Raw genomic sequence first — 54392 nt, 5'->3', positions numbered from 1 at the left:
GACCTCACCGACGAGTGCGCCGAGTTCGTGCGGACCGAGGCCGACGGCCTGCTGCACGTGTTCGTGCCCCACGCGACGGCGGGGGTGGCGGTCATCGAGACCGGCTCCGGCAGCGAGCAGGACCTGCTGGCCCAGCTCGACGAGCTGCTCCCCCGCGACGACCGCTGGCGGCACCGGCACGGCAGCCCCGGCCACGGCCGCGACCACGTGCTGCCGGCGTTCGTCCCGCCGCACGCCAGCGTGCCGGTGCTGGAGGGCCGGATGCAGCTGGGCACCTGGCAGCGGATCTGCCTGGTCGACACCAACAGCGACAACCCGCAGCGGCACGTGCGGCTGTCCTTCCTCGCCGGCTGACCGTGCGCGCGGCCGGGCCCGGTCCTCGCGACCGGACCCCGGCCCCTGGCACCCGTCCCGGTCCTGGCCCCGGTCCAGGCCCGGGTTCAGGCCTCCAGGAAGTCGACCAGCGGCTTGGTCGCCGACAGCCAGGGCGAGTGGTCGACGTCGAGCTCGAGGACCTCCTCGCACGGGCTGGCCTCGACCATCCGGCGCTGCAGGGCCGGCGGGATGGCCCGGTCGGCGGTGCAGAGGACGTACCGCCGGGGGATGTCGGCCGCGACCGGGTCGAGCGTCACCGGGGTGATGAACGGGAGCACCGGCTGGGGGCCGAGGTGCTGCAGCGCCCAGCTCGCCTGCTCCTCGGTGCAGTTCCCGTAGAAGACCTCGCGGGCCGCGTCCCGGGACATCTCCGCGACGGGCGGCTCGCCGCGCACGGTCATGTTGCTCTGCACGCCGTCCCCGGCGCCCTCGGGCAGCTCGGTGAGCGCCTTGAGGCTCTCCCCGTCGCGCGGCAGGAAAGCGGCCACGTACACCAGCCGGCTGACCTGCTGCGGGCACCGGGACGCCGCCTGGGTGATGACCACCCCGCCCATGCTGTGGCCGACCAGCACGGCCGGCTCCGGTGCCGCCGTCAGCGCCTCGCACACCCGCTCGGCGTAGGCGTCGAGGGTCACCTGCTCCACGGGCGTGCGGTCGGCGCCGGCCCCGGGCAGGTCGACCGCCACGACCTCGTGCCCGCGCTGCCGCAGCCCGGCAGCCACCGGCTCCCAGCACCAGGCGCCGCCGAACGCTCCGTGCACCAGCACGAACCGGGTCATGTCGGATCTCCTCCAGAGGCTGCGGGGACCGAGGGGTGCGCAGTGGTCGCCCACGCGCGCCCCACCGGGCGGGCACTCTAGACGACGACGGGACGCGCGGCCCGTCCCCGGCCCGCCGCGCGGACCTGCGGCGACGACCATCCGACGGCCCGGTGGCCCGGTGCGTCCGGGGACTTCCCCGTGGAGAGGCGTCGCCCGCACAGGGCAGGATGACGGGGTGACCGACACCGACGTTGCGCCCGTCCGCCTGGCCCCCGGGGACCCGGCGCCGGAGTTCACGCTGCCCGACGCCGACGGCAACCCGGTGTCCCTGGCCGACCACCGGGGACGCCGGGTGATCGTCTACTGCTACCCCGCCGCGCTGACCCCGGGCTGCACCACCCAGGCGGTCGACTTCACCGCCGCCGCCGGGGAGCTGGCCGAGGCCGGGCTGGACATCATCGGCATCTCGCCGGACCCCGCGGACAAGCTGCTGCGCTTCCGCGAGAAGGAGGGCCTGGGCATCACCCTGGTCTCCGACGTGGGCAAGCAGGTGCTCAAGGCCTACGGCGCGTACGGGCCGCGCAAGCTCTACGGCAAGGAGGTCATCGGCGTGATCCGGTCGACCTTCGTCGTCGACGCCGAGGGCCGCATCGAGAAGGCCGCCTACAACGTCAAGGCCACCGGGCACGTGGCCAAGCTGCGCCGCGACCTCGGCCTGGCCTGAGCCGCGACCGGCGCCGGTCGGACCGGAGCCGCTCACGCCCGCCACCTGCCGGGCCGGGGCTGGCAGGCGGGGCCGCAGGGGTGCCCGGGCTCCCACGGGTACGTGCCGTCCCCGTGCGGCCAGGTGAGCTGGTAGGCGGGGACCGAGTACTCCGGCGGACGCCGGTAGAAGCGGTTGGCGGAGAACAGCACCTCGCCGGGGTTGGGGCACACCTCGGCGTACAGGCGCCCCGCCCACCCGGCGCAGGACACGAACTCGCCGGGGACGAGGTCACGCCCCCCGGTCACCAGCCCGGCGACCTCGTCGAGCAGGCCGTGCGTGTCGTCCGGGCCGAGACCCGCCAGCACCACCTCGGGGTGGCCGAGCCCGAACAGGCCGATGGTGTAGCCGAAGGCCGGCTCGTCCGGCTCATCCCCCGCACCGACGTACTGGACCGCCCAGCGGCGGCTGCGGATGACCGCGGCGAGGTGGGCGTCCTCCTGGTCGAGCCAGGCGGTGGTCTGCGGATCGATCGTCATGCCGGCAGCGTGCGACGCCGGCCGGTGTCCCTGCGGGCCGCGGCGGGTCCGGCTGTGGACGGCGGCCCCGACTGTGGAGGGACCGCGGAACCGTCAGTGCCCGTCCTCCGCGCGACGGGCCCGCGCCCGCCGCCGGCCCTCGTGCATCGCCTGGACGCGGGCGACCGGGATGGTGTGCCCCTCGGCGACCAGGTCGGCCGGGAGCTCCTGCGGCTCGGGCAGCAGCTCGGCCCACCGGTCGCCGTCCCCCAGCCGCTCCGCGGCCGTCCGCACGGTGAACTCGCCGGGGCCGACCGACGGCAGGTCCTCCCACGCCACCGGGGCCGACACCGGCAGGCCGGGCCGGATGCGCGGGCTGTAGGCCGCCACGATCGTCGAGGAGTAGGACCGCGTCGAGTCCAGGAAGACCCGGTCGTGGCGGTCGGCCTTGATGTAGGCCGTGGTCGCCAGCTCGGGGTCCAGCCGTTCGGCGCGCACCGCCAGCGCCCGGGTCGCCGCCGCGGCGTCGTCCGCCCGCGCGCCCCGCACCGGGACGACGACGTGCACCCCCTTCGAGCCGCTGGTCTTGACCGCGCCGGCCAGCCCCGAGTCGGCCAGGGCCCGGCGCACCAGCTCGGCGGCGCGCACCACGACGTCGAACTCCGCGCCCTCGGGCGGGTCGAGGTCGAGCACGATGCCGGTCGGCTCGACCTCGTCGGCCCGGATGAAGGGCACGTGGAACTCCACCGCCCGCTGGTTGGCCAGCCACAGCAGCGTCCGCCGGTCGTCGCAGAGCACCTGGTGCACCTCGCGGTGCGCGCCGGCGGACCAGACGGCGACCGTCCGCACCCACTCCGGCGCGCCCTTGGCCACGTTGCGCTGCATGAAGGGCTCCTGGCCCGGGCGGACCCGCTTCACCGACAGCGGCCGCCCGGCCAGCTGCGGCACCAGGCGGTCGGCGAACGCGTCGAGGTGGTCGACGAGGTCGCCCTTGGTGACCTCCAGCCCGTCGCCCAGCGGTGCGTCCAGGCTGGTCAGTCGCACGCCGTCCCGTTCGTCGTCCACCACCCGGCCCACCGTGCCCGCCGTCGGTGACGCGGGCAAGCGGGACACGACCGGGACCTGCGGCGTCCTCCCCCACCGTCTGCCGTGCGGCAGGACACGCTCCGATCGGGTCACCTGGTCGGAGCCGCCGGCCCGCGGCACCTAGACGTCGTAGGTGGCGCCCGGGACCACCAGCTCGGCGGCCGGGAAGACCTCCCGCGCCGACGCCAGCTGGGCCTCGCGGTCGACCCACGCGGGGACGTGGGTCAGCAGCAGCCGGCCCACCCCCGCAGCGGCGGCGTGCTCCCCCGCCTCCCGGCCGGTGAGGTGCAGCGCCGGCGGGAGGTCCGGGACGTCGGGGTGGGCGGCCTCGGCGAGCAGGACGTCGGCACCGCGGGCGAGGTCGACGACGGCCGTGCTGGCGCCGGTGTCCCCGGTGTAGACCAGCGACCGGCCATCGGCGGTGAGCCGGATCGCGTAGCACTCCACCGGGTGCGCGGTGCGGGCCAGCGCGGCCTCGAACGGCCCCAGCTCCAGGTCGCCCGCGCCGACCGGCACGAAGTCGAAGACGTCGGTGAGGCCCTCGCCGTCCGAGTCGTAGGCCAGCGCGAGCCGGCGCTCGGCACCGACCGGGGCGTACATCGGCACCAGCTGCCGCGAGGACCGGCCCGAGTAGCGGTGCCAGACGACGAAGGGGGCCACGTCCAGGCAGTGGTCGGCGTGCAGGTGGGAGAGGAACACCGCGTCGACCGTGGCCGGGTCGGCCAGCGCCTGCAGCGCGCCGAAGGACCCGTTGCCGAGGTCGAGGAGCAGCCGGAAGCCGTCGTGCTCGACGAGGTAGCACGACGCAGGGGACTCCGGCCCGGGCCCGCTGCCCGAGCAGCCGATGATCGTGAGCCTCACGCAGCCGCCCTCAACACGCAGGTCAGGCTAGCGGGCGCCGCCGCGAGACGCGGCTCACGCCCGGAGCAGGACTCGGCTCGGGCGCGGAGCAGGACCCGGCTCGGGCGCGGAGCAGGACCCGGCTCGGGCGGTAGAGCAGGCCCCGGCTCGGGCGCGGAGCAGGACCCGGCTCGGGCGCAGAGCAGGACCCGGCTCGGGCGGTGGAGCGGGAGCCGGCTCAGTGGCAGAGCCAGATCCGGCTCAGGCCCACAGCTGGCCCTCCAGCGCGGAGGTCGCCTCCTCGAGGGTGCCGGCGTAGGCGCCGGTCGAGAGGTACTTCCAGCCGCCGTCGCAGACGATGAAGACGATGTCGGCCTTGCGCCCGGCCGCCACCTCCTTGTCGGCGATGCCCAGCGCCGCGTGCAGGATCGCGCCGGTGGAGATCCCGGCGAAGATGCCCTCCTGCTCGACCAGCTGACGGGTCCGGCGGACGGCGTCCTGCGGCCCGACGCTGAACCGGGAGTCCAGCAGGGTCGGGTCGTAGAGCTCGGGGACGAACCCCTCGTCGATGTTGCGCAGGCCGTACACCAGCTCGCCGTAGCGCGGCTCGGCGGCGATGACCCGCACCTCGGGCTTCTTCTCCCGCAGGAAGCGGGAGACCCCCATCAGCGTGCCGGTGGTGCCCAGGCCGGCGACGAAGTGGGTGATGGAGGGCAGGTCGGTGAGGATCTCCGGGCCGGTGCCGGTGTAGTGCGCTTCGGCGTTGGCCGGGTTGCCGTACTGGTAGAGCATCACCCAGTCGTCGTGCTCGGCGGCCAGCCCCTTGGCGACGGCGACGGCCTGGTTGGAGCCGCCGGCCGCCGGGGAGCTGATGATCTGCGCGCCGTACATCTCCAGCAGCTGCCGCCGCTCGATGGAGGTGTTCTCCGGCATCACGCAGATGAGCCGGTAGCCGCGCTGCCGGGCCACCATCGCCAGCGAGATCCCGGTGTTCCCGCTGGTGGGCTCCAGGATGGTGTCGCCCGGCCTGAGCTTCCCCTCCTTCTCGGCCGCCTCGATCATCGAGATGGCCGCGCGGTCCTTGATCGAGCCGGTGGGGTTGTGGTCCTCGAGCTTGGCCCACAGCCGGACGTCAGGGGACGGCGACAGGTTCGGCAGCCCCACCAGCGGGGTGTTGCCGAGCGAGTCGACGAGGGAGGCGAAGCGGGCCATGGGGGTGCTCTTCCGGGAGGCGGGTGGGCGGGGGCCGAGCGGAGCGCTCAGCAGCCGCCCGCGACCGCCGGGAGGATCGTCACCGAGTCGCCGTCCTTGACCTGGGTGTCGAGGGCGCCGGTGAAGCGGACGTCCTCGTCGTTGACGTAGACGTTGACGAACCGGTGCAGCTTGCCCTCCTCGGTGACGAGGCGGTTCTTGAGACCCGGGTGCCTGGCGTCGAGGTCGTCGACGAGAGCGGCCAGGGTGTCCCCGTTGCCCTCGACGGTCTTGTTGCCGCCCGTGTGGGTGCGCAGGATGGTCGGGATCCGGACCTCGATGGCCATGGCGTGCTGATCTCCTCGGTGTGTGGGGGTGGCGGGCCCGCTGCCGGCAGCGGGCCGTGCGTCTGGACGGGCAACGCCCGGTCGCCGCGGGGCATTCCTGGGGGCGGCCCCTGCGGCCCTCCTGCAGGGGCCCGCCGCGAGCCTGCGAGCGGTGAGGGCAGGAGGGTCCTCGTTCAGTCGTAGACGACGGTCGTCGGCGAGTGGCCGAACAGGTAGGACTCGACGACCTCGACGTCCTCCTCGGTGACCTCGCCGTCGACGATGCGGAAGCTGCGGAACTCCACCTCGTCACCCGCCAGCCCGGTCTGCGCGCCGTGGTGCCGCGTGGAGACCAGCACGTAGTGCGCGTTCGGCTCGGACGCGTAGCTGATGTCGGTGCGGGACGGGTAGGCCTCGGTGGCGGTGTGCGAGTGGTAGATCACCACCGGCTCCTCGTCCCGGTCGTCCATCTCCCGGTAGAGCGTGAGCAGGTCAGCGGAGTCGAACTCGTAGAACGTGGGCGACCGCGCGGCGTTGAGCATCGGGATGAAGCGCTCGGGCCGGTCGCTGCCCTCGGGGCCGGCGACGACGCCACAGGCCTCGTCCGGGTGGTCCTCCCGGGCGTGGGCCACGATGGCGTCGTAGGTCGCGCGGTCGATGCGCAGCACGACCCCAGTCTAGGAGGACCCCCTGCCCCCCACTGCTCGCGGGCTCGTGGCGGGCCCCGGCAGGGGGCGTTCCCGTACGTCCCCAGGCTCGGGGCGGTGCCCGGACGGGGCCGCCCGATACGGTGCCCTCTCGTGGTCCCCTCGCTGCTCATCGCCGTCGGCGTCCTGCTGATGGCGCCGCCGGCCCTGATGCTCGGGATCGGCGGGTTGCGCCGCCGCAGCGGTCACTACAGCAGCGACGTCGGGGCCGACCGGGCCTCCCTGGTCCTGCTGGTCACCCTGCGCTCGCTGGTGGTGCTGCTGGTCTTCGCCCTCTCGGCGGTGCTGCTGGTCTCCAGCGTCGGCGCGGTGGTCCGCGGCGTGGAGCTGCACGGGATGGTCTACGTCCTGTTCGTGCTGGACGCGCTGCTCGTGGCGCTGGTCCTGCTCACCTTCGGCCGGCGCGACCGGCGACGAGTGCGTCGACGAGCGACCCCTGCAGGCCGGTGAGCCAGTAGTAGACGGCGAGCTGCTGGCCCTCCTCACCACCGAGGTCCTCCGGCGGCTCGGTGTCCTCGGTCACGCCCAGCCGGGTGCCCAGGGCCAGGCGCAGGTCGTTGCTGGTCCGCAGCCACGCCGCCGCCTGGTCGGCGTCCAGCCGCACGGCCCCGCCGTCGGGCGGCAGGGTGGCCCGGACCATGGCCAGGTCGTCGGCCTTCCCCGCGCGCAGCGCCGACTCGGTCATCTCCCGGTAGTCGGCGGCCAGCTCCTGGTCCCCGCGGTGTCCCTCGGGCAACAGCCGGGCGATCACGGGGTCCCCGCTGACGTCCTCGGCGTCGACGGTGAGCAGCTGCTCGAGCTGGTCGAGCAGCAGCGCGACGATGTGGGCCTCGGCCGGTTCCAGCCGGGCCACCACGTCGTCCCCCTTGCGGCGGAACGGCTTCACGCGACCGCCCTCACGAGTCGCGCTGGAAGCTGGCCCACAGCCCGTAGGCGTGCAGCCGGCTGGTGTCGTGCTCCATGCGCTCGCGCGGGCCGGAGCTGACGATCGCCTTGCCCTCGTGGTGCACCTGGAGCATGAGCGTCGTCGCCGTCGGCTCGTCGTAGCCGAACAGCTCCTGCAGCACGTAGGTCACGTAGCTCATGAGGTTGACCGGGTCGTTCCAGACGACGGTCACCCACGGTCGGTCGAGGTCACCGTGCTCCTCGACGGTCTCGTCGGGCGTCCGTGTCGGCGCGAGCGGTCCGGCCACACCCTCACCTTAGGACGCCGGAGCTCGACGGGTCGCCACCGCCGCAGCCGCCTAGGCTCCGGAGCCATGTCGACGGGTCCTGCCCTGCTCACCGACCGGTACGAGTTGACGATGGTCGCCGCCGCGCTCGCCGACGGCACCGCCGAGCGCGACTGCGTCTTCGAGGTGTTCGCCCGCCGCCTGCCGCACGGCCGCCGCTACGGGGTGGTGGCCGGCACCGGGCGGCTGCTCGAGCAGCTCCCCCGGTTCCGCTTCTCCGACGAGGACCTCGCGTCGCTGCGCCAGCAGGGCCTCACCGACGCGCGGCTGCTGGACTGGCTGGCCGACTTCGCCTTCAGCGGCGACGTCGAGGGGTACACCGAGGGCGAGCTGTTCTTCCCCGGCTCACCCGTGCTCACCGTCCGGGCGTCGTTCGCCGAGGGGGTGCTGCTGGAGACGCTGATCCTGTCGATCCTCAACCACGACAGCGCGATCGCCTCGGCCGCCGCCCGCATGGTGGCCGCCGCCTGCGAGCGGCCGTGCATCGAGATGGGCTCGCGCCGCACGCACGAGGAGGCCGCCGTCGCCGCCGCGCGCGCGGCCCACCTGGTCGGCTTCGCCTCGACGTCCAACCTCGAGGCCGGCCGGCGCTACGGCATCCCCACGACCGGCACCAGCGCGCACGCCTTCACGCTCCTGCACGACGACGAGGCCTCGGCCTTCCGCGCCCAGGTGGCCGCCCTCGGCGTCGGGACGACGCTGCTGGTCGACACCTACGACGTCGACCAGGGCATCCGGACGGCGGTCGAGGTCGCAGGCCCCGGACTCGGCGCGATCCGGCTGGACTCCGGCGACCTGCCCACGCTGGCCACGCACGCCCGTGAGCTCCTCGACTCCCTGGGCGCGACCTCGACCCGGATCATCGTCACCAGCGACCTCGACGAGTTCGCCATCTCCGGGCTCATGGCCGCGCCGGTCGACGGGTACGGGGTGGGCACCTCCCTGGTCACCGGCTCGGGTGCCCCCACGGCCGGGATGGTCTACAAGCTGGTCGAGCGTGACGGGGTGCCGGTGGCCAAGAAGTCGGAGGGCAAGAACTCCGTCGGCGGCCGCAAGCACGCCGTCCGCCGGCACGACGCCTCCGGGACGGCGACGGCGGAGGTCATCAGCAGCGCGCCGGTCGCCCCGCAGGACGGCGACCGCGACCTCGTCGTCCCGCTGGTGAAGGGCGGCGCGGTGCTGGCCCCCGCCACGCCGAGCGAGGCGCTGGCCGAGGCGCGCGCCCACCACGAGCGGGCGCGCGCGGCGCTGCCAGCCGAGGCGTGGGCGCTCTCCCGCGGGGACTGCGCCATCGAGACCGTGACGGCCTGAGGAGGTCCGCGATGACCCGCGCACTCGTCGTGGTCGACGTGCAGAACGACTTCTGCGAGGGCGGCAGCCTCGCCGTCGCCGGCGGCACGGCGGTCGCCGACGCGATCAGCGCGCACGTCCGGGCGCACGCCGGCGACTACGCCCACGTCGTCGCCACCCGGGACCACCACATCGACCCCGGGGACCACTTCCACGAGGAGCCGGACTTCGTCGAGACCTGGCCGGCGCACTGCGTGGCCGGCAGCGACGGGGTGGAGCTGCACCCGCGGCTGGACCGGGACCCGATCGAGGCGGTCTTCGACAAGGGCCACCACTCCGCCGCCTACTCCGGGTTCGAGGGCAGCTCCGAGGGCGTGCCGCTGGCCGACTGGCTGCGCGGGCACGGGGTGGACGCGGTGGACGTCGTCGGCATCGCCACCGACCACTGCGTCCGCGCCACCGCGCTCGACGCCGTCCGCGAGGGCTTCGCCACCCGGGTGCTGCTCCCCCTCACCGCCGGCGTCAGCGACGCCACCGTCGAGGCCGCGCTCCAGCAACTGCGGACGGCGGGGGTGGAACTCGAGGGCGCCGTCCACCAGCCCGGCTGAGGGGAACGCCTCTCGCGGTGTCCCGTCCGCTCCTGGGGCGCTGCAGCACCGCAGGAGCGGCGGGAACACCGCGAGTGCCGACAGATCAGGTCGCGTCGAGGACCTCGTCGCGGGTGAAGCCGAGGACCTGCAGGACGGCGTCCAGGTAGGGCTGGTTGAGCGCCGTGTGCGCCTGCTCGCGGACGTAGGGCTTGGCGTTGAAGGCGATCCCCAGCCCGGCGGCGTTGAGCATGTCGAGGTCGTTGGCGCCGTCGCCGACGGCCACCGTCTGGTCGAGCGGGATGCCGTACTCGCCGGCGAACCGGGCCAGCGCCCGCGCCTTGCCGGCGCGGTCGACGATCTCCCCCACCAGCCCGCCGGTGAGCTTGCCCTCGGCCACCTCGAGGGTGTTGGCCGCGGCGAAGTCCAGGCCCAGCTCCTCGGCGAGCGGGTCGGTGATCTGGGTGAAGCCGCCGCTGACGATGCCGCAGCGGAAGCCCAGCCGCTTGAGCGTCCGGATCAGCGTGCGCGCCCCCGGCGTGAGCACCAGGGCCGTGCGCACCTCGTCGAGCACCTCGACCGGCAGCCCGGCGAGGGCGGCGACGCGGGCCCGCAGGGACTCGGCGAAGTCCAGCTCGCCGTTCATGGCCGCGGCGGTGATCCGCGCGACCTCGGCGGCGCGGCCGGCGCGGGCGGCCAGCTCGTCGATCACCTCGCCGCGGACCAGTGTCGAGTCGACGTCCAGGACGATGAGCCGCTTGCTGCGCCGGGTCAGGCCCACCTGCTCGACGGCGATGTCGGCGCCCGTGCGCGCCGCGACGGAGGCCAGCGCGGTGCGCAGCTCGGTGGCCTCGGCGCCGGAGACGGTCAGCTCGAAGCTCAGGACCGGGTAGTCCGACAGCCGGCGGATGGCGTCGATGTTGCCGCCGAGGCCCGCGACGGCCGAGGCGGCCCCGGCCACCGCGGCGGGAGGCACCGGGCGGCCCAGCACGATGACGTGGTGCGCGCGCCCGCTGGGCCGCTTCTCCTCGTCGACCGAGTCGACCTGCACCTGCATGCCGGTGGCGTCGGCGACCTCCGCGGCCAGACGTGCCAGGCGGGACAGGAACGCGCTCTCGTCGACCGGCGGCCCGCCGTCCAGCCGCACGGCGGTGACCTCCACGCCGAGCACGAGCTGGCCGTGGACCACGACCTGCTCCACGTCGACCACCTCGATGGCCCGCCGCCCGTCCCCGGCCTCGGCCAGCGCCGAGAACAGCCGCGCGGTCACGCCGGGCCGGTCCACACCGGTGACGGTCAGCAGGGCCCGGGGCGTCTCCGGGCAGGGGTCCGGCGGCGTGCGGGGCGCGGGCTCGAGCGGCACGGCCTCATGGTGCCGCACACGCGGCGACACCCCGCCGGCCGGGGCCGACGGGGTGTCGCTGGTGACGAGCTGGAACGGCCCCCTGCAGGGTCCCGCCGTGAGCGGGGGCAGAGGTCCTCCCTCAGGTCGGGTCGGGGTCGCGCGAGCCCTGGCGCTCGCCGCTGGTGAGCCCGATCTCGCTGACGCCGGCGTAGGGCTTGTGCCGGCCGCCGACGTGCTTCTCCCGCTCCAGGCGCTCGAGGAGGTGCGGGTAGTGCGCCTCGAACGCCGGGCGCTCGGAGCGGATCTTCGGGATCTCCAGGAAGTTGTGCCGCGGCGGCGGGGACGACGTCGCCCACTCCAGGGAGTTGCCGTGGCCCCAGGGGTCGTCGCGCAGCGCCAGCGCCCCGAAGCGCCAGGACTTGTAGACGTTGTAGAGGAACGGGATCGTCGAGGCGCCGAGCACGAACGAGAAGATCGTCGAGACCGTGTTCAGCGTGGTGAACCCGTCGGTGGGCAGGTAGTTCGCGTAGCGGCGCGGCATGCCCTCGTTGCCCAGCCAGTGCTGGACCAGAAACGTGCCGTGGAACCCGATGAAGGTCAGCCAGAAGTGCAGCTTGCCCAGCCGCTCGTCCATCATCCGGCCGCACATCTTCGGGAACCAGAAGTAGATCCCGGCGTACGCGGCGAACACGACGGTGCCGAACACGACGTAGTGGAAGTGCGCCACGACGAAGTAGCTGTCGGACACGTGCCAGTCCAGCGGCGGCGACGCCAGCAGGACGCCGGTCAGGCCACCGAGCAGGAAGGTGACCATGAAGCCGATCGAGAACAGCATCGGCGTCTCGAAGGTCAGCTGCCCCCGCCACATGGTGCCGATCCAGTTGAAGAACTTGATGCCGGTCGGCACGGCGATCAGGTAGGTCAGGAAGGCGAAGAAGGGCAGCAGCACCGCGCCGGTGGCGTACATGTGGTGCGCCCACACCGTCAGGGACAGACCGCCGATGGCCAGCGTGGCGAAGACCATGCCCTTGTAGCCGAACAGCGGCTTGCGGGCGAAGACCGGGATGATCTCGGTGACGATGCCGAAGAACGGCAGCGCGATGATGTAGACCTCGGGGTGGCCGAAGAACCAGAACAGGTGCTGCCACAGCATCGGCCCCCCGTTCTCCTCGGAGTACACCAGCGCACCCAGCTGCCGGTCGGCGAGCAGGGCGAACAGCGCCGCGGTGAGGATCGGGAAGGCCAGCAGGATCAGCACGCTGGTGACCAGCGCGTTCCAGGTGAAGATCGGCATCCGGAACAGCGTCATGCCCGGCGCGCGGAGGCAGACGATGGTCGCGATGAAGTTGACGCCACCGAGGATCGTGCCCAGGCCGGAGACGGCCAGGCCGGCGATCCACAGGTCGGCCCCGGCGCCGGGGCTGTTGGTGACGTCGGACAGCGGCGTGTAGGCGAACCAGCCGAAGTCGGCCGCCCCGCCCGGGGTCAGGAAGCCCGAGACGGCGATCGTGCTGCCGAACAGGAACAGCCAGTAGGAGAAGGAGTTCAGCCGCGGGAACGCGACGTCGGGGGCACCGATCTGCAGCGGCATGATCAGGTTCGCGAACGCGAAGAACAGCGGCGTCGCGAAGAACAGCAGCATCACCGTGCCGTGCATGGTGAGCAGCTGGTTGTACTGCTCGGGCGAGAGGTACTGCAGCCCCGGCCGGGCCAGCTCGCCACGCATCAGCAGGGCCATCAGCCCGCCGATCATGAACCATGCGAACGAGGTGGCCAGGTACATGAGGCCGATGGTCTTGTGGTCGGTGGTCCGCAGCAGGTTCGAGAGCCGCGAGCCCTTCTCGACCTCGTGAGCCGGGCTCGGCCGGCTCACGATCGGCGCCGGTGCGATCGTCACCGTCGCAGCATATGCGGTGCCTGTGTGACACCTCCCGCCGACGGGGGCAGGCGCGCCGGTCAGGGCCGCAGCGCCGTGACCCGACCGTGACCGACTCCACGGGTCACTCCTCGCGGGCCCAGGTGGTGACGTCGACCGACACGGTCACCGACGAGCGCTCGGGCAACCGCGCGACCGCCGCGGCCAGCGCGTCCGCACCCAGGTGCCGCGCGTGGGGGCCCATGCCCACGAGCGTGCGCACCGCCGTCCGGTCCAGGTGCAGGACCTCGCGGTGCCCGGTGGCCGCGCCGGCCCTCAGGTGCGGCTCCAGGGTGGCCGCCAGCCGGCGTCCCTTGTCCGGGTCGACGCGCAGCAGGCCCAGCGGGCCGACCAGCTCGGCGAGGTGGTCGGCGGCGGGGGTGACGACGACGAGCCGGCCGCCGGGCCGCAGCACGCGCGCGATCTCGGGGCCGTTGCGCGGCGCGAAGACGACCAGCACCCGGTCGAGGGCGGCGTCCCGCACCGGCAGCCGCGCCCAGGCGTCGGCGACCACCGCCAGCGCGCGCGGGTGCGCCCCCGCCGCGCGGCGGGCGGCGTACCGCGAGGAGTCCAGGACGACGCCCACCGCGTCGGGCAGCCGGTCGAGGACGCCGGCGAGGTGGTGCCCGGTGCCACCGCCGAGGTCGAGCAGGGCGCCGGGCGGGGGTCCCTCCGCGACGACGGCGTCCTCGAGGGCGCGGGTGATCCCCCGGTAGTGACCGGCGGCCAGGAAGGCCACCCGGTCGGCCACCATCTCCGCCGTGTCCCCCGACGGCGGCACGTGCCCCGGGGGCAGCAGGGTGACGTGCCCCTGCCGCGCCCGGTCGAAGGAGTGGCCGGCCGGACAGTGCAGGCCGGTGGCCGCCGGCAGCGCCGCCAGCGGGGCCCCGCAGACCGGGCAGGCCAGCAGGTCCACCGCACCCGGGGGCCACGGCCGGCGGGGGCCGGCCCCCGACGTCACCGGGCGACCGGGTGGAAGGTGACGTCGTGCAGCGCGCCGTCGGCGGCGACCGCCGTCACGAAGGTGCCGTGCGGCTGGCGGCGGCGGTCGGTCGGCGACCCGGGGTTGAGCAGGCGCAGCCCGGTCGCGGCGGTGGTGTCCCACGGGATGTGGCTGTGCCCGAAGACCAGCAGGTCGGCGTCCGGGAAGCGGGCCGCGCAGCGGGCCTCCCGGCCCTTCCTGTCCCCCGTCTCGTGGACGACGGCCAGGCGGATCCCCTCGATCTCGGCGCGGGCCACCTCCGGCAGCCGCTCGCGCAGCGCACCGTGGTCGTTGTTCCCGTGGACGGCGACCAGGCGGCGGGCGCGCGCCTCGAACCGGTCGAGGAGCGCGACGTCCACCCAGTCACCGGCGTGCACGACGACGTCGGCCGCGTCGATCGCGGCCCACAACGCATGAGGTAGGTCACGCGCGCGCTTGGGGACGTGCGTGTCCGAGGTGAACACCAGGGAGGACGGCACGTGTCCATGCTCCCAGGCGGCTAGGTTCCTCTGTCGTCCGGCGATCGGACACTCCCCCTGGACGACCTCGAGGACTCCCCCACATGACAGACCCCATGACCACGCGCGCCTCCGGCGCCGGCCACGTCGGCGAGGAGCCGTACCCGAGGCGGTGGCTGGCCCTCGGGGTCATCGCCATGACCGTCCTGCTGGTCATCCTGGACGCCACCATCGTCAACATCGCCCTGCCGGCGGTCTCCGCCGACCTGGGCATCACCGCGGCGACCCAGCAGTGGATCGTCACCGCCTACACCCTCACCTTCGGTGGCTTCCTGCTGCTGGGTGGGCGGATCGCCGACTTCTGGGGCCGCAAGCGCACCTACCTCGTCGGCGCCGCCGGCTTCGCCGTTGCCTCGGCGCTCGGCGGGGTCGCGCAGAACGAGGGCATGCTCTTCGCCGCCCGGGCCCTGCAGGGCGCCTTCGGGGCACTCCTCGCCCCCGCCTCCCTGGCGCTGCTCACGGTGCTGTTCACCGACGCCAAGGAGCGGGCGAAGGCCTTCGCGGTCTACGGCGCGATCGCCGGCGGCGGCTCGGCCGTCGGGCTGCTGCTCGGCGGCGTCCTCACCGAGTACGCCGACTGGCGCTGGTGCTTCTGGGTGAACCTGCCCGTCGCGATCGTCGCCGTGGCGGCCGCCATCCCGATCGTCCCGGAGAGCCGGGCGCCCGGGGACACGAAGTACGACATCCCCGGCGCCGTCCTCGTCACCGCCGGCATCGCCGCTGTCGTGTACGGCTTCACGCAGGTCGCCGAGAAGTCCCAGGAGAACGCGGCCGCCGGCATCCCCGAGAACGGCTGGACCGACCCGTCCGCGCTGGCGTTCATCGGCGTCGGCGTCCTGCTGGTGGTGGCGTTCGTCGTCGTGGAGCTGCGGGTGCGCAACCCGCTGCTGCCCATGCGGATCGTGCTGGACCGCAACCGCGGCGGCGCCTACCTGACCTCGACGCTGGTCGGTGCGGGGTTGATCGGCGCCTTCTTCTTCCTGAGCCTGTACTTCCAGCAGGTGCTGGGCTACCAGCCGGTGCACGCCGGGCTGGCCTCCCTGCCGACCACGCTCGGCGTGCTCGTCTCGGCCGGCACGGCCAGCGCGATGGTCCCGAAGGTGGGCCCGAAGCCGCTGATGGTGCTCGGCGGCCTGCTCGCCGCCGGCGGCCTGTTCGTGCTGTCCTTCCTCACGGTGGACAGCAGCTTCTGGACCCACGCGTTCCCCGGCCAGCTGCTCCTGGGCCTGGGCCTCGGGTTCACCTTCGTGCCGCTGTCCAACCTCGCCCTCGTCGGGGCCGGCGCGCACGACGCGGGCGCGGCCAGCGCCGTGTTGAACGCCACCCAGCAGGTGGGCGCCTCGATCGGCACCGCGCTGCTGGCGACGCTGTCGGTGGGCGCGATCACCGACCACGTCACCGGCGTGGCCACCTCCGGCGGCAACCCGCAGGACCCTGCGGTGGGCCTCCAGGCACAGGTGGAGGGGTACACGACCGCCTTCACCTGGGCGGCCGCGCTGCTGGTGCTCGGCGCGCTGGTCTCCGCGGTGCTCATCAAGGCCACCCGGGCCGACCTGCCCGCCGAGGGCGACGCCGTCGTCCACGTGGGCTGAGCGGCCACGACCAGGTGACCTGGTCCCCGGCGTGTCCTCCCGCAGCGCACACCGTGCGGGAGGACGCGCTGCGGCGGAGGACGGCCCAGCCGCTGCCGCGGTCAGCCGTCCCGGGCCGCGAGCGCCTTGAGCCGCTCGTTGTAGGCCTGGAGCTCGGCGTCCTCGGTGCGCACGGCGGCCCGGTCCAGGCGCCTGGCCTTGCGGTCCTCGGAGCCCATCCAGGAGAACAGGACGATCGCCATCACGAAGACGGTCGGCAGCTCGCCGAAGGACCACGCGATGCTGCCGGCGGTGCTCTGGTCGCTGAGCGGGTCCACGCCCCACCCGGCCGGCGGGTGCGCGAACGTCTGCACGACCAGCGAGCCGGCCATCATGACCGCGACGCCGAAGAAGGCGTGCAGCGGCATGGGGATGAGCAGTTCGAGCATCCGGCCGCCGTGACCCGTCGTCCGTGGCCACGGGTCCTGGCTCAGGATCGGACCGAAGAACAGCAGCCCGGTCACGGTGAAGTGGGCCAGCATGAACTGGTGCCCCACGGGGTTGCCCATCAGGGCGTCGAAGATCGGCGTGAAGTAGACGCCGTAGAGGCTGCCGAGGAACAGCGGCAGCGTGAACACCGGGTGGGAGACGAACCGGGCCACCCGGCTGTGCAGGGCGTCGAGCAGCAGCGCCCGCGGGACGCCGGCCACCCCCTTGCCGCGCGGCAGCGTGCGCAGCGCCAGGGTCACCGGGGCGCCGAGGAGCAGCAGCAGCGGCGAGATCATCGACAGGACCATGTGCTGGGCCATGTGCACGCTGAACAGCACCATGCTGTAGCCGTTGAGCCAGGTGCCGGTGACCGCGAACAGCGACAGGCAGCCGGCGATCCACGACGCGGTGCGCCACCACGGCCAGGCCACACCCGAGCGGCGCAGGACCACCAGGGCGACGAGGTAGCCGACCACCCCGAGCAGGCTGAGCACCGCGAGCACCGACCAGGCGTCCAGGTGGGGCAGGAACATCCGCCCCCAGGTCGGCGGCTCGGCGGGCACCCACATGCCCGAGTGCGAACCGTGGTCCACCGGTACCTCCTGCCCGTCCGTCGAACTGCGCCTCCACTGTCCCACCGGGCGGCGCCGTCCCGGGTCCCACCCTGAGCCTGCGAGGCGTGCGGGACGGGCGGCCCCGTCCCGGGTCCCACCCTGAGCCTGCGAAGGGTGGGGGGGGACGGGGTCCTTCTAGTCGTGGACCGGCGCCTCGTGTCCGGCGTGGGTCCGTGCCTCGAGCTGGAAGGTGCAGTGCGCGACGTCGAAGTGGCCGCCCAGGCACGCGCAGAGGGCGTCGAGCACCCGTCCCCCGTGCCCGGCCTCGAGCGCCTCGTCGGTCACGACGACGTGGGCCGAGAGCACCGGCAGCCCGGAGGTGATCGTCCAGGCGTGCAGGTCGTGCACGTCGAGGACGCCGTCCACGCCGAGGATGTGCGCCCGGACCTGGTCGAGGTCGACGCCCCGGGGAGCGGCCTCGAGCAGGACGTCGACGGCCTCGCGCAGGAGCGCCCAGGCGCGGGGCAGCACGAGCGCGGCGATGACGAGGGACGCGACGGTGTCCGCAGGGGTCCAGCCGGTGGTGGCGACGACGAGGGCGGCGACGATGACCGCGACGGAGCCCAGCGCGTCGCCCAGCACCTCGAGGTAGGCGCCGCGGACGTTGAGCGAGTCCCTTCGGCCGCGGTGCAGCAGGGCCAGACCGCCGAGGTTGACGGCGAGGCCCGCCGCGGCGACCGCGAGCATGACGCCCGAGCCGATCTCCGGGGCGTCGCCGAACCGGCGGACCGCCTCCACCACCACGTACCCGGCGACCCCGACCAGGAGCAGGCCGTTGGCCACCGCGGCGAGGATCTCCACCCGCTGCCAGCCGAACGTCCGCCGGCCGCGCGCGGGCCGCTGGGCGAGCGAGACCGCACCGAGGGCCAGCGCGAGCCCGAGGGCGTCGGTGGCCATGTGCCCGGCGTCGGCGAGCAGCGCGAGCGACCCGGACGCCACGGCGCCGACGATCTCGGCGACCATGACGGCGACGGTCAGGCCCAGGACGACGGCCAGCCGCCGGCGGTGCCGGGCCGACGGGGTACCCGGGACGTGCCCGTGGTCGTGGCCGTGCCCCATGAGCCCATCCTCCCCGCGGTCTGCGCCCCTGGAGTGTCCCGCAACGCACGGCGCCCTCCGCCCGGGACGAGCCGGGAGGAGGGCGCCGAGCGGCCCCGCTACGGGGGGAGTTCCCTCAGATCTGGACGCCGCGCTCCCGCAGCCACGGCAGCGGGTCGATCTTCTGCCCGTTGATCCCGCCCACGTGCACCTCGAAGTGCAGGTGCGGCCCGGTGGACTGCCCGCGGTTGCCGAGCAGCGCGATCGTGTCGCCGGCGCGGACCACCTGCCCGGGCGAGACCAGGATCTGCTCCATGTGCCCGTAGACGGTGACGTCGCCGTTATCGTGCTGGACGTAGACGGCGTTGCCGTAGCCGCTCGCCGGGCCCGCCTCGAGGACGACGCCGTCCATGGCGGCGTACTCGGGGGTGAGCATGGGGGCGGCCAGGTCGATGCCCGCGTGGAGGGTGCCCCAGCGGGCGCCGAAGGTGCTGGAGAGCCGGGCACCGGACACGGGGAGCACGGCCTTGGGCCGGGCGGCCTCCGCGGCGGCCTCGGCGGCGAGCCGGTCGGCCTCGGCCTGCGCCTGGGCGGCGGCGGCCTGCTCGGCCTCGCGCGCGGTGCGGCTGGCGGTCATCTCCTCCAGCCGGGCCGCTTCGGACTCGACCAGGGTGGCCTGCGACCGCGTGTCCAGGCCGAGCTCGGCGGCCACGCTCACCGACCGGCTGGCCGACTCGGCGGAGTCGGCCTGCGCGGCACGGTCACCGGCCGAGAACAGCCCGAGACCCGTGGCGCCGACGAGAGCGGCGGCCAGGTAGATCGCGGGACGGCGGTGCCGGGCCGGGGGCGCGGTGCGGCCGCGCGGTCCCCGGGGAGCGGCGGGCGCCGCCGCGGCGTCGGCCGGGCGGGTGTCCTCGGCGCGGACCTCCGGGAGGTCGATGCCGGCGCGAGCGGTGGCCTCGGCCAGCCCGGTCAGCCCGGCGAGGTCGGTGACCTCGGCCAGTTCGCGTGCCGGCCGGTCCTCCCGCGTCGTGGGCGAGGTGTCCTCCGACGGCTGCGCATCCCCCGAGCGCGGCGTCGGAACGGTCTGGGTCGACGGCTCCGTCGCGGGCAGCCGTCGCGAGGACGGGGCCGCAGCCGGGGTCTCGGTGCCCGGGACGGGCGCCGGCCGCTCGGCGAGGAGACGGTCGAAGTGGAGCTGAGTCATGCACCTGGCTTCCGGAGGGGACAGGACGTCGTGCGGTGCTCGGGGGAGCGAGCGGGACCCATGTAAACACGTCGTTATCGGTTCGTGATGTAAAGATTGGGGTGGTGACCTGCGCTTTCGTGATCTGCACCACAGGCTTTCGCCATTGTCATTAAACGGTGCGTCGAATTGACATCACGCTGCGTGCCTGACTCGCCGTGCGCGGCCCGATACAGGGGCGATCCAGCTCACGACAGGGCAGAAGGCCCCTGTCGCAGCCCCTTGACAGCCGACCTGAGGAGCAACCCGCCATGCGCGCAGTGACCTGGCACGGCCGTGCCGATGTCCGGGTGGAGACCGTGCCCGACCCGACCATCCAGGAGCCCACCGACGTCGTCGTCGAGGTGACCTCGAGCGGGATCTGCGGGTCCGACCTGCACCTGATCGAGGTGATGGCGCCGTTCATGACCGTGGGCGACGTGATGGGCCACGAACCGATGGGCGTGGTCCGTGAGGTCGGGGCGGAGGTGACGGCGGTCCGGCCCGGCGACCGCGTGGTGGTGCCGTTCAACATCTCCTGCGGCACCTGCTGGATGTGTTCGCAGGGGCTGCAGTCGCAGTGCGAGACCACCCAGAACCGCGACCAGGGCTTCGGGGCCTCGCTGTTCGGCTACACGAAGCTCTACGGCCAGGTCCCCGGCGGGCAGGCGGAGTACCTGCGGGTGCCGTTCGGCAACACGCTGCCGATCACGGTCCCCGAGGGCCTCCCCGACGACCGCTTCGTGTACCTCTCCGACGTCCTGCCCACCGCCTGGCAGGCGGTCCAGTACGCGGCCGTCCCGCCCGGCGGGACGCTGCTGGTCCTCGGCCTGGGCCCGATCGGCGACATGTGCACGCGCATCGCCCACCACCTGGGCATCGAGAAGGTGTTCGCGTCCGACATCGTCCCCGAGCGTGTCCAGCGGGCCGCCGCCCGCGGCACGGAGGTCATCCGCTCGACGCGGAAGGACGACGTCGTCAGCGCGATCCAGGACGCGACGGCCGGCCGCGGCGCCGACGCGGTCATCGACGCCGTCGGCATGGAGGCGCACGGCTCCCCGCTGGCGAGCATCGCGCAGAAGGCCACGGCGATCGTCCCGGACGCGATCATGGAGCGGGTCATGCAGGTGGCCGGCGTCGACCGGCTGGCCGCGCTGAACACCGCCATCGACGCGGTCCGCCGCGGCGGCACCATCTCGCTGTCGGGCGTCTACGGCGGCGCGACCGACCCGCTGCCGCTCATGCGGATGTTCGACAAGCAGATCCAGCTGCGCATGGGCCAGGCCAACGTGTGGCGCTGGGTGCCCGACATCCTGCCGATCCTCACCGAGGGCGATCCGCTCGGCGTCGACGACTTCGCCACCCACCACGTGCCGCTCGAGCAGGCGCCCCAGGCGTACGCCGACTTCCGCGAGAAGAAGAACGGCGCGGTGAAGGTGCTGCTCAAGCCCTGAGCCGTACCGCGGGACCTCCCGGGGGACCGGGAGGTCCCGCGTGTGAGGAGCCCCACCCGGGGTTACGGGCATGCCCTGGCCGGGCAGTGCCTTGGCCTGAGAGAGGGTCGGACACCGACCCCGGCAGGACGACGCAGTCCACGCCACACCCGTACTCGCCGTCGTCCCCTGGAGTCCACCCCGTGCCCCGTGGCCTGCTCGCCCTCGCCATCGGCGCCTTCGGCATCGGCACCACCGAGTTCGTCGTGATGGGCATGCTGCCCGACATCGCCGCCGGGCTCGGGGTGTCGGTGTCCGCCGTCGGCATGCTCATCTCCGCCTACGCGATCGGCGTGGTCGTCGGCGCGCCCACGCTGACCGCGCTCGGGGTGCGCTTCTCCCCCCGCCAGACGCTGGTCGGCCTGATGGTCGTGTTCGTCGTCGGCAACGCGCTCTCCGCGCTCGCACCGACCTACGAGACGCTGGCCGCGGCCCGCGTCCTCACCGCGCTGGCCCACGGCTCGTTCTTCGGCGTGGGTGCGGTCGCCGCGCGCCGGCTGGTGAGCCCAGACCGGGCCACCCAGGCCATCTCGCTGATGATGGTCGGCCTGACGCTGGCCAACGTCATCGGGGTCCCGCTCGGCACGTTCGTGGCCCAGCAGACCAGTTGGCGGGTCGTCCTCGGCGCCGTCGCGGTCATCGGCCTGGTCACCATCGCCTGCCTGCTCGCGTGGATCCCCCGCGGCATGAGCGAGCCCGGCGACCTGCGCAGCGAGCTCGCCGCCTTCCGGCGCGGCCAGGTGTGGCTGGTGCTCGGGCTGACGATGGTCGGCTTTGCCGCGCTGTTCGCCGTCTACAGCTACGTCAGCCCGATCCTCACCGAGCTCGGCGGCATCCCGGTCGAGTGGGTGACGCCGGTCCTGGCGCTGTTCGGCATCGGGACGACCGTGGGCACCCTGGTCGGGGGCCGCTTCGGGGACCGGTACGGCTTCTCCTTCGTCGCCGTCGGCCTGGTGGGCACGGCGGTGGTCCTGGCCGCGTTCGCCTTCCTGGCCCGGACGCCGGTCGCCGCGGTGGTCCTCCTGGTGCTGTTCGGCGCCATCGCCTTCTCCCTGGGGCCGGTCGTGCAGAACGGCGTCATCGTGGCCGCCCGGGTGCCCGGCGGCAGCCTGGTGTCGGCGGCCAACCAGGGCGCGTTCAACGTGGCCAACGCCGTCGGCGCGGCGCTGGGCGCGCTGGTCCTCTCGCTGGGGATGGGCTACACGGCGCCGATGTGGGTCGGTGCCGTCGTGGCCCTGGTCGGTGCCGTCATCGCCGTCCTGGCTCGGCCGGTCGGGCGGCGGGAGGCCGCCCCGGTCGCCGCCGCCCCGCAGGCCGGAGCTCCGCAGGCCGGTGCTCCGCAGGCCGGTGCTCCGCAGGTCGGTGCCGAGGTCCACCGCGCCGCGGCGTGACCCGGTGACGGTGGCCCCCGCCACCGCCTGAGCCGGCGCCGGCCGGGGTAGGGCGGGGCCATGACGACGATCACCGCGGAGCGGTCCGGACAGTTCACCCTCGGCGACCGGTCGGTGCACCGGCTGGGCTACGGCGCGATGCAGCTCGCCGGCCCGCACGTCATGGGGCCACCGGCCGACCGCGACGCCGCCGTCGCCGTCCTGCGCCGCGCGGTCGAGCTCGGCGTGGACCACATCGACACCAGCGACTACTACGGGCCGCACGTCACCAACGAGATCATCCGCGAGGCGCTGCACCCCTACCCCGAGGACCTGGTCATCGTCACCAAGGTCGGCGCGCGCCGGACGCCGGACGGCGCCTGGCCCGAGGCCCTCTCCCCCGACGAGCTCCGCTCCGCGGTCGAGGACAACCTGCGCAACCTCGGGGTGGACGCCATGGACCTGGTGAACCTGCGGATGCCGGGGTTCGCCGAGCCGGTGGAGCGGTCGCTGGCCGAGCCGTTCGAGGCGCTGGCAGCGATGCAGCAGGAGGGGCTGGTCAGGCACCTCGGGGTCAGCAACGTGACCACGCAGCAGCTGGCCGAGGCGCAGGCGATCGCCCCGGTGGCCTGCGTGCAGAACCACTACAACCTGGTGCACCGGCACGACGACCCGATGATCGACGCGCTCGCCCGCGAGGGCATCGCCTACGTGCCGTACTTCCCGCTGGGCGGGTTCACGCCGCTGCAGTCGGCCGCCCTCGAGACGGTGGCCCGCCGGCTGGAGGCCTCCCCCATGCAGGTGGCGCTCGCCTGGCTGCTGGCCCGCAGCCCCAACCTGCTGCTCATCCCCGGCACCTCGTCGGTGGCCCACCTGGAGGAGAACCTCATGGCGGCCGCGCTGGTGCTCGGCCCGCGGGAGCTGGAGGAGCTCGACCGGATCGGGGGCACGCCCGCGGCCTGAGGGGTCAGCGGCCGGGAGCCGGGCCGAGCAGCCGGTCGAGGTGGGCGTTGGCCAGCACGCCGGTGGGGTCGAGCTGGTCGCGGACGGCGAGGAACTCGTCGAACCGGGGATAGCGCTGCCGCAGCGAGTCGGCGTCCAGTCCGTGCAGCTTGCCCCAGTGCGGCCGCCCACCGACCGCGCCGGCGATCGACTCGAGCGCGCTGAACCAGGGACCGGGGTCGGTGGCGGCCGGCACGTGGGCGGCGATGTAGGCGGTGTCGCGGCCGGAGGCGGTCGACAGCGGGATGTCGTCGGCCGCCGCCAGCCGGACCTCGACGGGGAAGGCGGTGCGCCAGTCGCCGGCCTCGTGCACCCGCCGCAGTTCGGCCAGCACCGCCGGGGCCTCGCCGCGCGGGACGGCGTACTCCATCTCGAGGAAGCGCACCCGCCGGCGGCTGACGAAGACGCGGTGGGAGTGGTCGGTCCAGCTGCGGGCGCCCAGCGCGCGGGCGGAGACGCGGGCCAGCGGCGGCACCAGCGCCGGGACCCGCCGTCCGGCCGCGACCACCCCGGCGAAGGCGGCGTTGGCGAGCACCTCGTCGTCCCAGACCGCCCGCCACCGCGGCAGCGGGTCGAGCCCCCCGGCCAGGGGGACGCGGGTGTTGCACTTGACCAGCGTCGCGTCGGTGTGCGGGAACCAGTAGAACTCGACGTGGTCGGTACAGGTCATGAGCTCCTCGAAGCCCCGGAGGGCGGTGGTCAGCCGCCCGGGACCCTCCACCGCGTGCAGGGCGAAGGCCGGCTCGGCCTGCAGGGTCACCGCGGTCACCACGCCCAGCGCGCCCAGGCCCACGCGCGCGGCGGCGAACACGTCGGGGTGGCTGTCGGCGTCGCAGCGCAGCTGCTTCCCCGACGGGGTCACCAGGTCGAGGGCCCGGACCTGGGTGGCCAGCCCGCCGAAGCGGGCACCGGTGCCGTGCGTGCCGGTGGCGAGCGCTCCGGCGACGGTCTGCCGGTCGATGTCGCCGAGGTTGGTCAGCGCCCAGCCGGTGCGCGACAGCTCCGCGTTGAGCCGGTACAGCGGCGTCCCGGCGCCGACGGTGACCAGGCCGTCGCCGGTCACCGAGACGCCGCACAGCTCGTCGAGGACCAGCTGGACGTCCTCCGGCCGCCCGATGGGCGAGAAGGAGTGGCTGCTGCCGATGGGCCGCACGCGCCGGCCGTCGTCGGCCGCGGCCACGAGGACGGCGGCGACCTCGTCCGGTGAGGAGGGGTGCACGACCACCACCTCGGCCCGGTGGTTGCCCGACCAGTTGCGCCACCGTCGCACGTCCGCGGGAGCCGCCGGAACGTCCGCCACGCCGACCTCCTCGTCCGCGATCGGTCCCGGGCACAATGCACGGGCGGGAGAGTGCAGGTCAACGGCCTGTCCGGGGGGTTGACCCTCCGCGGTCGGGCGGCCACGCTCGCCGGGGTGACCGTCGTCCGCCAGCCTCCGGTCGAGGCGGCCCGCGACCGGCTGGACCGGGCCACCGCCGACCTCGACCCGCCCCTGGCCGTGGTCGACCTCGACGCGCTGGACGCCAACGCCGCCGACCTGGTGGCGCGCGCGGGCGGGCGGCCGATCCGGGTGGCGAGCAAGTCGGTGCGCAGCCAGGCGGTGCTGCGCCGGGTGCTGGCGCGGCCGGGCTTCGCCGGCGTGCTCGCCTACTCCCTGGCCGAGGCGCTGTGGCTGGCCGGCGGGGACGACCCGGTCGCCGACGACGTCGTCGTGGCCTACCCGTCGGTGGACCGGTGCGCACTGCGGCAGCTGCTCACCGACGAGACGGCCGCGGCGCGGGTGACGCTCATGGTGGACTCCCCCGACCACCTCGACCTGGTCGACGCGGTCCTCCCGCCCGGGGGCCGGCCGGTCGTGCGGACGTGTCTCGACGTCGACGCCTCGCTGCGGGTCGGCCGGCTGCACGTGGGGGTGCGCCGCTCACCGGTGCACGAGCCGGCGCGGGCCGCCGCCCTCGCGCGGGCCGTGGTGGACCGTCCGGGGTTCCGCCTGGTCGGGCTCATGGCCTACGAGGCGCAGATCGCCGGCGTCCCCGACGCGCCGCCGGGCCACCCGACCCGGGGTCTGGCCGTGCGCGGGGTGCAGGCGCTGTCGGCCCGCGAGCTGGCCGGTCGGCGGGCCGCCGCGGTGGCCGCGGTCCGGGGGGTCGCCCCGCTGGAGTTCGTCAACGGCGGCGGCACCGGGAGCCTGGAGCGCACCGCCGCCGATCCGTCCGTGACCGAGCTGGCGGCCGGCTCCGGGCTCTACTGCCCCACGCTGTTCGACGGGTACCGCGCCTTCACCCCGCGCCCCGCCGCGCTCTTCGCGCTCCCCGTGACGCGGGTGCCGGCGCCGGGCACCGTGACCGTCGCGGGAGGCGGCTGGATCGCCTCGGGCCCGCCGGGGGCGGACCGGGCGCCTCGGCCGGTGTACCCGCCCCGGCTGAGGCTGCTGGGCACCGAGGGCGCCGGCGAGGTGCAGACGCCGCTGCGCGGGCCGGGCGCCTCCCGGCTGCGGGTCGGGGACCGGGTGTGGTTCCGGCACGCCAAGGCCGGGGAGCTGTGCGAGCACGTCGACGTCCTGCACACGCTGGTCGGCGACACGCTCACCGGCGCCGTCCCCACCTACCGCGGGGAGGGCAAGGCGTTCGGCTGACCGCGGTGGGACCGCCGGTCAGACGGTGCCGACGTCAGTCGGCCTCGGTGCCGGCGAGGGCGCGGGCCGCGGCGGCGTCGGTCTCGTCGAAGCCGATCGCGCCCACGGTCCCGTGCTGCTCCGCCTGCCCGTCGATCCACCGGCGGTGCGCCTCCCACGCCGACTGCCGGGTGGTGCCCAGCGCGTGCCCGATCTCGGCCCAGGAGGCGCCCGCCGCCCGCGCCGTCCGCACGGTCAGCTGCCGCCCCTGACCCGCCCGGCGGGCGATCACCTCCCCCAGCGCCAGCAGCTCCAGCGCCTCGGCGCGGTCCAGCGGGCGCGGACCGCCGGGGTCGTCGAGGTCGGTGAGGGAGTCGCGCGTGCGCAGCTCCTCGTACCGGCGGACGGCGGTCAGCAGCGTGTGCTCGCGTTCGAGCGTGTCCACGTCGACCATGGGACGAGCGTCCGTCAGGTCGCCCTGACTGTCAATCAAGGACCCCCTGCCCCCGCCACTCGCAAGCTCGCGTCGGGACCCTGCAGGGGGCCAGGCCGGGGCCGGCCGCGTCAGCGGGCCCGGACGACCCGCCCCTCGTCGAACACCGGCTCGGCCGACTCGTACACCCGGCCGTCGGCGCCGAAGACGAGGAACCGGTCGAACGAGCGGGCGAACCAGCGGTCGTGGGTGACGGCGAGCACCGTCCCCTCGAACGCGGCCAGCGCCTCCTCCAGCGACTCCGCGGAGAGCACGTCGAGGTTGTCGGTCGGCTCGTCGAGCAGCAGCAGGGTCGCGCCGGAGAGCTCGAGCAGCAGCACCTGGAAGCGCGCCTGCTGCCCGCCGGAGAGGGTCCGGAAGAGCTGGTCGCCCTCGGCGGCCAGTCCATAGCGGCGCAGCGCGGACATCGCCCGTCCGCGGTCGACCCCCGGCCGTCCGGGCTCGCCGTGCCAGAGCAGGTCGACCAGGGTGCGCTCCAGCCACTCCGGGTGGGCGTGGGTCTGCGCGAAGAAGCCCGGGACCACGCGGGCGCCCAGCCGCCAGGAGCCGGTGTGTGCGACGTCCTGCCCGGCCAGCAACCGCAGGAAGTGCGACTTGCCCGCCCCGTTCGCCCCGAGGACGCCGACCCGGTCGCCGTACCAGACCTCCAGGTCGAACGGCTGCATGAGACCGCTGAGCTCCAGCTGCTCGGTCACCACCGCCCGGACGCCGGTGCGCCCGCCACGCAGCCGCATCGCCACCCGCTGCTCGGGCGGGCGGTCCGGCGGCGGACCCTCGGCCTCGAACCGGGCCAGCCGGGTCTGCACCGCCCGGTAACGAGAGGCCATGTCCGGCGAGTTGGCCGCCTGCTGCTGCAGCGTGCGCACGAGCTCGACCAGCCGCTGGTGCTCCTCGTCCCAGCGCCGGCGCAGCTCGGCGAGCCGGTCGTGCCGCGCCGTCCGGGCGTCGGCGTAGGAGGCGAAGCCACCGCCGTGCACCCACGCGGTCCCACCCTCGACGGTGACCACCCGGTCGGCGACGCGGGCCAGCAGCTCGCGGTCGTGGCTGACGAACAGCACCGTCTTCCGGGTCTCGAGCAGCCGCTGCTCCAGCCAGCGCTTCCCCGGGACGTCGAGATAGTTGTCCGGCTCGTCGAGCAGCAGCACCTCGTCGGGACCCCGGAGCAGCGCCTCCAGAGCCAGCCGTTTCTGCTCCCCGCCCGACAGCGTCGACAGCTCGCGGTACTTGCAGCGGTCGTAAGGGACGCCGAGCGCGGCCACGGTGACCGTGTCCCAGGTGACCTCGGCGTCGTAGCCGCCGGCGTCCCCCCACTGTCCCAGCGCGTCGGCGTAGGCCAGCTGCGCGGCGTCGCCGTCGGTCTCCATGAGGGTCAGCTCGGCGGCCTCGACCGCCTCCCACGCCGCGCGGACGGCGGGCGGCGAGAGCTCGACGAGGAACCGCTGCACCGTCGTGTCGTCGCGCAGGGAGCCGATGAACTGCCGCATCACGCCGAGCCCACCGCTGCGCGCCACCGCCCCGGCCTCGGGCACGATGTCGCCGGCGATGACCCGCAGCAGCGTCGTCTTGCCGGCGCCGTTCTCCCCGACCAGTGCCGCCCGGGCGCCCTCACCGATCCGGAACGACACGTCGTCGAGCAGCACCCGCCCGTCCGGGAGGGTGTGCCGCACCGCGGTCACGTCGACGTAGCCCACCGGGACATCGTCCGGGCGGCCGCAACCGGGTTACCGGGACCCTGCCGAGGAGTCCTCCCTCACGCCACCGACTGCAGCCGCTCCCGCGCCAGGCGCTCGACCAGCTCCGGCAACGCCGTGGCCGGCACGCCGCTGAGGTCCCGGCGGCAGCTGCGCACCACGGTGCCGATGACCTGCGGCCGGAGCCGGGCGCGGAACTCGTCGGCGAGCCGGGCGACGGCCTGGTCGACGGCGGGGTCGTCGGTCAGCGTCATGCGGGGAGCCCCCTCGTGCGGGCGTGCCGGGTCTGGCACCGGTGGCGCCGTGGGCGCCCGGTCGGTCGGTCCCGTACACCGTCGCTGGCCCTCCGGGCCCCCACCAGGGACCTAGGTCCCCGGCAGCCCCGGCGGTGACCAACGTCCCCTGTCGGCGGCCACCGCCGGCGCGCAGCATCGGGGCAGGAGGTGCCCGTGCCGTTCCTCGACCGCCGGGACGCCGGACGGCGGCTGGCCCGGCTGCTGGCCCCGTTGCGCGGCAGCGACGTGGTCGTCCTCGGCCTGCCCCGCGGCGGGGTGCCCGTCGCCGCCGAGGTCGCCCGGGCCCTGGGCGCGTCGCTGGACGTCGTCGTGGTGCGCAAGCTGGGCGTCCCGGTCCAGCCGGAGCTCGCCATGGGCGCCGTCGGCGAGGGCGGCGTCACGGTGGTGGACGCGCGGGTCCTCGCCCTGGCCGGTGTCGGCCCGGCCGACCTCGCGCGGGTGGAGGAGCGGGAGCGGGCCGAGCTGGACCGGCGGGCCCGCGCCTTCCGCGGCGACCGGCCGCGGGTGCCGCTGGCCGGCCGCACGGCGGTCGTGGTGGACGACGGGATCGCGACCGGGTCCACCGCGCGGGCGGCCTGCGCGGTGGTGCGGGCGCAGGGCGCCGCCCGCGTCGTCCTCGCCGCGCCGGTGTGCGCCCGCGACGGGGCCGGGGCGCTGGCGGCCGAGGTGGACGAGCTGGTGTGCCTGGAGACGCCGCGGCGGTTCGCCGCGGTGGGGCAGTTCTACGACGACTTCCGCCCCACCGAGGACGCCGAGGTGGTGCAGCTGCTCACCGCCTGCGCGCACCCGACGACCACCACCACCCGGCCCGCCGTCGACGAGGAGGTCACGGTGCCGGCGGGGTCGGCGGAACTGGCGGGCTCCCTGAGCGTGCCGCCGGACGCCCGCGGGCTGGTCGTCTTCGTCCACGGCAGCGGCAGCAGCCGGCACAGCCCGCGCAACCGGTACGTGGCCGGGGTCCTGCACGAGGCCGCGCTCGGGACCCTGCTGTTCGACCTGCTCACCCCGGCGGAGGAGGCCGACCGCGCCACCGTCTTCGACATCGCGCTGCTGGCCGCCCGCCTGGGCGAGGTCCTCGCGTGGGTGCGCAGCTCCCCGGCGGCCCGCGGGCTGCCGATCGGCTGCTTCGGGGCCAGCACCGGCGCGGCCGCGGCGCTGGTGGCCGCCGCCGACGACGACGGGGTGGACGCCGTGGTCTCCCGTGGCGGCCGGCCGGACCTGGCCGGGCCGCGGTTGGCCGACGTCCGTGCGCCGACCCTGCTCGTCGTGGGCGGCGCCGACGAGCAGGTGCTCGAGCTCAACCGGCAGGCGGCGGCGCGGCTGCGGTGCGAGCACCGGCTGGCCGTCGTCCCGGGCGCCACCCACCTGTTCGAGGAGCCGGGGACCCTGCAGGCGGCGGCGGAGCTGGCCCGCGACTGGTTCGTCGCCCACCTGGCCCGTGCGCCCGGGCACACCGGCTGAGGGCGCCGTGACCGACCGGTCGGTGACGCTGTTCCTCGGCGGCGACGTGATGCTCGGCCGCGGCGTCGACCAGGTGCTGCCCTCCCCCGCCGGCCCGGAGCTGCGCGAGCGGACCGTCCGGGACGCCCGCACCTACGTCCGCCTGGCCGAGGAGGCGCACGGGCCGATCCCCCGTCCGATGCACCCCGCCGCGCCCTGGGGCGACCTGCTGGCCGTGCTCGACGCCGCGCGGCCCGACGCCCGCATCGTCAACCTCGAGACCAGCGTGACCGCCGACGGGGACCCCGCGCCCGGCAAGCCGGTCTGCTACCGCGTGCACCCGGCGAACCTGCCGTGCCTGGCGGCGGTGCGGCCGGACGTCTGCGTGCTGGCCAACAACCACGTGCTCGACTTCGGACCCCGCGGCCTGGCCGACACCCTGGCCGCACTGGCCGCGGCCGGCCTGCGGGTGGCCGGGGCGGGCGTGGACGAGGACGCCGCGTGGGCGCCGGCCGTCGTCCCGCTGTCAGGCGGGCGCCGGCTGGTGGTCACCGCCTTCGGGACGCCGTCCAGCGGCATCCCGGCGGAGTGGGCCGCGACCGGACGGCGGGCCGGCGTGGCCCGGCTCGACCGTCTCACCGACGCCACGGCCGACCGCGTCCTCGGCCGGGTGGCGGAGGTGCGGCGCCCGGGCGACGTCGTGGTCGCCTCGGTGCACTGGGGGTCGAACTGGGGCTGGCCGGTGCCGCCGGAGCAGGTGCCCTTCGCCGCCCGGCTGGTCGACGGCGGGGTGGACGTGGTGCACGGCCACTCCTCGCACCACCCGCGCCCGGTCGAGCTGCACCGCGGCCGGCTGGTGCTGCACGGGTGCGGTGACCTCGTCGACGACTACGAGGGCATCGGCGGTCACGAGTACCACCGGCCGGACCTGCGGGTCGGCTGGCTGGCCACCCTGGGGCCGGACGGCGCGCTGACCGGGCTGCGCGGAACGGTGCTGCGGGCCCGGCGGTTGCGGCTGGAGCGCGCGCCCGTGGCCGACGCGGCGTACCTGGCCGAGCGGCTCGCCGACGCCGGCGGCCGGTGCGCGCTGCGGCTGCGACCGACCCCGGACGGCGACCTGGTGGGCCGGCCGGGTCAGGCGGCGGAGTAGGCGTTGCGGCCGGCCGCGGTCGCCGCCACGGCGTCCTGCAGCACGGTGCGCAGCTCGGCCTGGTCCACCCTGTCCAGCGCGGTGAACCGGATGCAGCTCTTGCCGCAGGAGACCTTCCCGAGCCGCTCGGCCCTCGCCTCGGGCAGGTACTCCCCGTCGACGACGGCGCAGACGTAGAGCGACAGGTGCCGCTTCTGGGCGGCCAGCGCGATCAGCGGCCAGGTGGTGGTCTCCTTCGCCGACCTCGCCCGGTAGGGCATGAGGCCGTAGCCGAGCATCGCGCCGCTGCCGACGGGCACCAGCTGCCGGTCGATCCCCGGCGCGGCCGCCATCACCAGCGCGTCGGCCCGGCGCAACTCCTCCTCGCGCGGGCCGGCCGCGGCGAACCACTGCTCGATCTCGTCGGACCCGGTCACCGGCGCCTCCTCAGCCCAGGGCGAGCGACAGCACCGTCGCCGCCGCCGCGAGCACCAGGGCCAGCACGACCACCGCCGCGACCAGCCGCCGTCGCCGCTCGGCTCGGGGGCCGCCGGCACCGCCCATCCCCATCACGAGCGGCACCGTACCGCCGGGGCGTGACCGGTCAGCTCCTCCGCCGTCCCCACAGCACGGTGTCCAGCGCGGTGCCGGCCGCGGTCTCCCGGCGGACCTGCTCGAGCCGGTCGACGTCGAGCAGCTCCGCGACCGGCGTCAGCCGCTCGACGCTGTGCAGGATCGCCGGGTCCTGCGGCCCGCCGACGCCGCGCGCCACGTTGTCCACGTCGTGGCCGAGGACGAGCAGCCGACCGCCGGGCCGCAGCCAGCCGACCGCCCGCCGCAGCAGCGCGGTGGTGTCGCGCTCCGGCAGGTGCAGGTAGGCGACCAGCACCAGGTCCAGCGCGTCGCCGGCGGGCGCCCAGGCCAGGACGTCGGCGGTGACCCAGGTGACCCGCTCGGCGCCGGGGCGCGCCCTGCCGCGGGCCAGCCCGGCCGCGGAGAAGTCGACGGCGGTCACCCGCCAGCCGCGGTCGGCCAGCCACAGCGCGTGGCGCCCCTCCCCCGCGGCCAGGTCGACCGCCGCTCCGGCCGGCACGTCGCCGAGCAGCTCGGCCACCAGCGCGTTGGGCCCGGGTGACCACTGCTGCTGCTCGGCGTAGCGCGCGTCCCAGTCCGATGCCTGCACACCGGGAGTCTGTCAGTGCAGGACCATGCCGCCGGCGACGTTGAGCGCGTCCCCGGTGAGGTAGTCGGCGTCGCTGGAGGCCAGGAAGAGCGCGGCGCGGGCGACGTCCTGCGGCTCGCCGAGGCGGCCGAGCGGCGAGAGCGCCGACCAGCCGGCGACGTGCCGGCGGCTGAGCGCCGCGGCCTCGGCCGGCTCGACCACGTAGCCCGGGCACAGGCAGTTGACGGTGATGCCGTGCGGGCCGAGCTCGTGCGCCGCGGCCCGGGTCAGGGCCATGACCGCGGCCTTCGACGCCGCGTAGTGCGCCTGCCCGCCCCCGGCGGTGCCGCCGGCGCTGGCCACGTTGACGACCTTGCCGGCGCAGTCGTCACCGGGGGCCCGGAAGCCGACCATGGCGCAGGCCGCGGCCTGGATCGCGATGAGCATCGACTGCGCGGGCATCGCGAAGGCCTCGCCGAGCTCCGCGGGGTCCATCTCGAGCAGCGGCGCGAACTGCTGCACCCCGGCGTCGTTCACCAGGACGTCGATCCCGCCCAGGCCGGCGATGGCCTTCTCCATCGCCTCCCGGGTCTCGGTGACGTCGGAGAGGTCGACGGCGTAGGACCGCCCGCGGACCTCCTCGGCCAGGCGGGCGGCCTCCTCGGCGCGCGGGTCGAGCACCGCCACCGTGGCCCCCTCCGCGGCGAACGCGCGGACGATCGCGGCACCGATGTCCCGGGCGCCGCCGGTGACCACGACCCGTCGTCCGAGCAGCCGCATCACCGGGCCGCCCGGCCGTCACGGGAGGCGCCCGGGGACGGGCGTGCGGGGGCCAGGAGGAAGTGGATCATGGGGGAGGTCTTCCGTCGGGTGCAGTCCGCGGACGCCGGTACCCACTCGGCCCGCCGACTCACATCCCTGCGCCACCGGACCGGCACGTTCCGCAACAGCGCCCGACACGAGCCGCGGCGATCACGGTGCGTCACCGGGCCGCCCGAGAGCCACCCGAAGAGGGGACGGCTCTCGGCGCGCGGGCCGGGCACCTCCCTTCCTAACCTCAGGTGACCGACCGACCACGAGGGGTGGAGGGGCGCGATGTCCGACGCGACGCCTGCCCTCCCCCGCGCCGGTCGTCGGCGCCGGGTGCTCGGCCGGGCGGCGCTCCTCGGGGGGCTGGGCCTGGGCCTCTGGCTGCTCGGGACGTCGTCCGCCTCGGCCGACGACGCCCGCTCCCCCCTCGCCGTCCCCTCGGCGGTCTCCGGACTCGTCGAGTCCCGAGGCGGCGTCCCCCGGGCGCTGCAGGTCGCGGTCCCCGAGGTCGTGACGGCTCCGGTGGACACCGTCTCGTCCCTGGTGCCCGACCTGCCGGTCGTCGCCCCCGTGACCGAGGCCGTGCGCGCCGCCGTCGAGCCCGTGGTCGCTCCGCTGACGGCCGCGGTCCCGCAGGTCGTCCGGTCGGGCACGGCGGTCGTCGAGCCGGTGACCGGTCCGCTCCAGCCGTCGCTCGAGGCCGTCGTCCCGGCCCTGACCCCGCCGGGCACCGGCGGCCTCGAGCGACCCACGGACGCCGGCGCTGCACCGGCTCCTCTCCCGGACGCCGAGCCCCGTGCCGCGGCAGCTCCGCCCGCCGCCGTGCCACCCGCTCCCCCCGCCGCCGAGCCGGGTGCACCCCGAGCCGACCTCCCGGTCGTCGCGGACGGGACACCCGGCGCCGGCCCGGCGTCGGCCCCGGTGCCCGCCACGGCTCCGGACCGCCCGCTCTCCGACGCCGCGCCGACCCCGTCGCCGGGCACCCCACCGGCCGCCCCGTCCGCACCGTGGGCGGGCAGCACCCCGCCCCCGCCGCCTGCGGCCGGCTCGGCCGGCTCCGCTCCGGACGCCGGCAGCGCCCTCCCGGCCGCCGGCGTGCCGGGCGCCGTCCTGGCCGCGTCGAGGGCCCGGTGGGCCGACGCCCGGGACGCGACCGCCGACCTCGCCTCCGACCCGTCCTCCTCCCCCGACTGAGTGCCCCGGGCCGGCCCGCACAGCCGGCACGGCACGTCACCGGTCCCGGCCGGGGCCGGTCCACTCAGACCCGGAGAGAGAGACAGCGATGAACACATGGGTGCAGCGCGGCCTGCGGACCGCCCTGCTCACCGGTGGCCTCCTGGCCGCCGGAGCGGGCGTCGCCGCAGCCGACGAGAACGACGTCACCGCCAACGTGCTGGGGGTGACCGCGACCGTCCCGGTGGAGGACGGCGCGGTCCTCCACACCCCGGTCGTCACCGGGACCGGCGAGGACCTCACCGTCGGGGACGGGGCCGGCGACGGCCTCGTGCTCCCCGTCGACACCAACACGTCGCCGGGGACGACCGTCCTCGGCGACGCCGGGAGCGGGGGGCTGAGCGCCCCGGTGCGCGTCACCGAGGACGACGACGCCCCGCCCGACCCGACCGACGGCCTGGCCGTCACCGTCCCGGTCGGCACCTCCGGCGGCGGGACCGCCGGCACCACCGTGACCGTGCCGGTCGCGACCGGGGACCTCGGCGACGTCCTGGACGGCGACCCGAGCACCGGCACTGCGGTCGACGTCGACCTGACCGACCCGGTCGTGCCGGGCCCGGGCGGGTCCGGCGTGCTCCTGGACCTCGAGGACGCGGTGTCCGTCGGCGACGACGACCCGGCGACCGGCCGGGATCCGGTGCTCGAGGTGCCGGTCTCCGTCGACGGGGACCGCCCGACCACGGTGGGGCTGCCCGTCCCGGGGACCGAGGACGACGGTCCGCTGTCCGGGGACTCCATCGAGGTGGACCTCGGCGGCCTGCTGGGCGACGACGGGACCGTGGTCGCCGTGCCGGTGGACGGGGGCGGCGCAGGTACCGGCAGCGACCTGCTGGTCCGGGTCACCCTGCCGATCGGCCTCCCGGGCCTGTGGGGCGGTGCGGACGGCGCGGACAGCGACGACGGGCACGGCACCGGCCAGGGCGACGGCATCGGCTCGGGGACCGGGAGCGGGAGCGGCCGGGGCGACGGCTCCGGCCAGGGCGACGGCTCCGGCCCCGGGACCGGGACCGGGAGCGGGAGCGGGAGCGGCCAGGGCGACGGCCCCGGGACCGGGAACGCGGACGGGCCGGCACCCGACTCGGGCGCTCCCGGGACCGGCGACGACGGGACCGGCGCCAGCGGATCCGGCACCGGCGACACCTCCACCGGCGGCACCTCCACCGGCGGCACCGACGGCGACTGCGCCGGCACCGGCCGGGTCCCGGGCACGGCCGGGGGCGGCACCTCCCCGCGCACCGGTCCGGCTCCCGGCGGCCCCTCCGCCGGTGGCGCCCCCGGCAGCGACCCGGGCCGCGCCGGTCCGGCGACCGCGGACGCCTGCGGCACCGGCTCGGCCCCGGCGGCGGCCACGCGGCCGGCCTCCACCACGGCGGCGGTCGGCGGGCCGCTGACGGCCTCGGCCGGCCTCCTGGTGGCAGCCGGGCTGCTGCTGGCCGCCGGTCGCGGCCGGCTCTGGCGGGACCCGGTCCGGCGGTAGCCGCGATCCGGCGGTCCGGACGTCCCGCGCGGGGCGTCCGGCCCGCCGGCGTGCGCGCCCTCCCTCCCGGCGGCATCGTGGCCGGGTGCGCCCCGAGCACCCGGTCCGCCTGGTCCCCTTCGAGCCGGAGCACCTGCTCGCCGTCCTGCCGTGGTTCGACTCCCCCGAGGTCCAGCGGCGACTCGGCGGACGGGAGTGGCCGGAGCGCGAACTCGCGCTGCGCACGACGACCTGGACCGAGGAGTTCCGCGGGCGCCGGGTGCTGCGGGCGCACACCTTCGTCCTGCTCGACGCCGACGGCCGGCCGGTGGCCCAGATCGGCGGTGACGTCTACGACCGGTGGACGACGTGGGACCCGGTGCGGGAGCGCGTCCTCTCCACCGACCCCCTCCGGACGATGGGCGCCGCCTACGTCGTGGACCCGGACCGCTGGGGTCGGGGGTACGGGCGGGCGGTCCTGCGCGCCCTGGTCGAGGCGCCGGAGACCGCCGACGTCGAGCAGTTCGTGCTCGGCATCGAGCCGGACAACACCGCGAGCCTGCGCGCCGCCGCCGCGGCCGGGTTCGAGCCGCTCACCACCGAGCCCGACGCCGAGGACATGGTCCACCTCCGGCTGCGGCGCTGAGCCCCGATCGTCGGACCGGCCTGCCAGGCTCCGGCCATGACGACGGCACGCGAGCTGGCCCTGCTGCGGCTGGTGGCCCAGCGGATCGCCGGGCCCCGGCCGGCCACGGCGGCCGAGGCGGTGCGCCGGCTGACCTGCCTGCAGGCGCAGGAGTTCCCCGGCGCGCTGACCTCGGTGGCCCTGCGGACGGCGGAGCGGTCGCGGGCCGGGGTGGAGGCGGCGCTCGACGCCGGGGAGGTCGTCCGGTCGTGGCCGATGCGCGGCACCCTCCACCTGCTGCTCGCCGAGGACCTGCCGTGGATGCTGGAGCTGCTCGGGCCGCGGGTCCTGGCCGGCGCGGCGCAGCGGCGGGCCGGCCTGGGGCTGACCGAGGCGGAGGTCGAGCGGGCCCGCGAGCTGGTCACCGCCGTCCTGAGCGGCGGCCGGCGCTGCGGCCGCAGGGAGCTGTTGGCCGCCGTCGCCCAGGGCGGGGTGGCCACCACCGGGCAGCGCGGCTACCACCTGCTCTGGTACCTGGCGCAGACCGGGACCCTCTGCCTCGGTCCGGTGCGGGACGGCGACCAGCTGTTCGTCCTCCTCGACGAGTGGGTGCGCGCGCCGCGGCGGCTCGCCCGCGACGAGGCCCTCGCCGAGCTGGCGCTGGGCTACCTCACCGGCCACGGCCCGGCGACCGTCGCCGACCTCGCGCGGTGGGCGGGGCTGCCGGTGACCGCCGTCCGCGCCGGGGTGGCCGCCGTCCGGGAGCAGCTGGCCGCGGTGGAGGTCGACGGCCGCGAGTACCTGATGGCGCCGCAGACGCCCGACCTGCTCGCCGAGCACCGCGCCGAGGCCGCCGGGCTGTTCCTGCTGCCCGGGTTCGACGAGTTCGTCCTCGGCTACGCCGACCGCAGCTGCGCCGTCCCGCCCGAGTTCGCCGACCGCATCGTCCCCGGCAACAACGGCGTCTTCCGGCCGACCGTCGTCCACGGCGGGCGGGTGCTCGGGACGTGGCGGTGGGAGGGGAAGGGCGCGCGGCGGACGGTCGGCGCGACGCCGTTCACCGCCTTCCCGGAGGAGGTGGCGGCGGCCCTCCCCGCCGTCGCGGCGGCGCTGCCCTGACACGCCCGCGATCGGGCCGACCGGGTGGGCGCGGGCGCCGGGTCCGGGGCAGCCGCCGGTACTCCCGTACAACGAGGACGGCGATCAGGAGGTCGAGCGCGGCGGCGACCCCCAGCAGCACCGACCCGGTGCGCAGCGCCCGCAGCAGCTCGTAGCCGACGAAGACCCCGAGGACGGCGACCGCGACCGGGTAGGCGGGCCGGACCTCGCGCAGCAGGGCGACGACCAGGCCGAGCTTCACCAGGCCGTGCAGGGTGAGGTAGACGATCGCGAACGTCCGGTCGCCGCCGGCCAGCACGGCCTCCCCCGCGGCGAACCGCTCGGCCAGCTCACCGCGGGGACTGCCGAGCAGGTGGTGCTCGACCACCCGGCGGGTCAGCCCGGCGAGCGCCTGCGGCCCCGCGACGGCGAGCGCGACGCCCGCGAGCAGCTCGACCGCGCCGTCGAGTCCCTTGAGGAACAGCGCGGCGCGCAGCAGCCGGTCGGTGGTCGTGACCGCGATGGTCCTCGGCCCGGGAGACGCCGACCAGGGACCAGGGACCAGGGACCAGGGACCAGGGACCGGGATCACTGCGCCGCCGCGCGGTGCGCGGCCTGCCCAGCGGTGAGGATGAGGGTCGTGTCCGCTGCCCCCTCCCGCGCGCGACGGGTGCGCCCGCACCTCGTCGGCCCACCGCTGCCGGGGCTGTCCGCGCTGTGGCAGTCCGGCGGCCGGCGGGGGGTCACGGCCGCGGTCTGCATGACCGTGCCGCTCGCCCTCGGGGTCGGCGCGGGCCGGGCCGACCTCGGCTCCGCCGCGGCACTCGCCGCCCTGACCGCCGTCTACGGGCACGCCCTGCCCTACCGGCGCCGGGCGGTGGTGGTCGCGGCGGTCGCCGTGTCGTCCACCGTGGCGAGCGCGCTCGGCGCCCTGGCCGGCGGGCACCCGGTCGCCCTCTCCCTGCTGCTCGGCGCGCTCGCCGCGGCGGCGGCCGCGGTCACCGTGCTGTGGCGGGTCGGCCCGCCCGGGCCGCTGGGCGTCGTCCTGGTGGCGGGCGGGTCGAGCGCGCTGGGCACCACCCCGGCCGACCTGGGCCTGCACGCCCTCGCCGCGGCCGGGGGTGCGGGGCTGGCCTGGGCCGGCTGCATGCTGCCGTGGCTGTGGGACCCCACCGGGCCGGAGCGGCGGGCGCTGGCCGCCGCCGAGGCGGCGGTCGGGGTGGTCGAGCGCGGCGAGCCGGGCACCCAGCGGCCCGGCACGGTCGCCCGCGCCGTCCGCGTGGCCGAGGCCGCTGTCGGCAGCGGCAGCAGGCGGGACGACGGCACGCTGCGCCGGCGCCTCGACGAGGTCGAGCAGCGGTTCATGCGGGCCCTCCCCGAGAGCCGGCCCGACCCCGTTCCCCTGCCGGAGGCCGAGGTGCCCGACCACCGCTGGTGGCACTCCCCGTGGGCGGCGACGGCGCTGCGCATCGGGGTGGGCGCCGCCGCGGCCGGGCTGGTCGCCACGGCGTTGGGCCTGCAGAGCCCGTACTGGGCGGTGACGACCGCGGTCGGCGTCCAGCTGGGCACCGACGCGCGGGCCACCCGGGCGCGCGGGCTGCACCGGGCGACCGGCACGGTGCTCGGCGTCCTCGTCGCGGGCCTGCTCATCTGGCTGGACCTGCCGGTCGGCGTGGAGATCGCCCTGGTCGGCGTCCTGCAGCTGGGCGTCGAGCTGCTCATCGCGCACCAGTACGTGCTGGCGGTCTCCTCCATCACCCCGCTGGTGCTGCTGCTGGTGCACATCGGCCTGCCCGGGCGGTCGGGGGCCGACCTGATCGGCGAGCGGCTGGCCGAGACGGCGGTCGGCATCGTCCTCGCCCTCGCCGTCGGGCTGTCCCTGCTGCCGCGCGCCGCCAGCCGCCGACTCCCGGGCGCGGTCCGCGCCACCGCCGATGCCGCGGTCTCCGCCGCCGCGGCCGATCCGGGCACGGCGGCCGACCGCCGGCTGCACGACACGCTGGTCCACCTCAACGAGGTGGCCACCGCCGCGCGCGCCGAGCTGCTGCCCACCCCGGCGGGGACCGCCTGGACCTCGCGGTCGCGCTGGGTCGCCGACCTCGGGTGGGGACTGCTCGGCGCCCGCGCCCGCGGCGACGCGCAGCTGGGCGGCTCGCTGGCCCGCCGGATCACCGACGAGCTGGCCTGACCGGGGTCAGGACTGCAGCCGGCCCGCGATCTGCTCCAGGTCGTCGAGCACCAGCCGGGCACCGATCGGCCCGATCGCCAGGAACCAGCGGTCGTCGTCCACCTCGAAGGCCCGGCCCTGCTGCACCGCCGACATGCCCTGCCAGAGACCGCCGGCGGTGACCTGCGCGGCGGCGGTGCGGCCGTCCTCCCCGTAGGCGGCGGAGAGCACCAGGTCCGCGTCGGCCGCGGCGATCTCCTCGGGGCTGACCTCGACGAAGGTCTCCGCCGTCCGCTGCTGCTCGGGGCGGGCGAAGCCGACGTCGGCGAGCACCGACCCGATGAAGGAGCCCTCCCCGTAGAGCCGGACGGCGGTGCCGTCGAGGAAGCGGACCACGCTCACCTCGGTGCCCGCCGGGTCCCCGAACAGCGCGCCCACCTCCGCGGCCCGGGCCGCGTGCTCGTCGAGCAGGCGCTCGGCCTCCTCGGAGCGGTCGAGGGCCTCGCCGGCCAGGCGCAGGTTCTCCTGCCAGCTCTCGCCGATCGACTCGGCGAACACGGTCGGCGCGATCGCCGAGAGCTGGTCGTACACGTCGGTGTGCCGGACGGCGTTGGACAGGATGAGGTCCGGATCGAGTGCGGCGATCGCCTCCAGGTCCGGCTCGGCGATCGTGCCGACGTTCGCGATGTCGGCCGGGTCGGCGCCGGCGTCCTCGATGTAGGCCGGCAGCTCGTCGCTGACGTCGGTGCGCACCGCGCCGACCGGGGTCACGCCGAGCGCCAGCACGGCGTCCAGCTCGCCGGTGTCGAGGACGACGACCCGCTCGGGCGCGCCCTCGATCTCGGTCGTGCCCAGCGCGTGCTCCACGGTGCGGGTCTGCGCGGCCGGCGCGGCCTCCGTCGCCGCCTCCTCGCCGCCGCAGCCCGCCAGCACGAGCCCCGCCGCCACCGCCAGCACTCCCCCGCGGACCCGTCCGATCCCCTGCACAGTCGTCCTCCCGGTCCGCCGGCCCCTCCGGCTCCCGGGACGACAACTTAGGGCAGCCTCACCTACTCGCGATCACCAGGGCGCCGCTCGACGACGAACACCGGGATCTCCCGGTCGGTCCGCTGCTGGTAGACGGCGTACTCGGGGTAGACCGCGACGGCCCGCTCCCACCACTGCGCCTTCTCCTCGCCGGTGACCTCGCGGGCGACGCCGTCCCACGGCTCCGGGCCGTCCTGGACGGTCACCTGGTCCGGGTACCGGCGCACGTTGGCCACCCACGCCGGGTCCTTGGGCGCACCGCCGACGGAGCCGACCATCGCGTAGGCACCCTCGTGCTCGACCCGCATGAGCCCGTTCTTGCGCACCTTCCCGGTCTTCGCACCGCGGGTCCAGAAGATGGCGATCGGGATCCCGGTGTCCCGCAGCGTGTTGGCCTCGCGCCCGCCCGTGGCCTCGTAGCGCTCCACCTGGTCGCGGACCCACTGCTGCGTGCTCGGCTCGTACTCACCCTCCAGCGGCATGTCCCGGACCCTAGGTCGGCCGCCGCCCGCCGGCCTGGGGAGCCCGGAAGTCGATGGTGTGCGGGACGAACCAGCTGAGGTTGTCGGTGATCAGCCCGTCGCTCTCCCGGATGCCCAGGCCGGCCGGCTCCCCGTCGACCACCCAGGCACCCAGCACCGGGTGGTGCGGGCCGTCGGCGCCCGGGAAGTCGGGCAGCGGGGCGAACTCCTGGACCACCCACCCCTCGGTGCCGTAGCGGCCCGGCTGGGCGACCTGGACCTGCCCGCCGCGCACGATCGAGACGTTGGCCCCCTCCCGGCCCCACAGCGGCTTGCGGACGTAGTCCCGCCAGGACGAGGGCATCTCGTCGGCGAAGTAGGCCGGCAGCAGCAGCTGCGAGAGCTCGGCGTCGCCGCCGAACAGCTGCCAGAGCACCGGCAGCAGCGCCTTGGTGCTCCACAGCATCTTGTAGGTCGGCTCCACCCAGGTGGTCCCGCCGGGCCGGGCGGCGTCGGCGAGGACGGCCTCGCCGAACTCGTCCTCGATCAGCCACTCCCAGGGGTAGAGCTTGAAGACGACGTCGAGGTGGCGGCCCTGCGGGTCGTAGAAGCGGCCGTCCCCGTCGTCGAGCGCGATGTCCTCGACGACCAGCTCGATCGCCTCGTACCCGGCCTGCACGACGGTGTCCATCAGGTAGGCGACGGTCATCCGGTCCTCGCCGGAGGTCTCCTCCGACGTCCAGGCCAGGTGCACCCGGGGACGCACACCGGTCCGCCGCTCCCAGCGGGTGAGGTTGCGCTGCCACGCGGCGACCAGCCGGTCGTGCAGGGCGTTCCACTGGTCGGTGCCCTGGCCGGTGAACAGGTGCCAGTTCCACTGGGTGACGGCGGACTCGACCAGGCCGGTCGGGGTGTCGGCGTTGAACTCCAGCAGCTTGGGCGGGCCCTGCCCGTCGTAGCGCAGGTCGAAGCGGCCGTAGACGCTGGGCGGCTCGGCCTCCCACGTGCGGCGGACCTCCGGCCGGGCGACCGGCGGGATCCGCATCCGGTCGAACAGGTCGTGCTCGACGACGTGGTCACCGGCGGCCACGCACATCTCGAACAGCTGCGCGACCCAGCCCTCCAGCCGTTCCACCTCGGCCATCGTGAAGTCGTAGAAGGGGCCCTCGCGCCAGTAGCTGCGGACCTCCCCGCCGGGCGTGGTGGTGCGGTTGTAGACCAGGCCCTGGGCCTCGATCTCGGCCTCCCACCCCGGCCGGACCACGCCACCCTCGACCCGCCTCACCCGGACCTCCTCTCCTCCACCCGCGAGATCTGCACACTCGCGGTCGTGCCGCGGCTGAAGGCCGCCACTGTGCAGATCTCGCTGACGCGGACGCCTCAGCCGCCCGCCGTCCCGACCCGTCCGCCGGTGCCCGACCCGATGCCCCCGGTGACGCGGGTGCCGCCGGTCACCTTGCCGGTGGCGGGCAGGCCGGCCCGCTGCCGGGCGGCGGTGTCGGCCGGGTTGATGCGGGTACCGCCGGCGGGGAGCACGGTGCCCAGCGGCAGGCCGGGGCGGAAACCGCCCAGGTACAGGAAGAACAGCCCGGCGCCGGGACCGCGGTAGCCGTCGTCGCAGAAGTCGTCGTCGACGATCTCGCCGTCCTCGTTGGTGCAGTAGGCGACCTGCTCCTGCTCGTCGTCGTCCGTCCCGCACCCGGCGAGGAACCCGGTGGCCGCGGTCGCGAGCACCGTCGTGGTGAGGGCGCTGCGGACGCGGTTGGAGACGGCCATGTGCTCTCCCGGCTGTGTCGAGGATGTCGCCCGACCCTAGATCGACACCTGCAGGAGGTCACCCTCCTCCCGTCGTCGACGAGCCGGAGCGGCCGCCGAGCACTAGCGTCCGGACTCCGAGGCCCGCTGCCGCGTGGAGGCGCGATGTCCGACCGCCAACCCCCCGAGATGGCTCAGGTGGCCAGCGAGACGGGAGCCAAGAAGGTCCACCGGACGTGGGACCGCGTCCTGGTCAGCGCCTTCCTCGGGGGTGCCTACATCGCCTTCGGCGCGCTGGTGGCGATCACGGTGTCCTCCGGCCTGGACCCCGGCACGTGGGGCACGCTGCCCACCCTCTTCATGGGCGCCGCCTTCACCCTCGGCCTGGTCCTGGTGCTCATCGCCGGCTCCGACCTCGCCACCGGCAACATGCTGCTGGTCCCGCTCGGCGCGATGCAGGGCCGGCTCAGCACCGGCGACGTCGCCAAGAACCTCACCCTGGTGCTGTTGGGCAACCTGCTCGGCGCCCTGTTCGTGGCGTACTTCCTCGCCGTCCAGACCGGGGTCATCGGCACGCCCGGCGCCTCGGGCAGCGCCGCGCTGACCCACGACCGGCTGGCGGCGATCGCCGAGGCCAAGGGCCTGCACGAGTCCCCCTGGCAGGTGTTCCTGCGCGGCGTCGGGTGCAACTGGCTGGTCTGCCTGGGCGTGTGGATGTCGCTGGCGGCCTCCACCGTGTCGGGCAAGGTGCTGGCGATCTTCTTCCCGATCATGGCGTTCGTCGCGATGGGGTTCGACCACGTCGTGGCCAACATGTTCTTCCTCCCGGCCGCGATCTTCGCCGGGGTCCCGGACCTCGGCTGGGGCGACGTCCTGCTCAACTGGCTGATGGCCGGGCTCGGGAACCTGGTCGGCGCGGTGGTCTTCGTCGCGACGTCCTACTGGTACCTATTCCTCCGCGACCAGCCGACCGAGCAGCCGAGCCGGACGCCGACCGGCGGGGAGGCCGCCGAGCGCGCATGACCGGGGCCCGCCCGGGGCACCGCCGCTGAGCCGGGCACCGTCCCGGCGCGCTCCACGACCGGGAGGGAAGTGCTCGATGAGGTACAGCGAGGGCGCCGACCTCGACACGTCCGGCGTCCAGGACCGCCGCGGCGGGGGCGGGTTCGGCGGCGGCCGCGGGCTGGCGGTCGGGGGCGGGGGGCTGGGGCTGGTCGGCCTCCTCGTCGTCGTCCTCTTCCAGGTGCTCGGCGGAGGAGGCGGCGGCGGCACCGGCGCGGCGCTGGGCCAGCTGGACAGCCTCGGCGAGGGGCAGACCGCCGACAACGGCCAGCTCGAGCAGCAGTGCCGGACCGGGGCCGACGCCAACGAGTCGGTCGACTGCGCGGTGGTCGCCGACATCGAGTCGATCCAGGACTACTGGTCCGGCGTGCTCGGCGACCGGTACCAGCCGACCGACACCGTGTTCTTCAACGGTTCGGTGCAGACCAGCTGCGGCGGGGCCACCAGCGGCTCGGGGCCCTTCTACTGCCCGGGCGACCAGCTGGTCTACATCGACCTGTCGTTCTTCGACACGCTCCAGCAGCAGTTCGGCGCCGAGGGCGGGCTGTTCGTCAACGCCTACGTGATCGCCCACGAGTACGGCCACCACGTGCAGAACCTGCTCGGCACCAACCAGCAGGTGACGCCCGGGGAGACCGGCCCGGCCAGCGGCACCGTGCGCCTCGAGCTGCAGGCCGACTGCTACGCCGGAGCCTGGGCGAACCACGCCGAGACGGTGCCCGACGAGTCCGGCCAGCCGCTGATCGCCGAGATCACCCAGGACGACGTCGACCGGGCGCTGGACGCCGCGGCGCGCATCGGGGACGACTTCATCCAGCGCGACCTGGGCGGCGGCACCGTCGACCAGGACGCGTTCACCCACGGCTCGTCGGAGCAGCGGCAGCGCTGGTTCACCACCGGGTACGAGACCGGTGACCCGGCGCAGTGCGACACCTTCGCCACCGACGACCTCGGCTGATGGCGGAGGACCCCTCCGGCCCCTGCCACCCGCAGGCCCGCGAGGAGACCCAGCAGCGGGCCCGCCTGCGGGTGCAGAGCGACGGCGCCGTCGCCGTCCTGACCATCGCCCGGCCCGAGAAGCGCAACGCCCTGACCGCCGGCATGTGGGCGGCGCTGCCCGAGGTGCTGGCCGGGCCGGCCGGTGACCCGGCCGTGCGCGTGCTGGTGGTGACCGGCGAAGGGACCAGCTTCTGCGCCGGCGCCGACATCGCCGACCTGCTCGGCGGCCCGGACCCCGACGACCCCATGGCGGCGCTGCGGGAGGACAACCTCGCCGCCCAGGCGGCGCTGCGCGAGTTCCCGAAGCCGACGATCGCCATGGTCCGCGGCCACTGCATCGGCGGCGGTGTGGAGCTGGCCACCTGCTGCGACCTGCGGGTCACCGACCCGACCGGGGTGTTCGGGGTGACCCCGGCCCGGGTCGGGGTCGTCTACACACCGGAGTCGACGAAGGCGCTGCTCGACCTGGTCGGCCCCGGGATGACCAAGTACCTGCTGTTCAGCGGGGAGCTGGTCGACGCCCCGACGGCGCTGCGCGCCGGCCTGGTCGACCGGCTGGTGCCCGCCGAGGACCTCGAGCGGGAGGTGTCCGCCCTCGCCGGGGTGCTCGCCGCCCGCTCGGCGCTGACCCAGCGGGCGGTCAAGGAGGTCGTGGCCGACCTGTCCGCCGGGGGCGACGGTCGGGCCGCGGCCGGCCGCTGGTACCGCGAGACGATCGCGGCCGGGGAGCTCGCCGAGGGCGTGGCCGCGTTCGCCGAGCGGCGCCCGCCCCGGTTCCCCTGGACGGGCTGACCGGGTCGGACCGCCGTGTCACCGGGGCGGCTCCCGGTCCCGGTCCGCTCCTCGCTCGCCGGCGCTCGCTGCGATGCTCCCGCGACCGTCAGACCGCCAGGACCCGGTCGTCGGCCTCCACCGCCGCGTTCCACTCGGCCTTCTCCGCGCGCCAGGTCTCGTCGGTACGGCCCAGCCGCCAGTAGCCGGAGACCGACAGCAGCTCGCGGGGCACCAGCCGCTCGGCGCGGAGGAACCGGCGCAGGTCCCGCACGAAGCCGGCCTCGCCGTGCACGAAGGCGTGCACCGAACCGGCCGGCAGCTCCGCGGCGAGGACGGCGGCGACCAGCGCGGTGCCCGGCTGGCCCGCGCGGTGCACCCAGACCAGCTCCGCCCCCGGCGGGAGGACCAGGTCCTGCTCCTCGGCGGGGTCGGCCACCTCGACGAAGGCCCTCGCCGGCGCCCCCGCGGGGAGCCGCTCCAGCGAGGCGGCGATGGCCGGCAGCGCGGTCTCGTCGCCGACCAGCAGGTGCCAGTCAGCGTCCGGGCTCGGGCTGTAGGCACCACCGGGGCCGAGCACCTGCACGGGGTCCCCCGGCCGGGCGGCCACCGCCCACGGGCCGGCCACCCCCTCGTCCCCGTGGACGACGACGTCGAGGGTGAGCTCGCCGGCCGCGGCGTCCCACGCCCGCACCGTGTACGTGCGCAGGCACGGCCAGTGCTCCTCCGCGTGGGCGGCCTTGACCTCCTCGACGTCGAACGGCGGCGCGTAGGGCGCGCCGGACGGCGGCAGGACCAGCTTCACGTAGCTGTCGGCGTGCTCCGGCGCGAAGCCGGCCAGCCCCTCCCCGCCCAGCACGAGGCGCACCAGGTGCGGGGTCGGCCGCGAGGTGCGCAGCACCGTGGCCAGCCGGGGGGTGCGCCGGCGGCGCGGGGCCTGGTCGGCCATGGGAGCTCCTCTGTTCGCGGGTAAGGCCTGCCTCACCTTAGTCCGGATCCCGCCCGCCGCGGCGGCCGTCCGGCGGACGCGGCCGTTTCGCCGCTCCGAACAGGGGGTATCCGGCGGTCTGCGACACGGCGCCACCAAGACGCGGTGAGCACGACCGGCCGCGCAGTCCGGGACCCGGGATCCCGGAGCTGACGGCCAGCGCCACGTCTCCTCCGCCGGCCCGCGACGACGCATCCGGCGGTCGAGCACCGCGCGATCCGGTCCACCCCCCCAGGCGGGCCGGCACCCCTGACTACCTGCACATTCAGCCGCGACGACCGTCCGTCGGATGTGTGGGTGATCGCGATCTGGGTAGCGCCTGCACCGACCACGACGCACGCCGAGGAGGAACCATGACGCACTCCATGGACACCCCGCTCCCGCCGCCCCCGTCCACGCCCGGCTCGGGCGCGACCGCCGGGACGAGCACGACCGGCACGACGACCATCGGGACCACGACCACCACGTACGGCTCGGACTCCCCGTCCACCACCGACGTCGCCAAGGACGAGGCCCGCAACGTCGGCCAGACCGCGGCCCAGGCCGGCAGCCAGGTCGCCTCGACCGCCGCCGACCAGGCCAAGGAGGTCGCGTACGAGACCAAGCAGCAGGCCCGCAACCTGCTGGACCAGGGCCGCTCCCAGGTGCGCCAGCAGGCGGTCACCTCGCAGCAGAAGGCCGCCGAGGGGCTGCAGGGCATCGCCTCGCAGCTGCGCGGCATGGTCGACGGCACCGGCGCCCCCTCCGGGCCCGCCCGCGACCTGGTGGAGCAGGGCACCGCCAAGGTGGAGGAGCTCGCGACCTGGCTGCAGAACCGCGAGCCCGCCGACCTGCTCGAAGAGATCCGCTCCTTCGCCCGCCGCAAGCCGGGCACCTTCCTGCTCGGCGCCGCCCTCGCCGGCGTCGTCGCCGGCCGGCTGACCAGCGGGGTCAAGGCCGCGCACAGCGACTCCAGCACCTCGACGGGGCAGCACCGGGCCGCTGCGACGAGCTACACGCAGACCAACTACGTGGACCCGGCGCCGGCCTACTCGACCCACACCGGCACGACGACCGGGTACACCGAGACGACGGGCTACGGGGAGACCGCGGGCTACAGCGGCGCCCCGACCACGGGCACCGCGCCGGTCCCGCCCCCGCCGTACGGCACCGTGCCGCCCGAGGGCGCCGCCGTCCCGCCGACCACGGCGTCCGGGTGGGACGACCCCACCCGCCGGCCCGGTCAGGGGGTCTGACCGATGACGTCTCCCTACTCCGGCGCGACGCCGGTCGGGTCGCCGCAGGGCTACCAGGACCCGTCGCAGGGCACCTACACCCAGGGGAACTACACCGTCTCCCCTGACCAGGCGCAGGCCTACGGCGCGCACAGCGGCGCCATGGGCACGCCCCTGACCGAGCAGGGGCGCCCGGACGTCGAGGGCACCTCGGTCGGCCAGCTGATGGGCGAGGTCGCCAAGGACCTGTCCACGCTGATGCGCCAGGAGCTCGAGCTGGCCAAGGCCGAGGTCAAGGCCGAGGCGAGCAAGGCCGGCAAGGGTGCCGGGCTCATGGGCGCGGCCGGGTTCGCCGGCTACATGGTGCTGCTGTTCCTCTCCATCGCCCTGTGGTGGGCGCTGGAGAACGTGATGGACGCCGGGCTGGCCGCGCTGATCGTGGCGGTCATCTGGGGCGTCGTCGCGGCGGTCACCTTCGTGATGGGCCGCAAGCAGCTCAAGCGCGTCAACCCGAAGCCCGAGCGGACCGTCGACACCCTCCAGCAGGTGCCCGACGCGCTGAAGCCCCACTGACCCTCGGCCACCGGCCCTCCCAGACATCGGAGTTGGAACATGACCACCAGCAACGACCCGGAAGTCATCCGTCGGCAGATCGAGGCCACCCAGCGTGAGCTGAGCTACGACGTCGACGCCCTCAACGAGAAGGTCAACCCCGCCCGGGTGATGGACCGGCGGGTCACCGCGGCCAAGGGCCGCATCACCCGCGCGAAGGAGAGAGTGATGGGGAGCGCCCAGAACGCCCGCAGCTCGGTGATGGGCACCGCGCACGACACCCGCTCGACGGCGCAGTACCACGCGCAGAACGTCTCCGGGACCGTGCAGGACAAGGCGCACAGCGCGGCCGAGACCGTGCAGGACGCCGCCTCCTCGGCGGCGACCGCCGTCCAGCAGGCGCCGGACACCATCGTCCGGCAGACGCAGGGCAACCCGCTGGCCGCCGGGCTCATCGCCTTCGGGGTGGGCTGGCTGGTCTCCAGCCTGATGCCGGCGACCGAGAAGGAGCGGCAGCTGGCCCAGCAGGCCGAGACGGCGGTCCGCGAGAACAAGGACGCGCTGCTCGCCCCGGCCAAGCAGGCCGCGCAGGAGATCGGTGAGCAGCTCCGGCCCGCCGCGCAGCAGGCGGCGGAGGAGGTCCGGTCCACCGCGCAGGACGCCGCGCAGACGGTCAAGGAGGAGGGCCGCTCCGCGGCCCAGGACGTCCAGGGCCAGGCCCAGGAGTCGCGGCAGACGGTGCAGAGCCGCACCAGCAGCTGAGCGCCGCGCGCACCACTCCCCCACCGCGCCCCGCCGGGACCCCCGGCGGGGCGCGGTGCTGTCCGGGGTCACCCGCCAGGGTGAGCGCCGTCCCCGGCGGGTCCAGGTGGGTGCCCGGGACGCCGACGTCCGAGGGGAGAGGACACCACCGGCGCGGGCCCGCGGGCACCGGCCGCACGACCGAGGGAGCCCGCCCGTGCCGACCGCGCCGCCCCGCGTGCTGGTCGCCGACGACCAGGACGACATCCGCGCCCTCGTGTGCCTGGCCGTCCGCAGGGCCGGCGGGACCGTGGTCGCCGACGTGGGCGACGGCACCGCGGCACTGACCGCGGCGCTGGCCGGCCCGCCCGACCTCGCCGTCCTCGACGTCTCGATGCCGGGCGCGACCGGGCTGGAGGTCTGCGCCGCACTGCGTGCCGCCCCGGCCACCGCCACCGTCCCGGTCCTGCTGCTGTCGGCCGGTGCCTCCGCCGACGACGTCGCGCGCGGGCTCGCCGCCGGTGCCGACGCCTACCTCGCCAAGCCGTTCTCGGTCACCGGCCTGGTGGCCCGCATCCGGGACCTGACCGCCGGAGCAGCCGCATGACCACCGCCGAGGCCTCTCCGGCGCCCTCCGACGTCCCGTCGCTGCAGGCGGAGGTGGACCGGCTGCGGGCGGAGAACGCGGCCCTCGCCGCCCGGATGCAGCACCGCGACGGGGAGCTCGAGGTCGCCACCCGGATGCTGCAGGCCCGGGCGCAGACGATGACCAGCGTCATCGACGCGGTGACCGAGCAGTCGATCATCGGTACCGACGTCGACGGCGTCGTCCGGGTCTGGAACCCGGGCGCGGAGCGGATGCTCGGCCTGCCCCGCGCCGACGTCGTCCGCCGGCGGCGGATCACCGACTTCCACCTGCCCGAGGAACTGGCGGAGGCCGGCGGCGGCCTGACCGCGCTGGTGCGCACCGCGCAGGAGCAGGGCAGCGACGTCCGCGACTGGACCTACGTCACCGCCCGGGGCGAGGAGCTCACCGTCTCCGTGGCGGTCACCCCGCGCTCCGACGACACCGGCGCGCACGCCGGCTGGAACTTCGTCGGCACCGACATGACCGAGGTGCGCGCCACCGAGCGGATGAAGGACCAGTTCGTGAGCCTCATCAGCCACGAGCTGCGCACCCCGCTGAGCTCGATCCTGGGCTACCTGGAACTGGTGCTCGACGACCCCGACCAGCCCCTGACCGACGACCAGCGGCAGTACCTCAGCACCGTGGAGCGCAACGCCCAGCGTCTGCTGCGGCTGGTCGGCGACCTGCTGTTCACCGCGCAGGTCGACGCCGGCCGGTTCAGCCTGCAGCCCGAGGACGTCGACCTCGCCGCGGTGGTCCGCGCCGCGGAGGAGACCGCCCGGGTGACCGCGGCCGGCGCGGGCGTCGAGGTGGCGGTGGACGTGCCCGACGGCGGCCTGGTCGTCCGCGGGGACGCCGTCCGGCTCGGTCAGGCCTGCGACAACCTCGTCTCGAACGCGGTGAAGTTCACCCCGCGCGGCGGCCGGGTCACCCTCGCGCTGCGCGAGGGCTGGCGGGCGCCGGACGGCGAGGTCGTCGGCGACCCGCGGCCGGGTGCGGTGCCCGTCGCGCGGCTCTCGGTCAGCGACACCGGGATCGGCATCCCCGCCGCGGAGCAGGCGCAGTTGTCCGGCCGCTTCTTCCGCGCCTCGACAGCCCGCCGCGCCGCGGTCCCGGGCGTCGGGCTGGGGCTGGCGATCACCAAGGCGATCACCACCGCGCACGGCGGCACGCTGGACGTGTCCAGCGTCGAGGGGCGGGGCACCACCTTCACCCTCACCCTGCCGCGCTGAACCCCGCCCGCACCGCAGGAGCCTCCCCGGGACCGTTCCCGCGGGAGGCTTGCGGCTTTCTTGCGGGAGGCGGGCGGGCAGCCTGCGGTTCGGTCCCCAGAGTCGTCCCTGTCGCCGGAACAGCCCGTTCCGGTCCCCACGACAGGAGACGCAGGACATGAGCAGCAAGGCCCGCACCACCACCGCCCGCAAGGTCGTCGGCTCGCTCGGCGTGATCGGTGCGGCCGCGGCCGTCGCAGGCCTGGGCACCTTCGGCACCTTCACCGACTCGACCACCCCGGTCACCACCCAGGTCGCCTCGGGCACCGTGGACATCGACCTGGCCCAGCCGGCCGCCGCGATCCCTGCCGCGACCACCGGCTTCCTGCCCGGCGACTCCATGTCCCGCACGGTCACGCTCTCCAACACCGGCACCGCGCCGCTGTCCTCGGTCACCCTCGGCGTGACGTCGTCCACCGACACGGTGCTGACCAAGGACACCGTCCGCGGCCTGCAGCTGTCGCTGAAGTCCTGCTCGGTGGCCTGGACGCAGGGCGGTGCCGCCGGCGCCCCGACCTACACCTGCTCGGGGACGGAGCGTTCGCTCGGTTCTGGGCCGGTCGTCAACAACCGCACGCTCGACAACCCCGCGAGCCTCACCCCCGGCGGCGTCGACCACCTCGTCTTCACGATCTCGCTCCCCGACGCGGCCGACAACGCGTTCGCCGGCAAGGACACCACGCTGGGCCTGACCTTCACCGGCGTCCAGCGCAGCGGCACCGCCCGCTGACGGTCCCGCCCGCCGTCCCCTCGAGCACCCGGAGAGCCCGCCATGACCGCCGTCCTCCCCCTCGCCGCGGCGGGGGCAGCCCGCCCGCTGTCCCCGGCCGCGGAGGCCGCCCGCACCGGCCGGCTGCGCCCCGCCCTGGCGTTCGTGTCCCGCTGGGCCGTGCGGGCCCTCGTGGCGGTGGCGGTGGTGGCCTTCGCCGGCCTGGCCCTGGGCCCCCACCTGCTGGGCTACCGCACCATGACGATGCTCACCGGTTCCATGGCCCCGGCCATCGACCCCGGCGACGTCGTGATCAGCACTCCCCTGGACGTCTCCGACGTCACCGCCGGGATGGTCATCACCTACCACATCCCCATCGACGACCACCGCGTCGTCACCCACCGGGTCACCGACGTCACCCACGCCCCGGACGGCACCGTCACCGTGCACACCCAGGGCGACGCCAACGACGACCCCGACCCCTGGGCCGCCGTCCTCCAGGGCGACACCGCCTACCAGGTCCAGGCCGTCATCCCCGAGATCGGCCACCTGATCACCGCCCTGCGGACGCCCTGGGTCAGCCACCTGCTCGTCTACGGTGCCCCAGCCCTGCTCGCCGGCTGGCTGCTGCTCACCATCTGGCGCCCCACCGAGACCGACGAGGACGACCGCCAGTGACCACCACCCGCCGCATCCTCGTCCTGCTCGCCCTCACCCTCGCCATCACCGTCGGCGCCAGCCTCCCCGCCACGGCCGCCCACACCACCGTCGAGCCCCTCCCCGGCACGGCAGTGACGAGCGTCGACGTCGTGGCGCCGTCGAACCCGAGCACCGCCGGGACCAGGTGCTCGACGTGGTACGACTCCTACGGTCGGCCGCACACCACGCTCGAGGGGGAGCTGTCGTGGGAGGCGAGCACGACCCCCGGCGTCGTGCGCTACGTGGTGAACGCCCACGCCAACGGCACCACCTACCCGTACCCGGTCGCCGTCGTGAACGCCCCGGCCACCACCGCCCAGGACACCTACGCCGCGTCGGTGACCGCCAACGACATCCGGGGCAGCGTCACCGCCGTCACCGGCTACGGCTGGACCGAGCAGTCCGCCCGGTCAGGACTCATCAGGTGCTGACCGCCCTCGTCGTCGACGCCGACGACACCGACCGCGCCCGCGTCGCCGGCCTGCTGCGGGTCACCGGCTGGCAGGTCCGGGAGGCCGCCGGCACCCGCGAGGCCCTCACGCTGGCCCGCCGGCTCGACCTCGACCTGGTCGTCGCCGACCTGGCCGCCTCGCCCGGCGAGACCCCGGCCCTGCTCCGTCGCCTGCGCCTGGCCGGCTGCCGCGCACACCTGGTGGTCGTCGCCGGCGACTCCACCCCCGAGGACCGCGCGGCCGCGCTGGCCGCCGGCGCCGTCGCCTGCCTGCCCGAGCCGGTGGGCGCCGAGCTCCTGCTGGACTTCCTCCGCGACCGGACACCGGCTCCGCAGCCGGGAACCGACATCGGCGACCTCGACGACGCCGACGTGGACGCCGACGTCATGGACCGGCTCCAGGACCTCTACCTCAGCGCGCTGCCCGACCGGCTGACCGCCATCGCCGACGGCGCCCGGAGCGGCGACGCGGCGTCCCTGGCCCGGGCGTCCACGACGCTCGCGGGGGCCAGCGCCCAGCTCGGCCACCCGGAGGTCGCCGAGGTCTGCCGGGCCATCGCCCGCGACGCCCGGCGCGGCATCCTCGCCCACGACCTCGTCGTCGAGCTCCGGTCGGTCGCCGGCGCCTGAGCCCCCGCTGGGCCCGCACGGGACCCCGCGGGAGCCTTGCGCCTCTCTTGCGGAACGCCCGCGGGTGCCCTGCGGTACGACCTCCAGAGTCGTTCCTGTCGCCGGGACACCCCGCCCCGGCCGGACGCAGGAGACGACAGACATGACCCGCAGGACCCGCAGCGCCACCGCCCGCAAGGTCGTCGGTTCGCTCGGTGTGCTCGGTGCGGCCGCGGCCGTGGCCGGCCTGGGCACGTTCGGCACCTTCACCGACTCCACCACGCCGGTCTCCACCCAGGTCGCCTCCGGCACCGTCAACCTGGACCTCGCCGAGGACCCGGCCACCATCGCCGCGCCGGTCGCGCAGTTCGTCCCCGGTGACCGGATGTCCCGCGCGGTGACCCTGGTGAACAGGGGCGACTCCCCGATGTCCTCGGTCTCCCTCACCGTCACCCAGGCGGCCGGCAGCACACTGACCAGCGCGCTGCGACTCTCGGTGCAGTCCTGCGCCCAGCCGTGGACCGCCTCCGGCGCCGGCCACACCTGCGCCACCGGCGCGCGCGACGTGGTCACACGAGGCGGCGTCCTGCGGTCCGACGAGCCCCTGCTGACCTCGGCCAGCCTGACCCCGGGGGGCCGGGACCACCTCGTCTTCACGATCGAGCTGCCGAACGGCACGGGCAACGAGTTCCAGGGCAAGACCGCCACGCTGTCCCTGACGTTCACCGGCACCCAGCGCGGCGGCACCGCCCGCTGAGCCGCCCCATCCCCCGCCCGAACGATCCCGAGGAGGAGACGTGCGCACCCGCCACCGCATCCTGGTCACCCTGGCCCTGACGCTGGGTGTCATCCTGACCGCCGGCCTCCCCGCTCAGGCGGCGTTCGGTGACAGCGTCACCGCGGCCACGGCGCCGATCACCGCCGGGACCGTCGCCCCGGTGACCCGCCTGCAGGCGACCGCGCCGTGCACGGCACAGACCACGACCTGGACCACCACGACCAGGAAGTGGCCGAACGGGCTGGTGACCACCGCCCGCTCGCCCGAGGAGACCACCTCCGACAAG

61 protein-coding genes (2 of these 61 only partly in view) are annotated in these 54392 nt (G+C 75.4%); 31 read left to right on the top strand and 30 right to left on the bottom strand.

From position 1 onward, the window contains the following. Positions 1 to 354, top strand: the 3' portion of a protein-coding gene (locus ACI79I_RS00570; protein ID WP_456989995.1) for a YjbQ family protein. It extends 51 nt beyond the left edge of the window; the window shows 354 of its 405 coding nt (coding positions 52-405); its start codon lies beyond the left edge, outside the window; it ends in the stop codon at positions 352 to 354. Between the two features lie 86 nt (positions 355 to 440). On the opposite strand, the gene ACI79I_RS00565 is transcribed toward ACI79I_RS00570, so the two are convergent. After that, positions 441 to 1154 (bottom strand): alpha/beta fold hydrolase, encoded by a 714-nt coding sequence (locus ACI79I_RS00565; RefSeq protein ID WP_456989993.1) that lies wholly within the window; start codon positions 1152 to 1154, stop codon positions 441 to 443. A 217-nt stretch (positions 1155 to 1371) separates the two neighbouring features. Here ACI79I_RS00565 and bcp point away from each other — a divergent pair, with 217 nt between their 5' ends. Continuing rightward, positions 1372 to 1860 carry a thioredoxin-dependent thiol peroxidase gene (gene bcp, locus ACI79I_RS00560; protein ID WP_456989991.1) on the top strand — a complete coding sequence of 163 codons (489 nt, stop codon included), beginning with the start codon at positions 1372 to 1374 and terminating at the stop codon, positions 1858 to 1860. Between the two features lie 32 nt (positions 1861 to 1892). Here the strand turns inward: bcp and ACI79I_RS00555 are convergent, their stop codons facing one another. The 6 genes from ACI79I_RS00555 to ACI79I_RS00530 form a co-directional block, all read right to left on the bottom strand. Next, positions 1893 to 2378, bottom strand: coding sequence for a DUF4262 domain-containing protein (locus ACI79I_RS00555; RefSeq protein ID WP_456989989.1), 486 nt, complete (start codon positions 2376 to 2378; stop codon positions 1893 to 1895). Positions 2379 to 2471: 93 nt separating this feature from the next. Then, entirely contained in the window at positions 2472 to 3470 is a 999-nt protein-coding gene (locus ACI79I_RS00550) for a DNA polymerase domain-containing protein (protein WP_456989987.1), read from the bottom strand. Positions 3471 to 3563: 93 nt separating this feature from the next. Further along, positions 3564 to 4304: an MBL fold metallo-hydrolase gene (locus ACI79I_RS00545; RefSeq protein ID WP_456989985.1), complete on the bottom strand. Its 741-nt coding sequence runs from the start codon at positions 4302 to 4304 to the stop codon at positions 3564 to 3566. A gap of 240 nt (positions 4305 to 4544) precedes the next feature. After that, positions 4545 to 5495, bottom strand: coding sequence for a PLP-dependent cysteine synthase family protein (locus ACI79I_RS00540; protein WP_456989983.1), 951 nt, complete (start codon positions 5493 to 5495; stop codon positions 4545 to 4547). 47 nt (positions 5496 to 5542) lie between these two features. After that, positions 5543 to 5821 carry a ubiquitin-like small modifier protein 1 gene (locus tag ACI79I_RS00535; protein ID WP_456948331.1) on the bottom strand — a complete coding sequence of 93 codons (279 nt, stop codon included), beginning with the start codon at positions 5819 to 5821 and terminating at the stop codon, positions 5543 to 5545. Positions 5822 to 5994: 173 nt separating this feature from the next. Then, the gene (locus ACI79I_RS00530; protein ID WP_456989981.1) at positions 5995 to 6468 is read right to left on the bottom strand and encodes a Mov34/MPN/PAD-1 family protein; all 474 of its coding nucleotides are present in this window, start codon (positions 6466 to 6468) and stop codon (positions 5995 to 5997) included. 132 nt (positions 6469 to 6600) lie between these two features. On the opposite strand from ACI79I_RS00530, the gene ACI79I_RS00525 reads away from it, so the two are divergent. After that, on the top strand, positions 6601 to 6957 hold the full coding sequence (locus ACI79I_RS00525; protein WP_456989979.1) for a hypothetical protein: 357 nt from the start codon (positions 6601 to 6603) through the stop codon (positions 6955 to 6957). On the opposite strand, the gene ACI79I_RS00520 is transcribed toward ACI79I_RS00525, so the two are convergent. Further along, positions 6896 to 7393 (bottom strand): DUF2017 family protein, encoded by a 498-nt coding sequence (locus ACI79I_RS00520; protein ID WP_456989977.1) that lies wholly within the window; start codon positions 7391 to 7393, stop codon positions 6896 to 6898. The genes ACI79I_RS00525 and ACI79I_RS00520 overlap by 62 nt on opposite strands. A gap of 10 nt (positions 7394 to 7403) precedes the next feature. Further along, a complete protein-coding gene (gene clpS / locus ACI79I_RS00515; RefSeq protein WP_456989975.1) occupies positions 7404 to 7700 on the bottom strand; it encodes an ATP-dependent Clp protease adapter ClpS in 297 nt (98 codons plus the stop codon). A 66-nt stretch (positions 7701 to 7766) separates the two neighbouring features. On the opposite strand from clpS, the gene ACI79I_RS00510 reads away from it, so the two are divergent. Both ACI79I_RS00510 and ACI79I_RS00505 read left to right on the top strand, forming a co-directional pair. Next, complete coding sequence (locus tag ACI79I_RS00510) at positions 7767 to 9050, top strand: nicotinate phosphoribosyltransferase (RefSeq protein WP_456989973.1); 1284 nt, start codon at positions 7767 to 7769, stop codon at positions 9048 to 9050. A gap of 11 nt (positions 9051 to 9061) precedes the next feature. Next, positions 9062 to 9637, top strand: a complete 576-nt coding sequence (locus ACI79I_RS00505) for an isochorismatase family protein (protein ID WP_456989970.1) — start codon at positions 9062 to 9064, stop codon at positions 9635 to 9637. A gap of 85 nt (positions 9638 to 9722) precedes the next feature. Here the strand turns inward: ACI79I_RS00505 and serB are convergent, their stop codons facing one another. The 4 genes from serB to ACI79I_RS00485 all read right to left on the bottom strand — a co-directional run bounded on the left by serB (position 9723) and on the right by ACI79I_RS00485 (position 14337). Next, a complete protein-coding gene (serB, locus tag ACI79I_RS00500) occupies positions 9723 to 10979 on the bottom strand; it encodes a phosphoserine phosphatase SerB (RefSeq protein WP_456989968.1) in 1257 nt (418 codons plus the stop codon). Positions 10980 to 11100: 121 nt separating this feature from the next. Further along, positions 11101 to 12858, bottom strand: a complete 1758-nt coding sequence (gene ctaD / locus ACI79I_RS00495) for an aa3-type cytochrome oxidase subunit I (RefSeq protein WP_456989966.1) — start codon at positions 12856 to 12858, stop codon at positions 11101 to 11103. 103 nt (positions 12859 to 12961) lie between these two features. Beyond that, positions 12962 to 13792, bottom strand: coding sequence for a putative RNA methyltransferase (locus ACI79I_RS00490; RefSeq protein WP_456989964.1), 831 nt, complete (start codon positions 13790 to 13792; stop codon positions 12962 to 12964). A gap of 41 nt (positions 13793 to 13833) precedes the next feature. Then, entirely contained in the window at positions 13834 to 14337 is a 504-nt protein-coding gene (locus ACI79I_RS00485; RefSeq protein ID WP_456989962.1) for a metallophosphoesterase family protein, read from the bottom strand. A gap of 83 nt (positions 14338 to 14420) precedes the next feature. On the opposite strand from ACI79I_RS00485, the gene ACI79I_RS00480 reads away from it, so the two are divergent. Then, entirely contained in the window at positions 14421 to 15968 is a 1548-nt protein-coding gene (locus tag ACI79I_RS00480) for an MFS transporter (protein ID WP_456989960.1), read from the top strand. A 101-nt stretch (positions 15969 to 16069) separates the two neighbouring features. Here the strand turns inward: ACI79I_RS00480 and ACI79I_RS00475 are convergent, their stop codons facing one another. The 3 genes from ACI79I_RS00475 to ACI79I_RS00465 form a co-directional block, all read right to left on the bottom strand. Beyond that, on the bottom strand, positions 16070 to 17029 hold the full coding sequence (locus tag ACI79I_RS00475) for a cytochrome c oxidase assembly protein (RefSeq protein ID WP_456989957.1): 960 nt from the start codon (positions 17027 to 17029) through the stop codon (positions 16070 to 16072). Between the two features lie 156 nt (positions 17030 to 17185). After that, a complete protein-coding gene (locus ACI79I_RS00470; RefSeq protein ID WP_456989955.1) occupies positions 17186 to 18109 on the bottom strand; it encodes a cation diffusion facilitator family transporter in 924 nt (307 codons plus the stop codon). A gap of 115 nt (positions 18110 to 18224) precedes the next feature. Then, entirely contained in the window at positions 18225 to 19295 is a 1071-nt protein-coding gene (locus ACI79I_RS00465; RefSeq protein ID WP_456989953.1) for a M23 family metallopeptidase, read from the bottom strand. A gap of 290 nt (positions 19296 to 19585) precedes the next feature. Here ACI79I_RS00465 and ACI79I_RS00460 point away from each other — a divergent pair, with 290 nt between their 5' ends. From ACI79I_RS00460 to ACI79I_RS00450, 3 genes are all read left to right on the top strand, one after another. Then, the gene (locus ACI79I_RS00460) at positions 19586 to 20767 is read left to right on the top strand and encodes an alcohol dehydrogenase catalytic domain-containing protein (RefSeq protein WP_456989951.1); all 1182 of its coding nucleotides are present in this window, start codon (positions 19586 to 19588) and stop codon (positions 20765 to 20767) included. Positions 20768 to 20949: 182 nt separating this feature from the next. Continuing rightward, positions 20950 to 22197, top strand: coding sequence for an MFS transporter (locus tag ACI79I_RS00455; protein WP_456989949.1), 1248 nt, complete (start codon positions 20950 to 20952; stop codon positions 22195 to 22197). A gap of 60 nt (positions 22198 to 22257) precedes the next feature. Continuing rightward, positions 22258 to 23139, top strand: a complete 882-nt coding sequence (locus ACI79I_RS00450; protein WP_456989947.1) for an aldo/keto reductase family oxidoreductase — start codon at positions 22258 to 22260, stop codon at positions 23137 to 23139. A 4-nt stretch (positions 23140 to 23143) separates the two neighbouring features. Here the strand turns inward: ACI79I_RS00450 and ACI79I_RS00445 are convergent, their stop codons facing one another. Further along, positions 23144 to 24478: a D-arabinono-1,4-lactone oxidase gene (locus ACI79I_RS00445; protein ID WP_456989945.1), complete on the bottom strand. Its 1335-nt coding sequence runs from the start codon at positions 24476 to 24478 to the stop codon at positions 23144 to 23146. Positions 24479 to 24592: 114 nt separating this feature from the next. On the opposite strand from ACI79I_RS00445, the gene ACI79I_RS00440 reads away from it, so the two are divergent. Then, positions 24593 to 25813 carry an amino acid deaminase/aldolase gene (locus ACI79I_RS00440; RefSeq protein WP_456989943.1) on the top strand — a complete coding sequence of 407 codons (1221 nt, stop codon included), beginning with the start codon at positions 24593 to 24595 and terminating at the stop codon, positions 25811 to 25813. A gap of 34 nt (positions 25814 to 25847) precedes the next feature. On the opposite strand, the gene ACI79I_RS00435 is transcribed toward ACI79I_RS00440, so the two are convergent. The 3 genes from ACI79I_RS00435 to ACI79I_RS00425 form a co-directional block, all read right to left on the bottom strand. After that, positions 25848 to 26246 carry a hypothetical protein gene (locus tag ACI79I_RS00435; RefSeq protein ID WP_456989941.1) on the bottom strand — a complete coding sequence of 133 codons (399 nt, stop codon included), beginning with the start codon at positions 26244 to 26246 and terminating at the stop codon, positions 25848 to 25850. A gap of 110 nt (positions 26247 to 26356) precedes the next feature. Further along, positions 26357 to 27976, bottom strand: a complete 1620-nt coding sequence (locus ACI79I_RS00430) for an ABC-F family ATP-binding cassette domain-containing protein (RefSeq protein ID WP_456989939.1) — start codon at positions 27974 to 27976, stop codon at positions 26357 to 26359. Positions 27977 to 28035: 59 nt separating this feature from the next. Continuing rightward, the gene (locus ACI79I_RS00425) at positions 28036 to 28230 is read right to left on the bottom strand and encodes a three-helix bundle dimerization domain-containing protein (protein ID WP_456946756.1); all 195 of its coding nucleotides are present in this window, start codon (positions 28228 to 28230) and stop codon (positions 28036 to 28038) included. A 195-nt stretch (positions 28231 to 28425) separates the two neighbouring features. On the opposite strand from ACI79I_RS00425, the gene ACI79I_RS00420 reads away from it, so the two are divergent. Next, positions 28426 to 29733 (top strand): phosphoribosyltransferase family protein, encoded by a 1308-nt coding sequence (locus ACI79I_RS00420; protein WP_456989936.1) that lies wholly within the window; start codon positions 28426 to 28428, stop codon positions 29731 to 29733. Positions 29734 to 29740: 7 nt separating this feature from the next. Beyond that, positions 29741 to 30862, top strand: coding sequence for a CapA family protein (locus ACI79I_RS00415; protein WP_456989934.1), 1122 nt, complete (start codon positions 29741 to 29743; stop codon positions 30860 to 30862). Here the strand turns inward: ACI79I_RS00415 and ACI79I_RS00410 are convergent. From ACI79I_RS00410 to ACI79I_RS00395, 4 genes are read right to left on the bottom strand one after another with little or no spacing between them, the layout of a single operon-like run. Beyond that, the gene (locus ACI79I_RS00410) at positions 30847 to 31278 is read right to left on the bottom strand and encodes a DUF1801 domain-containing protein (RefSeq protein ID WP_456989932.1); all 432 of its coding nucleotides are present in this window, start codon (positions 31276 to 31278) and stop codon (positions 30847 to 30849) included. The genes ACI79I_RS00415 and ACI79I_RS00410 overlap by 16 nt on opposite strands. A gap of 10 nt (positions 31279 to 31288) precedes the next feature. Continuing rightward, positions 31289 to 31411 carry a hypothetical protein gene (locus ACI79I_RS00405; protein WP_456989930.1) on the bottom strand — a complete coding sequence of 41 codons (123 nt, stop codon included), beginning with the start codon at positions 31409 to 31411 and terminating at the stop codon, positions 31289 to 31291. A gap of 34 nt (positions 31412 to 31445) precedes the next feature. Further along, positions 31446 to 32024 (bottom strand): class I SAM-dependent methyltransferase, encoded by a 579-nt coding sequence (locus ACI79I_RS00400; RefSeq protein ID WP_456989928.1) that lies wholly within the window; start codon positions 32022 to 32024, stop codon positions 31446 to 31448. A 12-nt stretch (positions 32025 to 32036) separates the two neighbouring features. Beyond that, a complete protein-coding gene (locus tag ACI79I_RS00395) occupies positions 32037 to 32759 on the bottom strand; it encodes an SDR family NAD(P)-dependent oxidoreductase (RefSeq protein ID WP_456989926.1) in 723 nt (240 codons plus the stop codon). Positions 32760 to 33098: 339 nt separating this feature from the next. Here ACI79I_RS00395 and ACI79I_RS00390 point away from each other — a divergent pair, with 339 nt between their 5' ends. From ACI79I_RS00390 to ACI79I_RS00375, 4 genes are all read left to right on the top strand, one after another. Beyond that, on the top strand, positions 33099 to 34007 hold the full coding sequence (locus ACI79I_RS00390) for a hypothetical protein (RefSeq protein WP_456989924.1): 909 nt from the start codon (positions 33099 to 33101) through the stop codon (positions 34005 to 34007). An 88-nt stretch (positions 34008 to 34095) separates the two neighbouring features. Further along, complete coding sequence (locus tag ACI79I_RS00385) at positions 34096 to 35523, top strand: hypothetical protein (protein WP_456989922.1); 1428 nt, start codon at positions 34096 to 34098, stop codon at positions 35521 to 35523. A gap of 85 nt (positions 35524 to 35608) precedes the next feature. Further along, a complete protein-coding gene (locus ACI79I_RS00380) occupies positions 35609 to 36148 on the top strand; it encodes a GNAT family N-acetyltransferase (protein ID WP_456989920.1) in 540 nt (179 codons plus the stop codon). Between the two features lie 36 nt (positions 36149 to 36184). Next, positions 36185 to 37246 carry a winged helix DNA-binding domain-containing protein gene (locus ACI79I_RS00375; protein ID WP_456989918.1) on the top strand — a complete coding sequence of 354 codons (1062 nt, stop codon included), beginning with the start codon at positions 36185 to 36187 and terminating at the stop codon, positions 37244 to 37246. Here the strand turns inward: ACI79I_RS00375 and ACI79I_RS00370 are convergent. Continuing rightward, on the bottom strand, positions 37185 to 37817 hold the full coding sequence (locus ACI79I_RS00370; RefSeq protein ID WP_456989916.1) for a DUF2127 domain-containing protein: 633 nt from the start codon (positions 37815 to 37817) through the stop codon (positions 37185 to 37187). The genes ACI79I_RS00375 and ACI79I_RS00370 overlap by 62 nt on opposite strands. A 48-nt stretch (positions 37818 to 37865) precedes the next feature. Between ACI79I_RS00370 and ACI79I_RS00365 the strand changes: the two genes are divergently transcribed. After that, positions 37866 to 39413 carry an FUSC family protein gene (locus tag ACI79I_RS00365; protein WP_456989914.1) on the top strand — a complete coding sequence of 516 codons (1548 nt, stop codon included), beginning with the start codon at positions 37866 to 37868 and terminating at the stop codon, positions 39411 to 39413. A gap of 6 nt (positions 39414 to 39419) precedes the next feature. Here ACI79I_RS00365 and ACI79I_RS00360 read toward each other — a convergent pair whose 3' ends face one another. The 4 genes from ACI79I_RS00360 to ACI79I_RS00345 all read right to left on the bottom strand — a co-directional run bounded on the left by ACI79I_RS00360 (position 39420) and on the right by ACI79I_RS00345 (position 42655). Continuing rightward, complete coding sequence (locus ACI79I_RS00360; protein ID WP_456989912.1) at positions 39420 to 40340, bottom strand: ABC transporter substrate-binding protein; 921 nt, start codon at positions 40338 to 40340, stop codon at positions 39420 to 39422. Between the two features lie 101 nt (positions 40341 to 40441). Further along, positions 40442 to 40900 (bottom strand): nitroreductase family deazaflavin-dependent oxidoreductase, encoded by a 459-nt coding sequence (locus ACI79I_RS00355; protein WP_456989910.1) that lies wholly within the window; start codon positions 40898 to 40900, stop codon positions 40442 to 40444. A 10-nt stretch (positions 40901 to 40910) separates the two neighbouring features. Continuing rightward, positions 40911 to 42164, bottom strand: coding sequence for a glutathionylspermidine synthase family protein (locus tag ACI79I_RS00350; protein WP_456989908.1), 1254 nt, complete (start codon positions 42162 to 42164; stop codon positions 40911 to 40913). Positions 42165 to 42259: 95 nt separating this feature from the next. Further along, positions 42260 to 42655, bottom strand: a complete 396-nt coding sequence (locus ACI79I_RS00345; RefSeq protein WP_456989906.1) for a hypothetical protein — start codon at positions 42653 to 42655, stop codon at positions 42260 to 42262. A gap of 144 nt (positions 42656 to 42799) precedes the next feature. On the opposite strand from ACI79I_RS00345, the gene ACI79I_RS00340 reads away from it, so the two are divergent. From ACI79I_RS00340 to ACI79I_RS00330, 3 genes are all read left to right on the top strand, one after another. Next, positions 42800 to 43657 carry a formate/nitrite transporter family protein gene (locus tag ACI79I_RS00340; protein WP_456989904.1) on the top strand — a complete coding sequence of 286 codons (858 nt, stop codon included), beginning with the start codon at positions 42800 to 42802 and terminating at the stop codon, positions 43655 to 43657. A 76-nt stretch (positions 43658 to 43733) separates the two neighbouring features. After that, on the top strand, positions 43734 to 44654 hold the full coding sequence (gene ypfJ, locus ACI79I_RS00335; RefSeq protein ID WP_456989902.1) for a KPN_02809 family neutral zinc metallopeptidase: 921 nt from the start codon (positions 43734 to 43736) through the stop codon (positions 44652 to 44654). Next, complete coding sequence (locus ACI79I_RS00330) at positions 44654 to 45487, top strand: enoyl-CoA hydratase/isomerase family protein (protein WP_456989900.1); 834 nt, start codon at positions 44654 to 44656, stop codon at positions 45485 to 45487. Before ypfJ ends, ACI79I_RS00330 begins: the two co-directional genes overlap by 1 nt. Positions 45488 to 45575: 88 nt before the next feature. On the opposite strand, the gene ACI79I_RS00325 is transcribed toward ACI79I_RS00330, so the two are convergent. After that, complete coding sequence (locus ACI79I_RS00325) at positions 45576 to 46415, bottom strand: siderophore-interacting protein (RefSeq protein WP_456989898.1); 840 nt, start codon at positions 46413 to 46415, stop codon at positions 45576 to 45578. A gap of 392 nt (positions 46416 to 46807) precedes the next feature. Between ACI79I_RS00325 and ACI79I_RS00320 the strand changes: the two genes are divergently transcribed. From ACI79I_RS00320 to ACI79I_RS00270, 11 genes are all read left to right on the top strand, one after another. After that, on the top strand, positions 46808 to 47689 hold the full coding sequence (locus ACI79I_RS00320) for a hypothetical protein (protein WP_456989896.1): 882 nt from the start codon (positions 46808 to 46810) through the stop codon (positions 47687 to 47689). Between the two features lie 3 nt (positions 47690 to 47692). Next, positions 47693 to 48241 carry a phage holin family protein gene (locus tag ACI79I_RS00315; protein WP_456989894.1) on the top strand — a complete coding sequence of 183 codons (549 nt, stop codon included), beginning with the start codon at positions 47693 to 47695 and terminating at the stop codon, positions 48239 to 48241. Between the two features lie 39 nt (positions 48242 to 48280). Then, complete coding sequence (locus tag ACI79I_RS00310) at positions 48281 to 48982, top strand: DUF3618 domain-containing protein (RefSeq protein ID WP_456989892.1); 702 nt, start codon at positions 48281 to 48283, stop codon at positions 48980 to 48982. A 196-nt stretch (positions 48983 to 49178) separates the two neighbouring features. Then, positions 49179 to 49568 carry a response regulator transcription factor gene (locus ACI79I_RS00305; RefSeq protein WP_456989890.1) on the top strand — a complete coding sequence of 130 codons (390 nt, stop codon included), beginning with the start codon at positions 49179 to 49181 and terminating at the stop codon, positions 49566 to 49568. Next, a complete protein-coding gene (locus ACI79I_RS00300; protein WP_456989888.1) occupies positions 49565 to 50821 on the top strand; it encodes a sensor histidine kinase in 1257 nt (418 codons plus the stop codon). Before ACI79I_RS00305 ends, ACI79I_RS00300 begins: the two co-directional genes overlap by 4 nt. Before the next feature lie 157 nt (positions 50822 to 50978). Continuing rightward, positions 50979 to 51590: a TasA family protein gene (locus ACI79I_RS00295; RefSeq protein WP_456989885.1), complete on the top strand. Its 612-nt coding sequence runs from the start codon at positions 50979 to 50981 to the stop codon at positions 51588 to 51590. A 42-nt stretch (positions 51591 to 51632) separates the two neighbouring features. Beyond that, the gene (locus ACI79I_RS00290) at positions 51633 to 52247 is read left to right on the top strand and encodes a signal peptidase I (RefSeq protein WP_456989883.1); all 615 of its coding nucleotides are present in this window, start codon (positions 51633 to 51635) and stop codon (positions 52245 to 52247) included. After that, positions 52244 to 52699, top strand: coding sequence for a hypothetical protein (locus tag ACI79I_RS00285; protein ID WP_456989881.1), 456 nt, complete (start codon positions 52244 to 52246; stop codon positions 52697 to 52699). Before ACI79I_RS00290 ends, ACI79I_RS00285 begins: the two co-directional genes overlap by 4 nt. Continuing rightward, a complete protein-coding gene (locus tag ACI79I_RS00280; RefSeq protein ID WP_456989879.1) occupies positions 52693 to 53349 on the top strand; it encodes a response regulator in 657 nt (218 codons plus the stop codon). The genes ACI79I_RS00285 and ACI79I_RS00280 overlap by 7 nt, the downstream gene beginning before the upstream one ends. A 142-nt stretch (positions 53350 to 53491) precedes the next feature. After that, a complete protein-coding gene (locus ACI79I_RS00275) occupies positions 53492 to 54085 on the top strand; it encodes a TasA family protein (RefSeq protein WP_456989877.1) in 594 nt (197 codons plus the stop codon). A 40-nt stretch (positions 54086 to 54125) separates the two neighbouring features. Beyond that, positions 54126 to 54392 carry the 5' portion of a hypothetical protein gene (locus ACI79I_RS00270; RefSeq protein ID WP_456989875.1) on the top strand. Its footprint extends 336 nt past the window's final position, so 267 of the gene's 603 nt are visible here — the first part of the coding sequence; its start codon is at positions 54126 to 54128; the stop codon falls past the right edge of the window.

This window comes from Geodermatophilus sp. SYSU D01105 (assembly GCF_054050095.1).
Note: the sequence above shows the minus strand (reverse complement) of the source record. Positions and strands in the feature narration are given on the sequence as shown.

Coding starts and splice junctions, on each gene's coding strand:
- ACI79I_RS00565 (WP_456989993.1), bottom strand. CDS start 1,154: ATGACCCGGTTCGTGCTGGTGCACGGAGCGTTCGGCGGCGCCTGGTGC.
- ACI79I_RS00555 (WP_456989989.1), bottom strand. CDS start 2,378: ATGACGATCGATCCGCAGACCACCGCCTGGCTCGACCAGGAGGACGCC.
- ACI79I_RS00540 (WP_456989983.1), bottom strand. CDS start 5,495: ATGGCCCGCTTCGCCTCCCTCGTCGACTCGCTCGGCAACACCCCGCTG.
- ACI79I_RS00535 (WP_456948331.1), bottom strand. CDS start 5,821: ATGGCCATCGAGGTCCGGATCCCGACCATCCTGCGCACCCACACGGGC.
- ACI79I_RS00510 (WP_456989973.1), top strand. CDS start 7,767: ATGTCGACGGGTCCTGCCCTGCTCACCGACCGGTACGAGTTGACGATG.
- ACI79I_RS00505 (WP_456989970.1), top strand. CDS start 9,062: ATGACCCGCGCACTCGTCGTGGTCGACGTGCAGAACGACTTCTGCGAG.
- ACI79I_RS00480 (WP_456989960.1), top strand. CDS start 14,421: ATGACAGACCCCATGACCACGCGCGCCTCCGGCGCCGGCCACGTCGGC.
- ACI79I_RS00470 (WP_456989955.1), bottom strand. CDS start 18,109: ATGGGGCACGGCCACGACCACGGGCACGTCCCGGGTACCCCGTCGGCC.
- ACI79I_RS00465 (WP_456989953.1), bottom strand. CDS start 19,295: ATGACTCAGCTCCACTTCGACCGTCTCCTCGCCGAGCGGCCGGCGCCC.
- ACI79I_RS00460 (WP_456989951.1), top strand. CDS start 19,586: ATGCGCGCAGTGACCTGGCACGGCCGTGCCGATGTCCGGGTGGAGACC.
- ACI79I_RS00450 (WP_456989947.1), top strand. CDS start 22,258: ATGACGACGATCACCGCGGAGCGGTCCGGACAGTTCACCCTCGGCGAC.
- ACI79I_RS00435 (WP_456989941.1), bottom strand. CDS start 26,246: ATGGTCGACGTGGACACGCTCGAACGCGAGCACACGCTGCTGACCGCC.
- ACI79I_RS00425 (WP_456946756.1), bottom strand. CDS start 28,230: ATGACGCTGACCGACGACCCCGCCGTCGACCAGGCCGTCGCCCGGCTC.
- ACI79I_RS00405 (WP_456989930.1), bottom strand. CDS start 31,411: ATGGGGATGGGCGGTGCCGGCGGCCCCCGAGCCGAGCGGCGACGGCGG.
- ACI79I_RS00390 (WP_456989924.1), top strand. CDS start 33,099: ATGTCCGACGCGACGCCTGCCCTCCCCCGCGCCGGTCGTCGGCGCCGG.
- ACI79I_RS00385 (WP_456989922.1), top strand. CDS start 34,096: ATGAACACATGGGTGCAGCGCGGCCTGCGGACCGCCCTGCTCACCGGT.
- ACI79I_RS00375 (WP_456989918.1), top strand. CDS start 36,185: ATGACGACGGCACGCGAGCTGGCCCTGCTGCGGCTGGTGGCCCAGCGG.
- ACI79I_RS00355 (WP_456989910.1), bottom strand. CDS start 40,900: ATGCCGCTGGAGGGTGAGTACGAGCCGAGCACGCAGCAGTGGGTCCGC.
- ACI79I_RS00345 (WP_456989906.1), bottom strand. CDS start 42,655: ATGGCCGTCTCCAACCGCGTCCGCAGCGCCCTCACCACGACGGTGCTC.
- ACI79I_RS00340 (WP_456989904.1), top strand. CDS start 42,800: ATGTCCGACCGCCAACCCCCCGAGATGGCTCAGGTGGCCAGCGAGACG.
- ypfJ (WP_456989902.1), top strand. CDS start 43,734: ATGAGGTACAGCGAGGGCGCCGACCTCGACACGTCCGGCGTCCAGGAC.
- ACI79I_RS00330 (WP_456989900.1), top strand. CDS start 44,654: ATGGCGGAGGACCCCTCCGGCCCCTGCCACCCGCAGGCCCGCGAGGAG.
- ACI79I_RS00325 (WP_456989898.1), bottom strand. CDS start 46,415: ATGGCCGACCAGGCCCCGCGCCGCCGGCGCACCCCCCGGCTGGCCACG.
- ACI79I_RS00320 (WP_456989896.1), top strand. CDS start 46,808: ATGACGCACTCCATGGACACCCCGCTCCCGCCGCCCCCGTCCACGCCC.
- ACI79I_RS00315 (WP_456989894.1), top strand. CDS start 47,693: ATGACGTCTCCCTACTCCGGCGCGACGCCGGTCGGGTCGCCGCAGGGC.
- ACI79I_RS00310 (WP_456989892.1), top strand. CDS start 48,281: ATGACCACCAGCAACGACCCGGAAGTCATCCGTCGGCAGATCGAGGCC.
- ACI79I_RS00300 (WP_456989888.1), top strand. CDS start 49,565: ATGACCACCGCCGAGGCCTCTCCGGCGCCCTCCGACGTCCCGTCGCTG.
- ACI79I_RS00295 (WP_456989885.1), top strand. CDS start 50,979: ATGAGCAGCAAGGCCCGCACCACCACCGCCCGCAAGGTCGTCGGCTCG.
- ACI79I_RS00290 (WP_456989883.1), top strand. CDS start 51,633: ATGACCGCCGTCCTCCCCCTCGCCGCGGCGGGGGCAGCCCGCCCGCTG.
- ACI79I_RS00275 (WP_456989877.1), top strand. CDS start 53,492: ATGACCCGCAGGACCCGCAGCGCCACCGCCCGCAAGGTCGTCGGTTCG.